The organism is Pseudomonas duriflava, from assembly GCF_007830155.1.
GTDB lineage: Bacteria > Pseudomonadota > Gammaproteobacteria > Pseudomonadales > Pseudomonadaceae > Chryseomonas > Chryseomonas duriflava.
The window spans coordinates 342,924-400,594 of sequence record NZ_VLKY01000001.1; the positions used below are offsets into that span (position 1 = coordinate 342,924).

Consider the following 57,671-nt stretch of genomic DNA (forward strand, 5'->3'; position numbering starts at 1 on the left):
AGGCGCTGAAGCGTGGCGAGCCTTTCTGCCGTAATGGCCTGACCGGCAATGTCATCGATGTGCCCGGAGAGGTCGCGAATCTGCCCCTGAGCATCCAGCAGGCCGGGTTTTTCCTGACCTTTTTCTCCGTAACGCAGCAATTTCATGAGGGATTTCCTTGTGCAATAAAAAGGATGGCGTGATGTTTAGGCGACCCAGCCGCCATCAATGACGTTAATGGTGCCTGTCGTAAAGCCCGACGCATCGGAGCCAAGGTAGAGCGCTAGAGCGGCGATCTCCTCAGGCCTGCCAATCCGTCCCATGGGCTGGCGCGACACAAACGCAGCATAGACTTCTTCTTCGGCGCGACCTTCCTGCTGGGCTTGGGCAGCGATGCGTTGACGCAGGGAGGGCGAGTCGACCGTACCGGGGCAGATCGCATTGCAGCGGATGCCCTTGGCCACAAAGTCGGCAGCTACGGACTTGGTCAGCCCAATGACGGCGGCCTTGCTGGCACAGTAGGCAAAGCGGTTTGGTACTCCTTTTACGCTGGAGGCCACCGAAGACATGTTGATGATCGAGCCGCCGCCGTTATCGATCATGGCCGGCAGAAAGGCGCGAATCATGCGGTACATGGCGGTAACGTTAAGATCGAAAGAAAATTTCCAGGCGTCCTCGTCGCACTCAAGGATGGTGCCGCTGTGCACGTAACCGGCGCAGTTGAAGAGAATGTCGACGACGCCAAGATCACTGGCAAGTGCCTGGATGGCGTCGGGCTGTGTGACATCAAGAGTATGGGAGCGGGCGTTGGGAAGCTCGGCGAGGGCGGCGGTGTTGATATCGACCGCAATGACGTCAGCACCCGCTTCGGCAAAGGCCAGGACGCTGGCGCGGCCAATCCCTTGAGCGGCAGCGGTGACGAGGACACGTTTTCCAGCAACGGACATGGGAGCCTCCTGTTTTTATTATTCATGGCAATGACCCGCTGGTATTAACCGCTGCTATGCTGGAGGCATATTGAGTGGCTAATGGTCAGGCCATTGGTCCTCTGGTTTAGCAGTGACTCTTTCGCTGTGCAAGTTTTTTCTGCAGGGCGAACGGTTTGATGTGGGCCGGTGGAATGCGTAATGCCAATACAAACAATTGAAAATCCAAGGCTTTATCGCCAGATTGCCGATCAGCTGCGCAGCTTGATCGAGAGCGGAGAGTTTCCTCCCGGCAGCCGTCTTCCTGCTGAACGGGAGCTGGCCAAGCAGATGGGTGTAAGCCGGGCCTCGGTACGTGAGGCGTTAATCGCCCTGGAGGTTATTGGTCTGGTGGATGTGCGGGTTGGTAACGGTGTGTTGGTCTGCGCCAGTGATCCGTGTTCAACGAGCGATGCCTCGGTAATGGAACTGGCCGCACGAGGCCAGTGGGTCGGACCGGACCCGGAACTGGGTATTGAGGTGGATTTCAATGCTGAAATTCCTCCGTTTTCATTGCTCCAGGCGCGTCGGTTGATTGAGCCGGAAACCGCCGCGCTGGCTGCCTTTAACGCCAGTGAGGAAGAGTTGGCCGGTATTCGCGCGGCATTCGAGCGCAACGTGCAGGACAACCGTGAAGGCTCGACAACACACCCGGGGGATCGGCTGTTTCATATCCGTATCGCCCAGGCCAGTGGCAATCCGGCGTATGCCCTGATGATCCAGCATTTGCTTGGGCATCGTTACGGTTCAATGTATCAACGCTTGCAGGCTCACTACACGCCTGATGACATGCCGCATCGCTCCGAGCATGAGCATCGGCACATACTGGAAGCGCTGGAAGCTCGGAATCCCGATGCAGCCCGCGCAGCCATGCAGGCGCATCTGGATGAGGTAATCCGGATTTTTTCTCGCGGACAGGAAGCGGAATAACGCCTTGTCATTCCATTGCCGTTGGCCTCAGCACAATCTCGTTGATATCGACGGCCGCCGGTTGGCCTATAGCGAAGGCAATCGACTGAGCGACCGATAGTGCAGGGATGGCCATTTCATGGATATGACGTACGTTTTTGGCAACATTCTCATCGGTCACGCTGTTGGGCAGTTCAGTATCAACGGGGCCGGGCGAAATAATGGTGCTGCGGATGTTGTAGGGCGTCATTTCCATGCGCAGCCCTTCGGCAATGGCGCGTACGCCAAACTTGGTTGCCGAATACACCGCACTGGTTGGCCGTACACGGTGCCCAGATAGAGACGAGACATTGATGACATGGCCGCTCTTCTGCTGCTGCATGACCGGCAAGACCGCGGCAATGCCATAAAGGGTGCCTTTGAGATTGATGTCGATCATGCGCTCCCAATCTTCAACCTTACGCTGATCGAGCCGCGAATTGGGCATGATGCCGGCGTTATTGATCATGACATCAACCCGGCCAAACGTCGCAATGGCCTGCTGAACCAGGGCTTCGACTTCCTGCCTCCTGGCCACATCCATTGGCATGACCTCGACCATGCCGCCGGCCTTGCGTATGTCCTGAGCGATGGCGTTGAGTTTGTCCAGACGGCGAGCGCCCAACACAACGGCTGCGCCTTCTGAACTTAAAAGCCGTGCCGTTGCTTCACCAATACCGCTGCTGGCGCCGGTAATGACAATAACCTTGCCTTTAATGTTGTTGCTCATGAAAGTACCTAAGTCGGGTGGTGTTATGAAAAGAACGTTTGAAAATGGACATGTTTCAAGCGGCGGTTATTTGATCGTTTTACGGTTTTTAAAAGACGCTTGAAATCCGGCATCTGATCCTTAAATTTTTCGGCGGCGTTTTTTGCCAGCGAACTTTCGCACCCTTCTGGCTTTGTTCATCTTTTATCAAGGAGATTGATCGATGAAGATCGCGCAGATTGCACCCTTGTATGAAGCGGTGCCGCCCAAGCTCTACGGCGGGACTGAAAGGGTCGTGGCCCACCTGACCGATGCGCTGGTCGAGCTGGGACACGAGGTGACCCTGTTTGCATCTGCTGATTCGCATACATCTGCCCACCTGGTGCCGGGCAGCGAGCAGGCGTTACGGCTCGACCCTACGCCGCTCAAGTCCGATATCGCCAGTCATCTGAGCATGCTGCACGAGTTGCGGGAGCGTGCCGATGAGTTTGACGTTCTGCACTTTCATGTCGACTTGCTGCAGTTTCCCCTGTTCGAGCCTCTTGCCGAGCGGACAATAACCACTCTGCACGGGCGGCTCGACCTCAAGGGGCTCCCGGAGATCTACCGGCGTTGGCACCGATTCCCGCTGGTATCCATCTCCCATCATCAACGTACCCCGCTGGCCTTTGCCAACTGGCACGGCACGGTCTATCACGGCCTACATGCTTCTACCTACCGGTTCCATGAACAGGTTGGGGATGGCTATCTCGCCTTTTTAGGGCGCATTTCGCCGGAAAAACGACCGGATCGGGCTATTGCCATTGCTCGCCAGGCTGGCGTTCCGATCAAGATTGCAGCCAAGGTGGACGCTGCCGACCGCAAGTATTTTGAGCAGGAGATCCGCCCGCTGCTGGATGATCCGCTAGTGGAGTTTATGGGTGAAATTGGCGACAGCGAAAAATCAGAATTTTTGGGCAATGCCCGTGCGCTGCTCTTTCCCATCGACTGGCCGGAGCCGTTCGGGCTGGTGATGATTGAGGCCATGGCCTGTGGTACGCCAGTTATTGCCTGGCGCTGCGGCTCGGTGCCGGAAGTGATAGAGCCGGATGTCACAGGCTATATCGTTGACAGTGAAGCGCAGGCGGTAGAGGCAGTACGAAAGGTGATGACGCTCGACCGGCGGCGGGTACGTAGTGTGTTCGAGCAGCGCTTCTCGGCTACAGCCATGGCCAGACACTATCTGGAGCTGTACCGGCAGCTGCCGGGCGCTCGGAGCGCTGAAGACGATTTCAAGCAAACTGCATAACGACCATGAGTGAGATCCTTATGTCTGATCAATCAGCACAGCGAGGAAGCGAGGTCGAACAGGCACGACGGCTGTTCGTGCTCATGGAAGGCGACACGTTTGTTGTGGCAGATGCCTACGGCGATATGGGCGGACAAGATGATGGGCTGTTCCATAACGACACCCGGATTGTGTCTCGCTATCGATTTACCGTGGCGGGCAAGCGGCCTGCATTGCTCTCGGCATCGGTCAGTCAGGATAACGTCTATTTTACGTCCCATCAGACTAACCAACCGTTGCCGCGGTTGGGTGAAAGCACCACGCCCGAAGGGGTCATTCATATCGAGCGTAAACGCTTCATCTGGAAGGGGTATGTGCATGAGCGCATTCTTCTGGCCAACTACAGCGACCAGCCTACGGAGGTCCCGCTGGGGCTTCAATTCGGAGCGGACTTCCGCGATATGTTCGAAGTACGGGGGCAACAGCGCGCTCACCGAGGCGCGCAGGAGCATACCCAGATGGCCGAGCGTAGCGTCACGCTGCGTTATCTCGGGCTTGACGAGCAGCAGCGCCGTGCCGCCATCAGCTTTTCCGAGCAGCCTGTCGAGCTGAGCGAGCAGGGCGCACACTTCCGGGTGGCGCTGGAAGGCCGTGGTAGCTGGGAGCTGTACATCGATATCGGGCCTGAACCGGTGCAGTCTTCGCGCTCCCGTTATCGACAGGCTGCTGCCCAGGCGCGACGCAGTATGCGGAAACGTCAACGGCGCGGTGCTCAGGTCAAGGCATCCGGCCGCCTGTTCCAGGCATGGCTCGAAAAGTCCCGCGCAGACCTGGCCCTGCTGACCGCAGAGTTGCCCACCGGGCCGTATCCCTATGCCGGTGTGCCCTGGTACTCCACGCCCTTCGGGCGCGATGCCATTATCACGGCTCATCAGGTGCTCTGGTTGAATCCTGAGTTGGCGCGTGGGGTATTGTCGTACCTGGCGCAGCATCAAGCCCATGAAACGTCGAGCTTTCGCGATGCCGAACCCGGCAAGATCATGCACGAGACGCGCAAGGGGGAGATGTCGGTTCTTAACGAGCTGCCGTTCGGTCGCTATTACGGCGGAGTGGATACCACGCCGCTGTTCATCATGCTGGCAGGCGCCTATATCCGGCGCACTGGCGATGTGGCCTTTATCAACGAAATCTGGGCCGCCCTGCAGAACGCTATTCACTGGGTGGAGGGCAATGCCGAGCGTAACGCGCAAGGCTTTATCAGCTATGCCCGGGCTGAGGCGAGCGGTCTGGCCAACCAGGGATGGAAGGACAGCCATGACTCTATTTTCCATGCCGATGGCCGTACCCCAGAAGGCCCGATTTCTCTGGTTGAAGTACAGGGATATGCCTACCGGGCTTATCTGAGCATGGCTGAGCTGGCGGAGTGGCGTGGTGAAAGCGACAAGGCTACTCACTGGCGCCAGCGCGCCGAGCAACTGCGCGAGGCGGTGGAAAAGCATTTCTGGCTGGAAGGACGACAGTTCTATGCCCTGGCTCTGGACGGTCATGGCGAGTCGTGTGCAGTACGAGCCTCCAATGCGGGCCATCTCTTGTTTACCGGCCTACCGCAGCCGGAACGTGGTCAGGCAGTGGCGCAACAGTTGTTATCGCGCGCGTTCAACTCGGGGTGGGGGGTACGAACCCTGGTGCCGGAGGCCGTGCGGTTCAATCCCATGTCCTATCACAATGGTTCGGTCTGGCCGCATGATGTCGCATTGTGCGCGGCCGGTATGGCGCGCTACGGTGAACGGGAAGGAGTGGTGCGTTTGCTCGGAAACATGTTTGAGGCGGCGGCGCATTTTGGTATGCGCTTGCCTGAACTCTTCTGTGGCTTCGAGCGTGCGCCCGGTGAGGCGCCGATCGCCTATCCAGTCGCGTGCCTGCCGCAGGCCTGGGCGGCCGGATCGGTGTTCATGCTCCTGCAGGCCTGCTTGGGCGTGGAAATCGACGGGCACGCGAAACGGGTCGTCATTACTCAGCCGCGTTTACCGTTGGGTATCGACCGTATCCAGCTAAGGCAGCTACGCCTGGGCGATCAGTCGGTAGATCTAGTCTTCCAGCGCTTGGGAGAGCGGGTAGTAGCCTTTGTTGAAGGACACAGCGCAGTCAGGGTAGACATTCGCCTATAAGACAACACAGCAAGGCCAGGCGGAGGCTTGGCCTTGCTGCGCTTGCCAGCAGACAAGCGGTCGGATACCTGTCGGGGCTGCATGATTCAAGGCTCAGCCGGGTATTTGCTGGCACTACGTCCGTATGAAAAGTTTACCTGTGGTCTTTGCCAGTCTGGCTCTCGAAGTGTGATCTCCGTACCCTTCGCACCTTTGCAGTTCATCGTTCATCACGAGGCACCCTATGCAGGACGCAGTTCCACTGACGCCGGGTTTCATGATCGTTCACGGCAATCGGTTGGAAGATCTTCGCAGTCTGGCGGTGAGCTGGATGCGTAGTTACCCGCTATCGCCCCTGGAAAATGAAAATATCCTGGTTCAAAGCAACGGCATCGCCCAATGGCTCAAGCTGGCCCTGGCGGAAGATCCGCGAGAGGACGGCGAGGGCGGCTGCGGTATTGCTGCGGCCCTCGATGTGCAGTTGCCGTCGGCATTTCTCTGGCGCGTATACAGGCAGGTGCTTGGCCGGGATACCGTACCGGAGTCCTCTCCACTGGATCGCACACCGCTGATCTGGCGTCTGATGCGTTTGTTGCCCGGCCTGTTGCACAAGCCAAGCTTCGCTTCGCTGCGCCGTTTCCTCGATGATGATAGCGACATGCGCAAACGCTATCAGCTGGCCGAACGGCTGGCTGATCTGTATGACCAGTACCAGGTCTACCGGGCGGACTGGCTGGAGGATTGGGCCAGCGGCAAGGATCAGCTGAACAAGCTGCGCGACGGCGCTGTCTCGATCCCTGAAGCCTGCCAGTGGCAGGCAGAGCTGTGGCGCGCCTTGCTGGACGACGTGGGTGATGACGGCATGGAAGAGAGCCGGGCCGGCGTGCATCAGCGCTTTATTACCCATATGAAAACGGTAGAAGAGGCTCCAGCCCGGCTGCCTCGTCGCGTCGTTGTATTTGGGATTTCCTCGATTCCGGCACAAACGCTGGAAGCCTTGGCCGCACTGGCTCGGTTCAGTCAGGTTCTTTTGTGTGTGCATAACCCGTGTCGGCACCACTGGGGCGATATCGTGGCAGACAAGGACCTGCTCAAACACGAGTATCGTCGTCATCTGCGCAAGCCCGGCATGCCTATGCAGATCGATCCTGACCAGTTGCATCAGCATGGCCATCCTTTACTGGCCAGTTGGGGCAAGCAGGGCCGCGACTACATTAACCTGCTGGACAGCTTTGACGAGCCGAATGGTTATCGAAGCCTGTTTGCGGACGTGAACGGTGGCCGTATCGACCTGTTCGACGAGGTCGAGCCCGCCCACATGCTGGCGCAGTTGCAGGACGACATCCTCAACCTGCGTCCGTTGAACGAAACCCGGGAGACCTGGCCTGAGGTCGACCCGGCGCAGGATGCCTCCATCCGCTTCCACATCGCGCACAGCCCGCAGCGGGAGGTGGAGATTCTGCACGATCAACTCCTGGCGCGGTTCTCGAAAGATCCTACGCTGCGCCCGCGCGACATCATCGTTATGGTGCCGGATATCGACGCCTATGCGCCGCATATTCGCGCTGTATTCGGGCAGCTGGATACCCATGACTCTCGTTTCATTCCCTTTACGTTGGCCGACCAGGGCCAGCGCGGTCGCGACCCGCTGCTGATCGCGCTTGAACACCTGTTGCGCCTGCCGGAGAGCCGTTTCTCGGTTAGTGAAATCCTGGACCTGCTGGACGTTCCAGCCCTACGGAAGCGCTTTGGCCTGGACGATAGCGACCTCACCACCTTGCATCGCTGGATCGAGGGCGCGGGTATCCGGTGGGGCCTGGATGCACGGCAGCGTGCTCGCCTGGATCTGCCGGATGATCTCAACCAGAACACCTGGCGGTTCGGCCTGCGCCGCATGTTGCTGGGCTATGCCGTAGGGCGCGGCGTGGCGCGGGATGAGATCGAACCGTTCGATGAAATCGGTGGCCTGGACGCGGCGTTGGTTGGCCCTCTTGTTACCCTGATGGACGCGCTGGACCGAGCCCATGACGAACTTGGCCAGCCTGCCAGCCCGCCGGTATGGGGTGATCGTCTGCAAAGCATTTTGCGAACGTTCTTTCTTGCCACTAACGAGCGTGACGAATACCTGCTTGGCCAACTGGAGCAACTGCGTGAAACCTGGCTTGATACCTGCGAGGCGGTTCAACTGGCCGATGAGCTGCCGCTGACCGTGGTACGCGAGGCCTGGCTGGCCGGTTTGGACGAAGGCAAGCTGTCCCAACGGTTCCTGGCCGGTGCGGTGAATTTCTGTACCCTCATGCCGATGCGGGCGATTCCGTTTCGTATGGTGTGTCTGCTTGGCATGAATGACGGCGATTATCCCCGCGCTCAGGCACCGTTCGACTTCGACCTCATGGGCAAGGATTATCGTCCCGGTGACCGTTCACGGCGCGAAGATGATCGCTACCTGCTTTTAGAGGCGCTGTTGTCCGCCCGCGATTATCTGTACATGAGCTGGATTGGCCGCAGCATTCGCGACAATAGCGAACGTCCGGCTTCGGTTCTGCTCGGCCAGCTGCGTGATCATCTGGCGGCAGGCTGGAAGCTCAAGGGCGGCGGCAAGCTGCTTCATGCATTAACGCAGGAGCACCCACTGCAACCCTTCAGTATTCGCTATTTCCAGGGCGATCCGGCGCTGTTCAGCTATGCCCGTGAATGGTTGGCGCTACATGAGACACCGCGCGAAATGGACGAGGAGGCAAAGCTGCCGCCTCATCAACAGGACGAGCCGCTTAGCCTTCATCAGCTTCAGGATTTCCTGCGTCATCCGGCTCGGCACTTCTTCACCCAGCGGCTTAAGGTTCATTTCGACGAGGTGGAGATTCCAGCGCAAAATGCCGAGCCGTTCGTGCTGGACGGGTTTACCCGCTATGCCCTGAGCGAAAGCCTGCTTGATGCCGCCCTGAAAGCCATGGATAACCCCGAAGACGCCCTGCGTGCACAAGCTCAACGCCTGCAGCGCAGCGGCCTGTTGCCTCTGGCGGGATTTGGCGAGCTCTTGCAGGCAGAGCTGATCCAGCCGATGCCTGATCTGGTCAACCGCTTGAGCGGTCTGCTGGTCGCCTGGCCGGAAGAAATTGCCTCGGCGCAGGCGCTTCACTTCGAACATGAGGGCTTGCGTCTGGAAGGGTGGCTGGAGCAATTGCGCGGCCGTTCGGATGGTAGCCTGATCGCTATTACGCCGCTTCCCAACGATATTGGTAAGGACAAGGCCCGCAAATGGTATCGCTTGATCCGGCCATGGATCGTGCATCTTACGGCGTCCGCCTGCGGTATTCCCTTGACCACTGCCCTGGTGGCAACTGATGAAACCCTGCTGCTGGCGCCGCTGGATGCTGGCCAGGTCGAGAAAACATTGCGTCATCTCCTGACCTCCTGGCAGGCCGGCATGCGCTATCCGCTGCCGGTTGCGGTGAAAACGGCTTTTGCCTGGCTGAGTGCGGGAAATGATCCCGGTAAGGCCGAAGCGGCTGCCCTCAAAGCCTATGAGGGCGACGGAGTGAACAGCTTTGGGGAGCGCGCCGAGAGCCCTGCATTGCTCAGGCACTATCCTGATTTCAGTGCGCTCATGGCCAGCGAAGAGTTCGAAGGGTGGTGCGATACGTTGTACCGTCCCTTGTTCGAGGCCGGCTGGGAAGCTGTGCCCGCTTCAGTTCCGGCGCAAGGAGCCACTGCATGAGTCCGCTACATGAAAAACCGCTCGCCCTGCGTTTTCCCCTGCGTGGCAGCCAGCTGATCGAGGCCAGCGCCGGTACCGGCAAGACCTTTACCATCTCGGCGCTCTATGTGCGTTTGATCCTGGGACATGGTGGCGAAGCCGGATTTGGCCAGGAATTGTTGCCGCCCCAGATCCTGGTGGTGACCTTTACCGACGCCGCGACCCGTGAACTGCGTGATCGCATCCGTGCGCGGCTGTTCGAGGCGGCTTGCTATTTCCGTAACGAGATCGAGGCGCCTGACCCCTTGATCGCCATGTTGCGTCAGGATTTTCCAGAAACGCAGTGGCCCGGTTGTGCACGCAAGCTGGACATGGCCGCCCAGTGGATGGATGAGGCGGCCGTTTCCACTATTCATAGCTGGTGCCAGCGCATGCTGCGCGAGCACGCCTTCGACAGCGGCAGCCTGTTCAGCCAGACGCTGGAAACCGATCACAGCGAGTTGGTTGCCGAAGTAGTGCGGGATTACTGGCGGCGCTTCTGCTACGCCCTGAGCGGCGAGGCGTTGGCCTGGGTACGTGAGCACTGGGTCAGCCCTGAGCATCTGGCTCGTGCGGTGCAGGACTTGATCCAGGCGGAAACCCAAGGGGTCGAGGATGTCGAGCCGGGGAGCCTGATTGATGAGTGTTTGCGGCGCAAACGTGAACTACTGAAACAGTTGAAGGCACCCTGGGCGGCCTGGGCCGAGGAACTACGGATGCTGTGCGACGACGCATGCGCACGTAAGGCTGTTGATGGCCGCAAGTTCCGGGCACAGTGGTACAACCCGTGGTGCGACAAGCTCATCGCCTGGGCACAGGATGAAGCCGCCGAGGTGCTGGATCTAGGCAGCGGGTTTGACCGTTTGACATCGAACGGTTTGGCGGAGATATGGAAAACCGGCTCGCCTCCCGAGCATCCTGCCCTGCAAGCCATGGGCGAGCTGAAAACCACGCTGGACAGCCTGCCTCGGCCTGACGTCGAGCTGCTGCAACATGCAGCGCACTGGATCAAACAGCGCTTTATTCTGGAGAAACGTCGACGGGCTGAGATGGGGTTCGACGACCTGCTGGCGCGCCTGGATGTTGCCTTGCAGAGCGACGGTGCCGGTGAACGGCTCGCCGAAGTAATCCGCGAGCAGTTCCCGGTCGCCCTGATTGACGAATTCCAGGATACCGACCCGGTGCAATACCGCATCTTCGAGACGATCTACCGTATTAGGGATAACGACCCGAAGACAGGCCTGTTTCTTATCGGCGACCCCAAGCAGGCGATTTATGCCTTCCGGGGCGCGGATATCTACACCTATCTCAAGGCACGGTTTGCCACTGAAGGACGGCTGCATACGCTGGATACAAACTATCGTTCCAGCGAAGCCATGGTCGCCGCCGTCAATCAGGTATTCCAGCAGGCCGAAGTACACGAAGAAGGCCGGGGCGCCTTCATGTTCCGCCGCGATGGTAGCAACCCGTTGCCGTTCCATGCGGTCAGGGCACAGGGCCGTAAGGAGCGGCTAGTGGTTGACGGGCAGGGCGTAGCGGCTCTGACCGTATGGCATTTGGCAGGCAGCGAGCCGGTCTCTGGAACAACCTATCGTCAGCAACTAGCGGAGACGGGGGCGAGCGAGATTGTTCGGCTACTTAACCTTGGACAGCAGGGCAAGGCGGGCTTTGAACATCCTGAAAAGGGCTTCCAGGCCTTGCAACCAGCCGATATTGCGGTGCTGGTCCGGGATGGCAACGAGGCGCAGGCGATTCGTGCACAACTGGCTGCACGCGGCGTACGTAGCGTTTATCTTTCGGACAAGGACTCGGTGTTCAACGCCCAGGAGGCGCACTGTCTCCTGGCTTGGCTGCGTGCGTGTGCCGAGCCGGACGTGGACCGTATCCTGCGGGCGGGGCTGGCCAGTATTACCCTGAATCTGCCGCTGGCCGAGCTCGACCGACTCAATCACGACGAACATGCCTGGGAAACTCGCGTCATGCAGTTCCGTGGATACCGGAGCCTCTGGCGTACCCAGGGCGTGCTGCCCATGCTGCGTCGGTTGCTGCACGATTTCCAGCTACCGCAAACCCTGATGGCGCGTGTCGATGGCGAGCGTGTGCTGACCAATCTTCTGCATCTGGCCGAGCTGCTGCAACAGGCCGCTGCCGAGCTGGATGGCGAACAGGCCTTGATCCGTTATCTGGCCGAACACCTTACCGAAGGCCGCGCAGCGGAAGAGCAGATCCTGCGCCTGGAAAGCGACGAGGCTCTGGTAAAGGTCGTGACCATCCATAAATCCAAAGGGCTTGAATACCCCCTGGTGTTCCTGCCCTTCATCTGCTCGTTCCGCCCGGTGGATGGCAGCCGGATTCCGGTGCGCTATCACGATGACGAGGGCAACGCGAAGATGACCCTCACCCCGGATGTCTCGGTGATCGAACGCGCCGATGAGGAGCGGCTCGCCGAAGACCTGCGCCTGCTCTATGTGGCGCTGACTCGTGCCCAGCATGCCTGCTGGATGGGCGTGGCGGACCTCAAGCGGGGCAACAACAAGGCTTCAACCTTTCACCGCTGTGCGCTGGGGTATCTCACCACGGGGGGGAACTGCCTGCCATCCTCCGGTGTGCTGGAAGGTATGTTAAAGACGGTAGCCGGCGGCTCTCCGACCATTGTTATCCAGCCTCGGCCTGAAGCAACCAATGACGTGTTTCAGCCTCGCCGCGAGCAGCAGCCTGAGCGTAAGGCGCTGGAGCCGGCCCGTACAGTGGCCGAGCACTGGTGGATCGCCTCCTACAGTGCGCTACGGATCGGCGAACCCACGGAAGATATTGGCGAGGCCCTGCGGCACACGGATCTCTCGCCAGAGAACCCCGAGGCGCAAAAGCTGTTTGACGACGATCGTCTGCCGGAGGCGGCAGAATTTCCGGCGGCAGCCAGTGGCGCCGATCTGCATCGCTTTCCTCGTGGCCCGGGGCCGGGCACCTTTCTGCATGGCCTTCTCGAATGGGCCGGTCAAGAAGGTTTCGCCTCAGTGGCAGAGCAACCCGTGCTGATTGAGGACGCTATCGCCCGTCGCTGCAACCGGCGCGGCTGGGAGGGCTGGATAGTCACATTGACCGATTGGCTGAAAGGCCTGCTCACGACACGCCTGCCTTTGGGCGATTCAGGCGATGTGCTATGCCTGGCGGAGCTCGGGCAGTATCAGATCGAAATGGAGTTCTGGTTCTCGGCGCGGCAAATGCAGGCAAGCCGCCTGGATACTTTGGTCAGTCGTCATGTGTTGAGCGGGCTGCCGCGCCCGCCGGTCGAGCCGAGTCTGCTCAACGGCATGTTCAAGGGCTTCATTGATTTGGTGTTCGAGTATCAAGGTCGCTATTACGTGGCCGATTACAAATCTAACTGGCTTGGCGCCGACGATGCGGCCTATACCCCGGCGGCCATGGCGGCGTCCGTGCTGGAAAGCCGCTATGACCTTCAGTATGTGCTGTACCTGCTGGCCCTGCACCGTCAACTCAAGGCGCGCCTGCCCGATTATGACTACGACCGGCACATGGGGGGCGCCTGCTACCTGTTCCTGCGAGGAGCGCGTGCTGCCAGTCAAGGCGTGTTCTTTGACCGTCCGCCCCGAATCCTGATCGAGACGCTTGATCATCACTTTCAAGGAAACCCTCAGCCCATGGAGGCTAACGCATGAGTCTGGAGCAGTTGTCGCTCTTCGATATGAGCACTGCCGACGAGCCGGCCCCAATCTCTGCACCTGTGTCGGTAGGGTTCGCACCGCTGGACACGATGGCAGACCTGTTCCTGCTCCTGGACCGCTGGGTCGAGCGCGGCTGGCTGCGGCCGCTGGATCGGGCCTTTGTGGCTTTCCTGTATGAGTTGGACGGGCAGAGCGCCCCCTGTGTGATGCTGGCCGCGGCATTGACCAGCCACCAACTCGGGCATGGGCATGTTTGCCTGGACCTGGCGGAAACCTTGAGCAATCCAGACATGGCCCTGTCCTTGCCGCCGGAAGGGGATGAAGATCGACTCTCCATGCTGCTGCCCTCGGATGTACTGCGTGCCCTTTCGGTCGAGTATTGGTGCGCTGCGCTGGCGGCCAGCCCGGTCGTGGCCGAGGGGATGGAGGATGACTGTCCGCTAGTGCTGGAGGGGCAGCGGCTCTACCTGCGACGTTACTGGACCTACGAGCGCTGCGTACGGGAATCGTTGCGCTTGCGCCTGAACTTTCAAGGGCAGGTGGCAGATGATTTGTCACTGCAACTGTCTACCTTGTTTCCCGAGCCGCCCGTCATCGACGGCCAAAGCGTTACAGACTGGCAGAAGCTTGCCTGCGCTTTGGCTGCACGTGGTGCGTTCAGCATCATCACGGGCGGCCCTGGCACCGGCAAGACCACAACGGTAGTCCGCCTCCTGGCTTTGTTGCAGACACCCGCGGTTGAGAACGGTCGGCCGATTCGTATTCGTCTGGCTGCTCCGACGGGTAAGGCGGCTGCGCGGCTGACCGAGTCCATTGGCCAGCAGGTCAAGTCGTTGGCCGTCAGCGAGGCCGTTCGCCCCCATATTCCAGTAGATGTCACCACTGTGCACCGCTTGTTGGGCAGCCGTCCCGACACTCGCCATTTCCGCCACCATGCCGGCAATCCCTTGCCCCTAGACGTGTTGGTGGTTGACGAAGCCTCGATGATCGACTTGGAAATGATGGCTTGTCTGCTGGATGCGCTACCGCGCCATGCTCGGCTGATCCTGTTGGGCGATAAAGACCAGCTGGCCTCGGTAGAGGCGGGTGCGGTATTGGGCGATCTGTGTCGCGATGCCGAACGGGGCTATTACACCGCCCAGACCCAGGCGTGGCTCGAATCGGTCTGCGGACATGGGCTGCATCAGGAGAGCCTTGAGGCCGGTCATCCCGAGCGGCATGCGCTGGCCCAACAAGTAGTAATGCTGCGGCATTCGCGGCGCTTTGGGTCCGGGAGCGGTATCGGTCAGCTGGCGCGGCGGGTCAATGCCCAAGACGCCGCGGGGGCACGTGAGTTACTGGTCTCCAAGTGTTACCCCGACCTTTTCAATCTGCGCCTGCGAGACCAGGATGACAAAGCGCTAGAGCGTTTGGTACTGGAGGGTCATTCTGACAAGGGCCCTCAGGGGTACCGGCATTACCTAAGTATTATCCAAGAGCAGCGGCCAAGTTACGATCAGCCTCTGGATCACCCCGCCTGGGAGGCATGGGCACAGCAAATTTTGAAGGCGTTCGACGATTTCCAGCTGTTGTGCGCCGTGCGCAAGGGCGTTTGGGGGGTAGAAGGGCTCAACCAGCGCATTGCCAAGTCTCTGCTGGCAGCCGGGCTGATCAGTCATGATCAGGGGTGGTACGAAGGAAGGCCGGTACTGGTTACCAAGAACGATTACAGCCTGAACCTTATGAATGGCGACATTGGCATTGCCCTGTGCCTGCCGGACGCCGCCAGCCGTACCGGCAAGGCGATTCGCGTAGCGTTTCCGCGTAACGATGGCAGCGGCACTCTGCGGTTTATCCTGCCGAGCCGTCTCTCGGCAGTAGAAACCGTTTTTGCCATGACGGTACACAAGTCCCAGGGGTCTGAGTTTGCTCATACGGCCTTGATCCTGCCGGAAACATTGAGTCCGGTTTTGACCAAGGAGCTGATCTACACCGGCATTACCCGGGCCCGTCAGTGGTTCAGCCTGATCGAGTCCCGGGCAGGTGTGTTCGAGGAGGCCGTCTTGCGCAAGGTGCGGCGGTTGAGTGGCCTGATGTTGAACTGATTCTGGCTTGCCCCCTGAAAGCCTGCCCTGTGGGCTTTCAGGCAAATACTCTATGACCCTGCTTACCGATAAGCGGTATGCAAGTTTGCTATTGGCGAGCCGATAGTCTGAACGTCACCCTACAACCAATCTTTTGGTTATCGAAATAATTATTGTCTCGCTAATCAATTATGGATTGCGCTTTATTTAGGGCGTAGGTGGCCGTTATTAACAAATGCTGGTTAAGGATAGTGGCATTCGGCCATAAGCTGGCAAGTCGGGACCCTTCTATGAATTTTCGTAACCTTAAAATTGCCCACCGTGCATCATTAAGCTTTGCCGCTATTACTGTGCTGGTAGTGCTATTGGGCATGTTTTCGTTCATTGAGCTACGTGAGCTGCGCCATTCGGAGCAAGAGCTCGAACTAGATTGGCTACCCAGCATCCAGTCTTCCAGCGACATCAACCAACACCTTCAAACCATTCGAATCGAAGGCCTGCGGATTCTGGCTACGCCCAATAGCCCGGAGCAGAACATCATGCTTCAGCGCACTGCCGACGCTCGCCGCGATATGTTGAAAGAGGCGGCGTACTATCGCCAGGCGTTGGTGAGTTCGGCTGAAGAGGCACGTCTGTTCGAGCAGCTCGAAAATGCCATGAAAGCCTATCTGGATGGTCTGGATATACTGCTTCGGTTGGATGCTCAAGAGCAGACCGCTGCCGCTCTGGAATGGGCCAACGATGGATTGCACGACCGGGCCGACGCCTTCCTGGTAGCGCTGAAGACTTTACAGGCCATGAACGATGAAGGGGCAAGGCAGTCGGGTCTCCAGGCCGAGCATACGTATGCCAGCAGCCTCAAGTTTATTGCCGGCATCGTAATCATCGCGGTGGTGCTGACCGTTCTGTTCGCCTGGATACTTACCCATAGTATTGTGACGCCAATTGCGGCCTCGGTAAAAGCGGCCGAAGCCATTGCTGCCGGTGATCTGACTCAACCGATTGCCGATAAAGGGCGCGACGAAGCGGCACAACTGATGACCGCCTTGCAGACCATGCAGCGTAATCTGCGCGATACCTTGCAGCAGATCTCTGATTCATCTATCCAGCTCGCTTCCGCCTCAGAAGAAATGAGTGCCCTGATGGAAGAAGGTAGCCGGGGCTTGCAAAAGCAGAATAGTGAAATTGATCAGGCCGCCACTGCCGTGACAGAGATGAGCGCGGCTGTGGATGAGGTGGCACGAAATGCAGTCGCTGCTTTCGACGCGGCACGGCAATCCAACCAGGCGGCTACAGTGGGCAAGCAGCGAGTAGACGAAACGTTAGGGGCCATGCATCAGTTGACCGACCAGGTAGAACAGACTTCCTTACGGATTCAGGGTCTGGCTGCACAATCGCAGGATATCAACAAGGTGCTCGGCGTAATCAGTGCGATTGCTGCACAAACCAATCTGCTGGCCCTAAATGCCGCCATCGAGGCGGCGCGAGCGGGTGAGCAAGGGCGAGGATTTGCCGTCGTGGCCGATGAGGTACGTGCACTGGCCCATCGTACTCAGACCTCGACACTGGAAGTTGAGCAAATGATTTCCGCAATTCAAAAGGGAACCGAAGAAGCGGCCGCGTCTATGGCATGCAGCCGCGAGCAGGCAGTAACCACGCAAAAGGTGGCGGATCAGGCAGGACGGGCATTGCACGAAATTACCCTATCGGTCAGTCAGATCGACGAACGTACCCAGCAAATTGCCGCCGCGTCTGAAGAACAGGCCAGCGTAGCCGCTGAAGTGGACCGTAATCTGGTTCATATTCGTGATCTAGCTATCCAGAGCGCCGCGGGTGCTCATGAAACATCAGTTGCCAGCAGCGAGTTGGCGGATTTGGCCGTCACGCTTAATAACCTTGTGCAGCGGTTCAAGGTTTAACGGTAGAGAAACCGGAGGGTAAATCTATCCTCCGGCTCGTCTTAAAGCATCCGGCTTGGCACACCGAGACTGGACGGCTGTCGGTAGCAGTCATAAGGTGCGAGCTTCGATGTATGTGTCTCGAGGCCGGCAATGGATTCACTCACTTTGTTCTCCCTGCTTTTACCCTTGGCTGCCCTGGTGGGCTGGGGAGCAACCGCCGCCTGGCTGGTGCGTCAGCAGCAAAACCTGCAAACCCGCCTGCAGGAAGCGCAGGAGCTAATCGAGGCTGAACGCAGCGAGGCGCAGCGGTTGGAGGTCGCCCACAGCCGGCAGGCAGTTGAGCTCGACGCCGAGCGGGACCGGAGCGATCAGCTTCGTGAGCAGCTTGAAGCATTCAGACAAGGCGAAGCCGACTTGCGTCAGCAGGCACGTCAGGCGCAACAGGACATGTCCGACCATCGAGCGGCTGCCGAGGCGGCAAAGGCGCAACTGCATGGACTACAGCAGCAGCTCCAGGAGCTGCGTACTCAGCATGAGCGCGAGCGGCAAATCTCCCGAGAGATACAGGCTCGCCATGCTCAGTTGGTTGAAGAGCACGCTACGCTGCGCACGACGCTGGAGCAGAAAGAGCAACATTTTCTCGAACAAAGTCAGCTGCTGCGGGAAAGTCGCGAACAGCTCAAGCTTGAGTTCGAACAGCTGGCCGGCCAGATTTTCGAGGCCAAGGGGCATACCTTTTCCCAGCACAGCCAGCAATCGCTGGATGCCTTGCTCAAGCCGTTCCGCGAGCAGATCGAAGCCTTTCGCCATAAGGTCGAGGATATCCATCACAAGGACACGCAACAGCAGGCTGCGCTGGCCCAGCAGCTCTTCGACCTGAAAGAGCTCAATCGACAGATTACTCAAGAAGCCCATGAGCTGGCCACTGCGCTCAAGGGGCAGAAAAAGACGCAGGGTAATTGGGGAGAGCTGATTCTTGAAAATGTACTGGAGCGCTCCGGTCTGCGTTTGGGCACCGATTTCGTTCGCGAGGCCAGCTTTACCACCGAGACGGGGCGCCGCCGTCCCGACGTACTGGTCTATCTGCCGCAGAGCAAGCATCTGATCATCGACGCCAAGGTTTCGCTCAACGCCTATACCCGCTATATCAATAGCGAGGATGAAGCCGAGCGGCGAATAGCCCTTGCCGAGCATGTCCAGGCGATGGGTGATCGTATCCGCGAGCTGTCGGACCGGGAATACTTTAAGTTACCCGGATTGAACACACCAGAAATGGTATTCATGTTCGTCCCCATCGAGTCGGCCTTTGTCGAGGCGCTCAAAGCGGACGAGACTCTATTCCAACGTGCCATCGAACAGAACGTTCTGGTAGCGACCCCAACCACGTTGTTGACCAGTCTCAACATTGTGCGTCAACTCTGGCGCTTTGAGGATCAGAGCCGCCATACCGCTGAATTGGCTGACCGTGCCAGTAGGGTCTATGACAAGCTGCGTACCTTCCTGGGCAGCATGGACGGTATCGGCAAGAGCCTGGAAAAAGCACAAGAGGCCTATCACAAGGCCTGTGGCCAGTTGATGAGCGGGCAGGGTAATCTGGTAAAGCAGGTCAACGACTTCAAGGAGTTAGGCGTGGCGGTCAAGGCAGAAATTGAAGGCCAATGGACCGAGCGGGCGGCACTGGAACTCAATCTGGTCAGCCTGGACGGCGAGAGAGGCCATACAGCCTCTGAATCTGCTGCCAACTCGTGACGCAGGTAATGCGTGTAACGGTATCGTCCTGATCCAGGACTTATCCTTAAGCCTGCTATAGCCGAGTAAACAGAAAAAAAGCCTGCCACCGTTAGGGAGCAGGCTTTTTTGTTGGCATGTGGCGAACGCTCTACATGTTTATTCGAGGGTCCAGCCACTCATGGCTGCATTTTGTGCAGGCTCATGATCGCCTGCCAATGCGCGGTTCAAAGCTTTAACGGCTTCGGTGCCACCTTGAGCGGCCAGGGCTTCCATGACCTCTTCCCCGGGAAGGGTTTCACGCTCCAGCAGACCATCCGTGATGCGGTCGAGAGCGGGACGCAGCCGTTGCAGCAGGTTCATACACTGATCGTTCAGACGATGCAGTAACTGATCAGCTGCCTCGATAGAGGCCTGGGCATCGAAGTCCAGGTGTGCTTCACGAAGCGCCTGCAAGCTCAACAACGAGCGATTTGGACCCATGCCCAGCGAGGCGACCATCGACAAGGCCAGCTTGGAGGCTTCCTGCAGATCCTGGGCAGCCCCGGACGATACCTCATTAAAGTACAACTGCTCGGCACAGCGGCCGGCCAGCAGCATTTGGATACGCGCTTTCAACTCGGATTCCAGATGCAGACGCTTGTCTTCTACCGGCGTAACCAGCGTGACGCCTAATGCCTGACCGCGCGGCAGAATGGTGACCTTTTCCACACGCCCTACACTCAGTGCGGCAGCGACCAGAGCATGGCCAGCCTCGTGCACAGCGATGCGTGTACGCTCAGTGGCGCTGAGCGGCGTAACGGCAGTCGGCTGTTCACCGATCCGGCATGTCTCGATGGCATCCACGAAATGGCTCATGGCAACCTGCTTGCAGTTTTCGCGTGCGGCCAGTAAGGCGGCATGATTCACGATATAAGCGATGGCTGCCGGGGTCAGGCCAACGGTATTACGGGACAGTGCCTGGAAATCCAGATCACCTTCAACCTGAACCTTTTTGGCATACAGACGGAATAGGGCGGCACGGTCTTCCAGTGTCGGCAGGCCTACGGCAATGGTCCGGTCAAAGCGGCCTTCACGAACCAGGGCCGGGTCGAGCGAATTAGCAAAGTTGGTAGCCCCTACAACCAGCACACCGCTGGAGCCGTCGAAGCCGTCCATTTCTGTCAGGAATTGGTTGATGATCCGGTTGGCTTCAGCATCACTCGAACGAGACTGTTCAGCCCGTTTGCCAATGCCATCAATCTCATCGATGAAAATAATGCAGGGCGCCTTTTTCCGGGCGGTACGGAACAGGGATTTAACCTTCTGAATGCCCACGCCAAAGAACATTGAGGAGAAATCGCTACCGGTCACCTGAATGAAGTGCGCATTGCACTCGGTCGCCAGCGCCTTGGCCAGCTGGGTCTTGCCGGTGCCGGGCTCTCCGGTCAGCAGGACGCCTTTAGGCGGACGGGCGCCCAAGGCGGCAAAAGCCTTGGGATTACGCAAACAGGTAGTGATGTCTTCCAATGCCCGCTTGGCTTCATGGGCGCCAACGACATCATCAAACGAGACATTAGTGCCCTTGCGCTGAATCTTGAACGGGCTCATGGCACGAAACGCCAGCGGCACGATCAGGAGTAACAGAAGCAGGTAGCCCGGCAGGTTAGTCAGCAATCCCTCGACGAACGGATTCTTGCCAGAGGACTCGGCGAAGGTAGCCACTGGAAACAGTGCCTCACCCTGGCTTGAGTAGTCACGCAGGACCAGATCGCCCACGCGGCCGGAGGGGTCTGCCACCATATAGCGGGCCTGGCCTGTCGTAGTGATATAGACCGCTTCTTCACCAATAACGGCACCGGCAATGGTATGGGCACGCATGTCTTTGACCAGAACGGACAAATCCTGCGGATGAGCCGACCAGGATTCGGGCGCCGTGCGTACCGCTTCGAGCATCGCCTGTACAGAGCCGGGCGCAGCAGGAGCCGCTACGGTACGGTCCGACTGCCAGTACCAATAGGCCAGGCTACCCGCCAGTACGGCTACCAGGGCCAAGGCATAAAGAAGGGTAAAGCGATGCTTGCTGAAAGAAGATTTCTTCATGGGCATTTCCGGTGAGGCAAAACTTCAACGAGGCGCAAAGGCACCGCCGTTCATGAACTTGGGGATTATCGGCATGTGGCGCAGTGAGTGAACACAGCAACGGCGAAATACGATAGGTGGTGTGACCACTCGTCCAGTCAAGTTCTTGTTGGTCGGTTCGTTGTAACGGCCTTATGCAATTGTGTTCGGGGCGTATCCAAGCAAAACGTACTTTTACTGATTTGCTGTAATCAAAAATCATCACTAAACCGTCAATAAATACGTTTTATCGGCCCTACAGGACACTATGGAATAACCATGCCAACTCAAACACCTTTATTGGCTCAGGTTGATAACGCTTTGCTCGAGCGGATACGTAAGGCCAGGCATCTTGTGGTTTTCACAGGCGCTGGCGTTTCGGCGGAAAGTGGCATTCCTACCTTTCGTGACGCGCAGACGGGGTTATGGTCTCGCTTCGACGCCACGGAATTGGCTACACCTGAAGCCTTTCAGGCCGATCCAGCGTTGGTTTGGGGCTGGTACGAGTGGCGCCGGATGAAAGTGCTACAGGCGGAACCCAATTCCGGGCATTACGCCATTGCCCGGATGGAGCAGCACATACCCCAGGTTACGGTGATCACTCAGAATGTCGACGACCTTCATGAAAGGGCCGGTAGTCAGAACGTGCTGCACCTGCACGGCAGCCTGCACCAGCCGCGATGCTTTGATTGTGCTACACCGTATCAGCTCGATTCCGTTCCTACCGAACCCGAAGGCGGACGCCGCCTGCCACCGCCCCTATGTCCGGTGTGTGGAGGGGCTGTTCGGCCGGGAGTTGTCTGGTTTGGTGAGGCCTTGCCAACGACTGTTCTGCCGCAAGCATTCGAGGCCGCGGCCTCATGCGACGTTTTGTTGTCGGTAGGTACCTCGAGCTTGGTCCAGCCAGCCGCTCAGATTCCTTTTATTGCGCAGCAACATGGGGCTGCGGTGGCGCATATCAATACGCAGCCGATAATTTCGAAACATTCCGATGATTGGATGTTGCTGGGTGTGGCAAGTGTTCTATTACCTAAACTGGAAACACAGGCTTTTTCTAATATTCGACCATAATGAAATATCTGCTTAACACACGACTACGTTTAGTATTGTAAATGAGCATAACTAGAATAATGAAATCAAATGGCCACTATATACTTGTAAGAGTGCTATTAAATAAGCTCTGTGGCGGGCTTCTCAAATGTTTAAAGCGAAACGGATTATGGTCTTTTTTTATTGGTGATCGGTAAAACGTTGGATAGCCTTTTAATTGCACTAATAATCGAGGCTCGACTTTGAGTTCAGCAAATGCCGTCATGGCGACAGGCCGCCCCCCTTTTACTGTCAAGCTATTGACCAAAAATCAATTATTGGGGCAACTATTCCAGCATTTTCTCAACCAGCAGGCCGAATTCGAATTATGCGTAGATGACTTCAACGGATTGGACCGCTCAGTCGCTTCACTCTGGCTTCTTGATGTAGGCAGTGTTTCGTTAGAGCAATGCGTGGACTCACTCGATACGCTGATTCATCAGGCGCCGGTGGCGCTGGTCAATACGACGGATGAGCAGGCCCAGCAGCTGATGGAAAAGCACCCGGAAATCAAAGGGATATTCTATACCCATACATCACGGGAGCTGCTGTTGACTGGTATCCAGGCCATGCTTATGGGAAGAGATTGGCTGCCGCGTGACGTAATGGAGCGGCTTATTGCCCGCTTTCGTCGGCTACAGGCGTTGGAGGAGGCTGTAATCGACCTGACCGTGCGCGAGCGGGAAATCCTGTCATTGGTCGGCAAAGGTTATTCCAATGCCGAAATCGCCCATCATTTATGTTTGAGTACCCATACAGTTAAAAGTCATATCCATAACTTGTTACGCAAGATCGGTGCGTCCAATCGTGCCGAAGCGGCCTTGAAGTTTTATGAAAAGACCAAAGGCATATAAATCATGAAACGCTGGGGCATAGGGTTGTTAGGAGTAATGCTCTGTATATCGGCTCAAGCAAGTAATGGAGGAGAAGACGATATTCAGGGGCTTATTGTTGACAATACGATCTCACGCTTCGGGCATGACTTTTACCGTTATTTCAGCGATCGTCTAGTTGATACCACTCCTCTTGATTTCAACTTGGTAGTTAAAGAAAGGCCCTCGGCGCGGTGGGGAAGTTTGATATGGGTAGAACATAATCAGCGTCTCGTCTATCGCCAGTTTATACAACCCAACGTCATGGAGTTAAAGGGCATCGCGTATTCAGCGGCAGATCAAGTCAAGGACACTCTTGATAAACAAAAAATAGAAAATCTTCTGTATGACGCCTTCGACATGGACAGAGACGAGCTATGAAAAATAAAAGCGTATTACCTACGATATCCCTGGGGCTGTTATTGCTTGCCTCTGTCTCATCCTTGCAGGCGACCGAACTGGTCTATACGCCAATAAACCCTTCTTTTGGCGGAAGCCCTTTGAATGGCTCCTACCTGCTCGGCAATGCTCAGGCTCAGAACGATTACGATGACCCGGACGCCACGTCGAGTTCGTCCATGAGTACCCTGGAGCGCTTTACCAGCCAGCTGCAATCAAGTCTGTTGTCCCAGGTACTCACTAATGCCCGAAACGGCCAGGCGGGCAGCGTCACCACAGATGATTTCATCGTCAACATACTTAATGACGAGACGGGTGAGTTGGTTATCCATATTACGGATCGACTGACGGGAGAGGTATCCGAAATCGCCGTCAATGGCTTAGGCGCGACCTACTAAGAAGCAGCGTTTAAAGGAAAAGCTGTCATGAAACGATTAATGATGTCGTCAGCCGTGCTGTGCGCGCTGATAATGCAGGGATGTTCCGTACGTGACCCCATGCCCGCCGAGCAAAATGCGCAACCCACTCTGACACCTCGCGCCTCGACTTATTATGATTTGCTCAACCTGCCCGTTCCTCGTGGCAAGCTTGTTGCTGCTGTGTATGGGTTCCGAGACCAGAGCGGACAATACAAGCCTTCTCCCGCCAGCTCCTTTTCTACCGCCGTGACCCAGGGTGGCGCCAGTATGCTGGTAGACGCGCTGCAGGCCAGCGGTTGGTTTGTCGTGCTGGAGCGAGAAGGTCTGCAGAATGTTCTGACCGAGCGAAAGATCATCCGGGCTACTCAAAGCAAGCCCAACACGCCACAAAATATTCAAGCGCCGTTGCCATCCTTGCAGGCGGCTAACATCTTGCTGGAAGGCGGTATCGTTGCCTATGACACCAATATCCGCAGCGGCGGAGAGGGCGCCCGTTATTTGGGGATAGGCGCGTCCCAGGAATACCGGGTCGATCAGGTTACGGTGAACCTGCGAGCGATTGATGTGCGCGGTGGGCAAGTCCTGGCTAACGTCATGACGTCCAAAACGATTTTTTCGATTGGTCGTTCAGCAGATGTCTATAAATTCATTGAGTTCAAGAAGCTGCTTGAAGCCGAATCGGGTTACACCACCAACGAGCCAGCCCAGCTGTGCGTGCTGTCTGCCATCGAGTCCGCTGTGGCTCACCTGATCACCCAGGGTATTGAGCGGCGACTATGGGCTGCTGCAGACGGAAAAGCCTTGGAGAGCAATCCCGTCTTGGCAAAATATGTGACGGTAAGAACCAAGCCAGAATAGAAAAAGGGCTCTGAGGAGCCCTTTTTCATGCGAGGCCAATCGATTAATTAGGCCCAATCGCCGCGCAACTGGTGTTATCGACATACTTTTGCAGTGTTGGCCATTGCGGACGGTCCTGCCCATTGATGGGCTCGACTGCCAGCTTGTAATCAGCCCAGCCAGGACCTGCCGCCCAGTAGGTTGCTGGTATGCAGTTCTGCTTCAGGTAGGCCAGCATATTATCCATGATCACGTTCCAGCGAGGATCGTTATCGGGGATACCGAACTCACCAATAAAGCCGCGCTTGTTGTGCTTTTTCAGCCACTCTACGAAGGGCTTGACCCGGCTCACGCCGTACATAGGATCCAGTGTACTGACGTCGACCGCATCATACGTACCGCCTGCGTTTTCATCGAAGTAGGTGTGAGCGGAGAAGATGATGTTGTTGGCAGGATCTTTCAGGTTCAGAAGCGAGTCGTTCCAAAGCGCCCAGCGTGTCGCCTCGGCCCAGCCATTACCTTCTACGATGATGGGCTTGACCTTGTCGACGGTCCGCACGCCGTTGATGCCGTATTGGGCCGCGGTTGGCCAGTAATCCAGGGCGCCGTTAGGCTCGTTCATGATGTCATAGGCGTACAACGCCGGATGCTTGGCCCAGCGATAGGCGATGCGGTACATCACGTCCTGGTAGGCCGAGTAGGGGACGTTGGACGTACCGATGATCTCGCCACGGTAACGGGCATAGTTATGCAGGTCCAGAATGACCTTCACATTGTATTTTTGTGCGTAGTTGAGCGTCTGAGTGATCAAGCTTCCATAGTCCGGGTCCAGCATGTTGCCCAGTTTCGGCTGGATGCGCTCCCAGATAATGGGGAAGCGAACCAGGCGAATACCCTTGGCGCTCCACTGGTGAAAATGCGATTCGCTAGGAAAGATGTAGTTGCGGTTATTCATACCGGGCAATACATGTGCAGCAAAACCGGCTCCCGAAAAGTTCAGGCCAACCAGATCCACAGACGTGTCATTGCCATAGGCAGCTTGTTGAGACAGGCACGCTAGGGTGAGCGTGACGAGCAAGCCTTTGAGCATACCCTGGCGGGCAGACCGGTACTGGTTGGAAAAAAAAGCATGTTTCATGATGGATTTCCGTACTGCTTAATCGAAAGGATTCATGTAGGCCAGCATGTACAGGCAAGCCTGACGCGGTATAAGCGCACTCTCAAAGTGAGGTGCATGATGATTGTTGTAATGGGTGTATCGCTTTATACAGGCAGGAATTTAGGGCGGAAATAGGCTGAAAAGCGCATGCTAGAGCATCAAGATGCCAGCAGATGTCATTTTGATGTGACAAAAGTTAGCGTCATTAAAATGACGTATAAAATGTCTTCAAAAAATTGGCGTTGCTAAGTAAGTAAGGAAGCTGGCTATTTTGGCCAAAGGAGAAGCGTGTAAAAAAGCGGAGAAAATAGGTGTGGTTTTTTTGACAACAATTTGGCGTCAATTTTTATCGTAGAAAGTTCATTTTTAGGATGTAACTATTTGTTTCTAAAATCGTTTGGGTGACAAATGGTCATCAAGCCCGGCAGAAAACGCCGGGCCCGGTTCGCTGAATTCAATGTACTGACTGCACGCCCACCTTACTTAGGACGGCCAGGTTCTGCTTGAGCATGTCGTACGTTGTATTGGCCTGCTCATCCGTACTTAACAAGCCATCAAACAGGCTGGCAATCAGAACATTATCCCGCTGAGTAAAAATATTGATGAGTGTATCCGTCTGAGCAGTGGCGCTGCCTTTGGCTTCAAGATGCTCGACAAGAAGAGAAGCCAACAAGGCAACATAGCGTGCAGCCAATGGGTAGGCCTTCAAGAAGACACTGTAAGGCGCATCGATAAGGCTAGGCGAAAAACCTTTGGCCAGCCCGCGTTGCGCCGTTGCCGCGGCCAGATGAATCGCCGCGTCACGCTTCAGGGTGCCGCCCGTATCCTGTAGCGCCTTATTCATATGGGTAAGGATCGTTTTCAGAAATATCTTTCGGTTGGCGTGGTAATCGTCTTCGGTATCCAGCAGGTTGTCACGTATATGAGCCAGTTGTTTGGCTTCCGCCTCGCCATCCACATTTATGGCGGCGATAAAAGCGCGTGTCAGTGGGGCTGCCAGAATGCTTGGCTTGCGACCTTCCAGTTCGGCCTGGAGGATGGGGCCGCTGGAGTCGGAGAAGAAAATGCGATCCTTGTACTGTTTGAACAAGCCGTTACGAGCCAGGGTCCAGGTCTCGTTCTGAAACAGCTCTATGGCTGTACTGTCTGGGATGATGACACGGTTTTTAGTACGGGCGGACAGGTAGGCTTCCAGTTGGGAACTGGCAAAGGCGCTGCTGTCGATGACGAGGTAGCGATAGCTCACACGGTTTCCTTGATAGGCGGCCTGCCGTGGTTCGGCAGGCCCAAAAAAGAGGGGGCGGCTCAGAGTGAAAGCCGCATGGAAAGATCCAGCGCTTTTACGTCCTTTGTCAGTGTTCCAATAGAAATATAGTCCACCCCCGTCTCGGCGATAGGTCGTAGGGTGTCTTCGTTGATACCGCCAGACGCTTCCAGCTTGGTACGTCCGGCCGTCAGAGCCACAGCTTCGCGCATATCTTCAAGAGTGAAATTATCCAGCATGATGATCTCAGCTTGAGTGGCGAGGGCCTCGTCCAGTTGCTCCAGACTTTCCACTTCGATTTCTACGGGCTTGCCTGGGGCGATTCGGCGTGCGGTCTCGACTGCCTGAGCAATGCTTCCGCAGGCAGCAATATGGTTTTCCTTGATCAAAAAGGCGTCATACAGGCCGATCCGGTGATTGTGGCAGCCGCCACAGGTCACAGCATATTTCTGCGCCAGACGTAGCCCTGGTAGAGTTTTACGCGTATCAAGCAGGCGTACCGAAGTACCTTTGACCAGGCCTGCATAATAGCTGCACCGGGTGGCTGTGCCTGAGAGCAGCTGCAGGAAGTTGAGGGCGCTGCGCTCGCCGGTCAGCAGTGAGCGCGCCGGGCCTGTCAAAGTGAAAAGGATCTTGTCGGCACTGACGCGATCGCCATCTTTCACCCGCCACTCGACCTGAACGGAGGGATCGATCTGGCGAAATACCTCATTGACCCAGGCCGTACCGCACAGCGTGGCGTCTTCACGAGTAATGATCTGGGCGCGAGCCTGGCGCTCGGCCGGGATGAGCTGAGCGGTAATATCACCGCTGCCAATATCTTCTTCCAGAGCCTTGCGAACGTTGGCCTGGATTTCCGGCATCAGCTGTTCAAGAGAGGTGGCGTGCATGAAGGATCCTGGTGGCTGCATGACGACAGGCGAAAGGCAGGGTGTATGCGTAACGCGTATCGTCTGAACTGAATTCAGACCACCAGATTACCAGAGCTTTTCCAGATGGGAACGGTGCATGGCGGGCTGAAAGCCCGCCCACACTCATTCGATAGGCTCGTAGGGCAGGCCTACATAATTTTCGGCGATGGTTGTACGGCCGGCTTCGGAGCCGACGAAGTAGTCCAGCTCGGTCTGCTGAATGCGCCGGCCGAAATCGTCGGTATCAGGGAAACGGTGCAGCATGGAGGTCATCCACCAGGAGAAGCGCTCGGCTTTCCAGACGCGGCGCAGGCAAACCTCCGAATACTTCTGCAGCAGCTCCGTACGCCCTTTGCGATACACCTTGACCAAAATACGGTATAGCGTAGAAACATCGCTTGCTGCCAGGTTCAAGCCTTTGGCGCCGGTGGGCGGTACGATATGCGCCGCATCGCCAACCAGGAACAGGTGCCCGTACTGCATAGGCTCGACTACAAAACTGCGCAGCGGCGCGATGCTTTTTTCAATCGAAGGGCCAGTAATTAACTGATCAGCTGTTTCGGCGGGCAGGCGGCACTTGAGCTCTTCCCAGAAACGATCATCCGACCAATCTTCAACCTTCTCGTCGCTGGATACCTGTACGTAGTAACGGGTACGCGTCTTCGAACGCATGCTGCACAAGGCGAAGCCGCGATCATGGTTGGCGTAGATCAGCTCTTCATTAACGGGCGGGGTATCTGCCAGGATGCCGAGCCAGCCAAATGGGTAGACGCGTTCGAAGACCTTGATGACGTCTGCTGGAATCGATTGCCGGGAGATGCCGTGATAACCGTCGCAGCCGGCTACATAGTCACAATCCACGCGGACCGTTTCACCGTTTTTCTCAAAGGTCACGTAGGGCTTTTCGCCCTTGAGTTCATGGAGTTGAACATTATGAGCCTCATACACGCTTGGCGCCCCACAGGCTTTTCGGGCCTCCATCAGGTCGCGGGTGACTTCGGTCTGGCCGTAGATCATTACGGTCTTGCCACCAGTGAGCCCTTTGAGGTCGATGCGCTCCTTGCGGCCATCAAAGGCTATCTCGAAGCCATCATGTACCAGACCTTCACGATCCATGCGTTCGTTGACGCCCGCTTCGCGCAGCAGATCAACCATGCCTTGTTCAAGTACGCCAGCGCGAATGCGCCCAAGTACGTACTCGGGGGTCTGGCGTTCGAGGATAAGGGTTTCGATACCAGCCTTGTGCAGCAGCTGGCCCAGGAGGAGGCCGGACGGACCGGCACCAATAATGGCGACTTGTGTTTGCATGGTGCCTCTCGCTTATTGTCGCTCGCATCCGGAAGCAGGACATGCCGGTGAGCGTTGTTGTGTGCGTTTCCTGTATTTTTGGTTGATTGTCTTTTCACGAGAAGGCACTTTACGTCTCAGGTTCTGGACTTTTATAAACTCAAGGCTGCTAAAAGGGATTTCTTCTTGAAACCGCCTGCGCTTACGGTTCCGGTCTTTGTGCTGTATGGCGATCCGCTCGTATGGCCGACGCCCGATCTCCTGCATTGCGAGTCCATTCCTCAGCGCAGCCGGCTGCACCGCTGGGAAATCCAGCTGCACCGCCATGCTGATCTGGCGCAGCTCCTGTACGTACGCAAGGGCTGGGCAGAGTTGAATGTGGATGGCCAGCTGACAAGGGTAGAAGAGGCAGCCATCCAGGTCGTGCCCGCGCTCTGCATTCATGGCTTTCGCTTTTCGGAGAATATCGACGGGTTCGTTGTCACGCTGGCTATGCCACTGGTGGCACGACTACAGGAGCATCTAGGCGGGCAGAGTGCTGTGTTCAACGAGCCGGGCTTGTATCGAGTGGGGCAGGAGCGTCGCTATATCGATACCCTGTTTGCAGCGATCAACAACGAATACAACAGTGAGGCCCCTGCTCGTGACCTGCTGCTGCAATCGCTCATTGGAGTGCTGGCCGTCTGGCTGGGGCGACAGGTCATGGTGCGTGATGCCCAGGAGCGGCCTGAGCGCGGGCAGGCGTACCTGAGTCGCTTCGCCCAATTGGTAGAGGCGCATTTCACCCAGCATTGGGCTGTTGAGCGCTATGCCAGGCAGCTGGGCATCACCCCGGCCTACCTCAATGGCTTGTGCCGTCGTCTTCGTGGGCAAACGGCCCTTGGTGTCCTGCATCAGCGGCTATTGCTGGAGGCCAAGCGCAACCTGCTCTATACCGGGCTTACGGTGAACGAGATTGCCGACCTGCTGGGCTTTTCCGAGCCAGCGTATTTCACTCGTTTCTTCAAGCGTCTGGCGGGCGTGTCGCCTACGGCGTTTCGGCAGGCTTCGGCGCGAGGGTAGCTGGGCAGCTATTGGCTTCGAACCGGTCGGGCAAGTCGATACACTGCCGGTTCATTCTTGTGGATACTAACAGGCCCGATGGATCTCGACCTTGCCCGTACTTTTCTAGAAATCGCTCGCACCGGCAGTTTCAATGCTGCAGCCGAACGCCTGCATATTACCCAGACTGCCGTCACGGCGCGTATCCAGAGCCTGGAAGCGCAACTCAAGTGCCGGCTGTTCGTTCGTAACCGTGCAGGCGCCCGTCTCACGGCCGATGGGCAGGTCTTTGTCGGGCATGCCACTCAGCTTGTACAAACGTGGGAAGCCGCGCGGCGTGATCTGCCATTGCCAGAAGGCTTTCGCAACCTATTGAACATTGGGGGCGAGACGAGTTTGAGTAACCCGCTTATGCTCAATTGGGTAACGCGCCTGCGTGAGGCCATGCCGGAGTATGCCGTTCGAGCCGAGATGGCGGATAGCCGTACGCTTCAGCGACAGGTAGATCAAGGCGTACTGGAGGCAGCCTTGGTGTATCAGCCTGAATACGGGCCGGGCTTGCAGGTAGAGCCTCTGCTTGAGGAAAAACTGATTTTGGTCTGCGCGGTCGACAAACCAGAGCCGTATATCTATATCGACTGGGGTGAGGCCTTTCGCCGACAACACGATACTGCTTTGCCAGATAAGGCAAGGGCGGCGCTGTCTTTCAGCCTGGGGCCGCTGGCTTTGCAATATCTCGTGCAAAAGGGTGGAGCCGGTTATTTTCGGACCCGTGTGGTACAGCACTACCTGGATAGCGGCGTGTTAAGGCGTGTGGAGCGGGCGCCGGAATTTGCCTACCCCACATACCTTGTCTACTCCCGAGACCGCGATACACCTGCACTGCAGCAAGCCATCCAACACCTGCGCGACGTGGTCGCCGAGGACAGCGACTGGTCGCAGCGGTGGGAAGGGTAGGCTCGTAGCCGTCTATAAAGTACGGCTCACAGCCTACCGGTACGGTGAAGCAGGCGTAGTACTTCAGGCTGCGCTTTCCCGAGAAGCCTCCTGGTTGGCTGCCTCACGATGGGTCAGAACATTTTTCAGCCAATGCTGGTACAGGGCGGCAATCAAATCGGTCTGACTGACGACGCCTGCAATCGCGCCCTGTTCGTCCAGTACAGGTAGGCAATGCAGCCCGTGATCCGAAAGCAGGGGCACCAGGTCAGCAAGGTGGGCGGTGTCTTGCACGCACTGCACGGTACGCGTCATTAATACTTCTACAGGCGTTTCGCTTGAGTGCCCCGAGGCGATGTGGCGGAACAGATCAGTCAACGTCACGATACCAATCAGCTGGCGTTCTTCTGTCAGCACCGGCAACACCTTCAAATGGTGCGTTTCCAGCTGATCCCACGCTTGCCTGATCGTAGCGTGCGGCGTAGCTGTCAGCACATCCCTCGACATAATCTGAGCCGCCGTAATCGCGCCCATCCGGCGGCTCACGGCATGCCGCTCGGTCTGGCGGACCAGGGCTTCCAAGGCATCCGGGGTAATGTCCACAAAGGCGCCAAAGGACTTGAGCGCCTGCTCCAGATCAGCACTTGTAAAGCCGGTTCGCTGACTGGGAAGCGGATCGTGCGTCTTGTGTGGATGGGCAACCGGGGGTGCCTTGGGGTAGGGCAAGCGGGTGAGGTTGTTGTAGATAAGCGCCCCGGCCAAAACAATAAGCGAGCACAGGGCGACCGGCAGCATGACTGCCAGGCCCAGCTGTTGAAAGGCCGGGCCACCCAAGCTGACCGAGACAACAACAGCGATGCCGGGCGGATGCAGGCAACGCAGGCTGAACATAACGATGATAGTTGCAGCCATCGCAACCGCGGCGGCAAGCAAGGTATGGTCAATCCATTGGCCGACCAAGGCACCGACACCGGCAGCCAGGACATTGCCGCCGACAATAGACCAGGGCTGCGCCAGAGGGCTGGACGGTACCGCAAACAAGAGCACGGCCGAGGCGCCAATGGGTGCAGCCACGCGCAGGGCAACATCAAGCCCATAGAAATGCATACAGGCCAGTACGCTGACGACCATGCCCAGGCAGGCCCCCAGGGTAGCGCGCAGCCGCTCTCGAGGCGGGGCATTTACAGCAACGGGTTTAAAGCGTTTGAGCCAAGGAAGGAATAAGGACAGCTTGTTTTTCACGTTAGGTCATGATCGAAGCTACATAAGCCGACAAGCCTACTAAAGCTCGTTAACATCGATCCAATGAATAATAATGGTATTTATAATCAATTATCATGAAGTTAAGCCGGTTTTTATGAGCGCAGCCTGTTTGCGGTGCGATTTAAAATTGAGTTCAGCCCAGGAAAGGCGCAGAGGACCACGTACATGAACTGGCCCTCAATAACACCGCTACTCTGAATCAGCTACAAAGCTCCTACTTATAAGCTGGCTGCAGGGCCAAAAAACTCGTAATAGCTCTGGGCTTCTGGCACGCCAAGGGTTTTGATGTCGCGCTTGACCATAGCCATAAAGGGCTTTGGTCCCAGGAAATAAACATCAACGTTTCTGTCTCGATGCAGTCAGTCGGCCAGCACGGCCGCGGTTAGGAGGCCTGTAGCATCGCTGGTCTCCTGGCCGTGGTTCGCTATGGCAGAAATAGGTTCGCACGTGTGGGAACTGGCCGGCTTTCTCCTCCAGCTAAGGGCGAAACGCCTGTACGCCACCATGCCGGGCAAAGTGAATAAAGGTAGCCGGGCGTGATCCAGAGCAGCTTCAAGCATGGGCAGGGCAGGGCAGGGATAATGCCTTCAAGCACGTCTGATGGGGTTGGATCACCCCAGACGAATCTGGGATTGCGCGAGGCGGTAGATGCCTATCAAAAGCAACTGATCCAGTCTGCCCTGGAGCGTCACCAGTACCGCTGGGCCGATGTGGCCAGAGCGCTGGGCCTCGACCGTGCCAACCTCAACCGGTTAGCACGGCGGCTAGGTGTCAAATGACATGATCTGTGTCATATCTACTCTGTGTGCAGCGCTGCACCATGAAGCCTAAGCAAGGTCTTAGTTCTAGTGAGACGGAGGGTTTATGACACTACGACTGGAACATCTGGAGCGTGAGCAGGTAGAAGCACTAATGGCTCTGGCGACCTCTACGCAGTTGACTCATGATGGCTTTGGCACTGGGCTTGGTGGTGGTCTTGGCCTGGGGGGTGAGTCAGCGTTGGGCTCGCTGATTGGTGAAACCCAGGCAGAGCATCGGCTTCGGGAGGCCATTTCAGGGCTTACACGAGAGCAGAAAATTGAGCTGCTGGCGTTAATCTATGCCGGCAAAGATGGGGGCGAAGCGGAGGCAGGGTTCATGGCGTCCAAGCAGGCACTCGCACCCTTGAGCGAGAGCTATATGGTCGACAAGTGCATCGACATGAGCCCTTTTCTACATCAGCACCTCGAACGGATGTTGGATATCATTGCTTAGCAATGGGATAAGTACATACAAGGGGCCTTGAAAATCGCCTGCTTTTGCACAAGGCCTTAAGAAGACACAATGTTATAGGGCAGGTGCACTTCCACGCGTACATGCTCGGCTTCATTGCTGAACGTGGCATGGCCCCCAAAACCTTCGCACAACGCCTTGACGATTGGCAGGCCCAATCCCCAGCCACGGTCATTGCTACGCGAAGAGATGAAGTAGGGTGTTGCCAGGTTGGTCAGCACTTCGTCGGGCATCTGTCCCTGGTTGCGTACCGCTACTACGACCCGATCGTTTTCATGACGCTGAATGATTTCGATCTGGGTATCAGACAGGCCATGTTTGGCAGCGTTGATCACCAGGTTGTCGAGGATGCGCAGGAAGGCGTGTTTGTCCCAATAAACGCCCTGGTCGGGCGACTCGAAGTGAGTCACGATTTCGTTGCGGACCTGAATGCGCAGGCTTTCGACCGCCTCTTGGAGTAGCACCTTTAAATCCAGATGCTCGGCGTTGAGTTTGATTCCGCCTCCCATGCTGGTGTGGGAGATATCCAGCACGTTGGTAATCATGCGGTTCATGCGCTGAAGGTTTTCTTCCAGTAGCTTCAGCATGTCATCGGTACGGCGCTCAGGCGTCCGCTTCATGAGATTGACGATCATGGTTGCCGTTGTCAGCGGAGAGCGTAAGTCATGATTCAGCGAGCGCATAAAGCGTTCTAGCATGATCTTCTCGGCTTCCAGGTCTTCGCTACGGGCGATAGCCACGTTGCGTTGATTCTCGATGCTTTCGAGACGGTAACTGGATTTGAGCAGCGATGCGATAGTTGCCAGTACTTCATCGCGATTGATCGGGTGCGTTAGGTAGGCTTGTGCTCCCTGATTCAGTCCCATGGCCTTGTCCTTGCCGCTGACAAAGGTGGCCGAGATGTTGATGATGGAAGGCAGTTTCTTTCGGTCGAGTTTCTGCTCGATCGCTTGGATCAAGTCGAAGCCGTTCATATCAGGAAGATTGATATCAATGATGACGAGGTTGGTACACTCGTCGATCAGTTCGAGACCAGCAGCGCCGGTACCGGCCTCCAGCACATCGTAGTTTGGCTGAGACTTTAATATTTTGCGCAATACATACCGATTGGCATCGGTGTCATCAATGATGACGATGCGCTTACGCTCGTTCATTGCTTAAGCTCCTGACGAGGCCTTGTACATGGTGCAATAGATGGTTTACATAATCCGGCCGGGACTTCTGCAGGATGGCGTGGCAATGTTGCTTCAGGTGCGCCTGTTCATCTTCAGTTATCAGTTTCGCCGTATTGATCAGAACGCGTCGGCGCATGCTTGGGTCCATGCTTTCGAGTAATTCTTCACCGCTAATATCAGGCAAGTCCAGATCCAGGAAAATGATATCCGGACGTATAGCGTTGAGTTTATCCATGCTGGTGCGAGCACTGTCCGCTTCAATCATGATCGGGTCGTAGGGCTCTAGCGCTTTCATGACAATATAGCGATCAGCCTCGCTGTCATCGATCAGCAGGATGGTCGTACCTGCGAGTGCACCGGGTCTCAGGTCGTCTTCCGGTTGATCAAGGACGATCGGTAAGCGCAGGTAGAACTTGCTGCCCACCCCAAGCTGGCTGGTAAGATCAATTTCGCCTTTGAGCAACAAGGCAATCCGCTGGGCAAGTGGCAGCCCTAGGCCTGTACCTTCAATATTCTTCCGGCCGGGTGATTTGATCCGGTAGAACTCGTCGAATACTTTCTTTTGATCATCCGGCGAGATGCCGATACCCGTATCGGCCACCATGAACTCGAGCTGATCAGGGGAGGGCATGAAGCAGCGAATGGTGACTGTACCGCGAGGCGTGTACTTGAAGGCATTCGAGATCAGGTTACGCAGTATTTGGAACAAACGTTCCTGGTCGGTATACAGCCGGACGTCTTCAATCGGCATGTCAAGCCGATGCGTGACATGCTCATAGCGAAAGGAGAGGGCTGCAGCAAACGTATCGAGCCGCTCCATGAAGTCCTTCAACATAAACGTGTCTGGTTCAACACGCATCCGGCCCGATTGTACTTCTGCCAGTTGCAGCAACTCGCCTACCAGCGTGGAGAGTTCAGCGGCCGCGTCGCTGATGAATTTGACTTGGCGGTACTGCTCGTCGTTAAGCGGGCCATCCTGCCCTGAAATCAAGAGTTTCGAGATGTTTTCGATGATGTTGATGGGCGTGCGGAACTCATGGGTCATGTTGGAGAAGAAGCGGCTTTTCGCCTCGCTGGCTTCTTCCAGTTCCTGAGCTGTCTTTTCCAGCTCCGAATACAGCGCCACAACACCCTTATTGGTGTTTTCTAGCTCCTTGTTGGTATCTTCCAGTTCCTGCTGCTTGATTCGCAGCTCAGCCGTGGTAACCAACAAATCTTCACTCTGGAGCTGCATTTCCTTATAGGGGTCAAGGGCGCTTTTGTCTGTAAGCTGTCTCAGTAACGCCTTTAATTCGTCGTCTTCAGGAAAAGAGCGTGCGCTAGCCATATACTTTGCGGCGCTGATCCGGGTTCCCTCGCTAGAGGTCGTGATATCGAAGTCATCCATCAGCCGCTGGGCGCCTCGCAGGCCCACTCCCATGCCGGTAGACGAGACATAGGTACCACCAAGAATTTCATCCAGGTGTGGAATACCTTTACCGTTGTCCTGCGCTACGAAGCGCAGACCGTGCAATTGTCCTTTACCGTTGGGCATCAGGTAAAAGCTGAAGCGGCCTTGTTGGGCATATTGATAGATATTGCGGGCCAGTTCGGACACGGCCGTGGCGATGCGGATTTGGTCCAGACGGGGCAGGCCGACCCAGTCGGCGATCTGCTTGGCACGTTGGCGGCACCAGACAATGTCCTGCTCGTTTTCGATACGCAGCGAAGAAATCAGCCGTTCGTTATTCATGCACGTATTACCAGGACGGTGGCATCGTCGGTAGTACGTTTGAAGTCACGGTGAATGACCGCGGCAACGACAGCCGGATGCTTATTGAGCAAGCCAGGATACCCTTCGAAAGAAAGCCTGGAATTAATGCCGTCGGACGACATGATAAGTGCAGTGCTTTCGTCCCACGGATAGGTAAAGGCTTGAATGCGGCCTACCTTGTAGCCCGCCGTGCCGTTGGACGACACCATGCTGCGCACACGGTCCGCAACCAGGACGCCGGCTATGTTTCCCACGCCGCAAAAGGTAACGCGGCCTTGTGCGGCATCGATCTCTGCAAAGGCCAGGGCACCTCCGCGCGTGTTCATGAGCGCTCGATGAGTGCGCTCCATCAGCGTGGTAAGGGATTGCCCGGGTTCGTGATCAAAAAAAATCTCGCGCGCCTTGCTGCTGGCCACATGGGCCAGCGGCCCGTGGCCCAGACCGTCACATACCATGACCCGGTTACCCAGGACGGCCCAGGCATCGCCACAGACTTCCTCCTTGGGATGGGATGTGCTGATCGCACCCTGTCGGAAGAGCGAAGGGGCGGGGGCTGGCTGCAATTGAAAACGGGAAAAGACCACGGCTCCCTGCTGAGGCAAGGAAAAGATATCGAATTGATCCGACATCCGTTTGATTGCGCCCAACCCTGCGCCCATGGTGCCTTTGGTGGAGTAATGATCACTGATACATTGGGTAACATTGGACATGCCGGGCCCGTTGTCCACGGCAATCATGTCCAGGGCGTAACCGTCATGGCTCAGGTACAGTTCTCCCTCTCCGGCATGATTGACCAGGTTGCGGGCCAGTTCCTGGGCGACCACCGTCACGCGCCCCAGGGTTTCCGGGTCATCGGTCAGCTGACTGGCCTGCCGGATAACCGCCCGGCGGGCGGCATCTACATGCGCGACATCAGAGACGGGCAACAGCTGGCTGCACAGTAGAGGGGTTACCGCCATTTCCATAACTCCACACGAGTACCTTTGCCAAGGTCGCTTTCAATGATGAATTCGTCGACGAGCCGTTTGGCGCCGCTCAGTCCCAGCCCCAGGCCGTTACCTGAGGTGTAGCCGTCCACCATGGCCTTGGCAATGTCCGCGATCCCCTTGCCTTGATCCGTAATCACGAGATGCACAGCGTTGCGACCGTTGCGGACCGTATCTTCGATCATGCATTCGCCACCACCGCCGTAAATCAGCGCGTTTCGGGCGATCTCGCTGGCGGCGGTAACGATCTTGGTCTGTGAGACGAGCCCCAGTTTGGCGGCTTCGGCTGCCTGGCGTACGCGCTGGCGGATGAGAACAATGTCAGTCTCCTGCTTCAGCGGAAATATCTCTCTCTTCCCCACGCTCGAACTCCAGCAGTTGATCATCGCTGACCATCTTTTCCAGACGGGCCATCCCTTTTTCCACATTCAATGCAGTGGCGATGCCATCCAGGGAGAGGCCGAGCTCTACCAGCGTGATCGCGACGGCGGGTTGCATACCGACTACGATGACCTTGGCATCGAGTATTCGAGAGATATTGGCAATATGCGAGAGCATGCGGCCGATGAACGAGTCGACGATCTCAAGCGAGGAGATATCGATCAGGACGCCTTTGGCGCGGTGTTTAACGATCTGATTGGTCAGATCTTCCTGCAGGTCCAGAGCGAGTTGGTCGTGCATGTCGACCTGAATAGACAGCAGCAGGTAGTTACCCATTTTCAGGATCGGAATCTTATCCGCCATGGAATGGCTCCTTAACGGGTCGCTGACGTGACGAGGCGAACGTTGAGCTCTTTCAGAGCCATCTGGAACGCGTCGGCCAGGGAGGCCTTGGTGATCACATCACCCAGTTCCACACCAAGATGAACGATAGTGGCAGCGATTTGCGGACGAATCCCGCTGATAATGCACTTGGCACCCATCAGTTTGGCGGCGGTTACGGTCTTCAGCAGGTGCTGGGCAACCATGGTGTCTACAGTGGGTACGCCGGTAATATCGATGATGGCGATGTCGGACTCGGTCTGAACGATCTTTTCGAGCAGCGCCTCCATGACGATCTGGGTGCGGTTGCTATCAAGTGAGCCGATCAGTGGAATTGCCAGGATGCCTTTCCATAATTCGACTACCGGAGTAGACAGCTCCAGCATGCTTTCCTGCTGCTCGCGGATGATGGCTTCGCGGCCTGTCATAAAGCACTCGACCGTATAGAGCCCGAGTTTGTCGAGGAGCTGATTGATCTGCCAGATGTCCTTGGCAGCATCGTCGCTGTACTGCTGAATGCGCGAGAAAAGTGGCTCTTTCAGGGAAAAAATGAACGTGGCGGTATCCGAAGGCGTGAAACCCTGACGGCTCTGGCTGCGAGACAGCCGTTCCAGCATACCTTTGATAGGCGACCACTGAACGCTTTCAAAATCATCAATACCGGCAGCCGCAGCTACGGTCAGCAGTTTAAGCAGCTCGCGGGAGTTGGCGATAACTGTATCTTCGTCGATCAGGTCGGCTCGGATTCCCGCGGCCCGTTGAGCGATTGTCCATTCTTGCAGCAGTTCGTTCTCGTGTGTCTGTAGCAGTTCAGCTATAGCGGATGCGGGCATTATTCTTCCTCTAGCACGGGATAGATAGCCAAGGCGGCTGTGTTCTGGGTGGCTGACCTTGGCTTTTATCTGGGCGTGATACATGCAAGCCGGCCTATCGCTTATGGCCGAGCCTCTAAATAGGGAGATTGGACACAAGAATCAAGGGGAGGTGCGGTGAGTTCGAAGGATAAATCAGGCGGAGGTGTTATCTGGCAAAAGTAGGGAGAGGCGGTAGCCCGTCGCTCCGGACTGTCTTCGTAATGGGTGCATTAAGACCTATAAAGATAAATCACGACTTATGTTAGGTGGCTATGCAACAAATTATTGGGCTGGTTTAAGATGCCAGCTTTGGCGCCTCGATGGTTCAACACGTGATGCGGCCCTAACAATAAATAGCAGGTTGTAGTTTTTATCTGCCAGTGAGCGCACGCCTTAGCCTAGCGACGGCGTATCAAACATGGAGAGATATACCCAAATGAGCACATTGAAGCTGAGTTCACTGACACTGGCGCTAATGGCTTGCAGCTCCTCTCTAGCCTGGGCCGGACAGGCAGACTCCAAGGGGTTTATCGAAGACAGTCACCTAAGCCTCGTCAACCGTAGTATTTATTTCAACCGTCAGGTACGAGGTGACGGTCATGACGGAGAGTCTCGTGATCCACGCGACTGGTTATATGGTCTGATTGCTACCTACGGATCGGGCTTTACTCAAGGCACGATCGGCTTTGGCTTTGATGCCTTCGCTCACCTGGGCCTCAAACTTGACGGCGGCGATGGTCATGCGGGCACCGGTGATCTTCAAGTCGACAATAACGGTGAGGTTCAGGACGACTACTCGAAGATCGGCGGCGCTGTGAAGCTGCAAATTTCCAATACCGTCTTGAAGTATGGCGAGATGCAGCCAACCTCTCCCGTCTTTGCCGCAGGCGGCAGCCGCCTCATTCCGCAGACGGCCACTGGGTTTAGCCTGTTCAGCCAGGAAATTGAAAATCTTGATCTGGATGCGGGTCATTTCACGGCAGGTACTGAGCCAACGTCCACCAGCAGTGACGGCGGGATCTGGGCGACTTATGCCAATGAAGAAACCAGCTCGGTGGATTACCTGGGCGGTGCTTATCGAGTCAATGAAAATCTAAGTGTCTCGCTATATGGCTCAGAGTTCGAAGATATTTGGCGGCAGTATTACGCAAATACTAACTATGTTCTCCCTCTCCAGGATGACCAGTCGCTAACCTTCGATTTCAACATTTACCGCACCACTGACGAGGGCCGCGCCGAGGCTGGCTCGATTAGCAATACCACCTGGTCTCTGGCCGGTGCGTACATGATTGGCGCCCATACGTTCACCTTGGCGCACCAGCGTATACATGGCGACACGCCGTTCGATTACGTCGGCTTTGGCAATAACGGCTCAGGCGGCAGTGGCGACTCGATCTTCCTGGCCAACTCTATCCAATGGTCCGACTTTAATGGCCCGAACGAAAAGTCCTGGCAGGGCCGCTACGACCTGGACATGACTGCCTATGGCATGCCAGGACTCAGCTTCATGACCCGGTACGTTTACGGTTATGACATCGACGGGACCCATGCCGACTCCGGCGGATCTTACGTGGGTAACTACGGCCGTGATGACAAAGAGCGCGAAACCAACCTGGAAGCCAGATATGTTATCCAGGACAGCTCAGCCAAAGACCTGTCGCTGCGTATCCGGCAGGCATGGCACCGAGGCGACGACTCTACTGGCGGCGCAATCAACGAGTTCCGCTTCATTGTCGACTATCCGTTGGAAATCCTTTAACACCCAAGAGCCTGTCATAGTCCAGGCTCTTCATATTCTGAGGCAGCCGTGTGCTAAAGCGCCGGCTGTTCCTCTCTTTCCAGCAGTTCTGGGTAGTCGTTGCGTACGTTTCCAACGGCTTTGTTTACCGGATACCACTTGAAGGCTGTTACTCGCAGCGCGCCCTCATGTGCAATTTCCTGTATACGATCATCAGGCAGGTCCGGTTCCATCCATTCACAGGCGGCATCGGGGCTTAATACCAAAGGGCTGCGGTCATGAATATCAACCATGCCGGTATCGGCGGCTGAGGTCACAATGACGAAACCATCATCCTCGCGTTCAGTTTGATCGCTGCGGTGAAACTGCCCAATGGCCGCAAAAAATAAAGGTTCTCTCGAGGCAAGGCAGATGAAGTAAGGCTGCTTGCGCTTAGGGTTGTCCGGATCTTTTTTCCATTCGTACCAGCCATCGGCCGCTACCAATGCCCGGCCGTGTTTCCAGAGGCTGCGAAACATCTTGCTGGTGGCGGCTGTTTCTACGCGGGCATTAATCACAGGCGGTCGCTTGGCAGAGGGGGATCCTGGCTTTCGCGCCCAGAAGGGAGTGTATCCCCAAGGGACCGGGTCAAATCGGATGCCTTCGGCTGTTTCATGCAGGAGCCGTACGCGTGTACTGGGTGCCACGTTGTAACGGCCCATGGGCATAGCGTCCAGGCCACCAGTAAAGGGCACGGATGATTTAAGCGCTTCGATATAGTCAATGGCCGCCCGGTATTGAGCGAATCGTCCACACATGTCTCATGGCCTGTTGCTCTTTCTGTTCAATCGACAACAAAGAAGGGGAAGAAAGTTCAGGGCAATAAGCAAGTTAATAGCGAGACGCTATACTGAGCTGGGCAGGCTATAAGTAGTGGCGGGATGATGGCCCCGTGCGAACGGCTATTCTCGCATGATAGTCATTTAGGGTCGGTAGCCTGTGCTTCCGTTTATCATATAAAGAACTAAGGTTGTCAGCCGAATGTCGATCCGTTTCAAGCTTATTATGCTTGTGCTAGCTGTTCTGACACCAACACTGCTTGCTTCTGCCTTTGCCATCTACTACGTATATACTGACCAGCGAGCCAAGGTCGAAGAAAGTATGCGGGCTACGACCCGGGCCTTTGCCTTGGCGGTTGACCGTGACTTGTCTCGGCGGGACGCCATCATCGAAGCTCTAGCGGCCGCGCCCTCTCTGGATCGTAACGACCTTCAAGAATTCTACGAGCACGCGAAGCGAATTACCCCGTCGCAAGAGAACACCATCATTCTGTTTGACCTCGAGGGCCAGCAACTCCTTAATACCCGTGTGCCTATCGACAGCGAGTTACCTCATAACTCAGCGGCTACAGTCGAGCTCAAGGATTTTGCCAAACCGATTATCGTCAGTGATCTGTATATGGCGCCGGTGGCTCAGGTGCCCAGTTTCGCTGTTCGCCGCCCCGTCATGCGCGATGGCAGGGTGTCCTACTTCATTTCCATGGGCTCCTTTGCCAGTCAGCTGAGTTCAGTTCTTGAGGACCAGCAGCTGCCTAGCGGCTGGCTAGCCGTCATCATCGACAGCTCTGCGCATGTTGTGGCTAGAAACATCGATCCAGAAACCTACATCGGACGATCCATCCGCGAGCCGATGCTGTCCCTGCTGCTGGAAAATGTCACGCGTGAAGGTTTCTTGGATACTCATTCGTTCGAAGGCACAGAGATCCGCTCCTACTTCAACAAGGCGCCAGCGTCGGGTTGGACGGCTGTAATTGCCCTACCGCAGGATGAACTGCGGCGCAGCGCAATCATGGCCTCTGCCGGTGTTATTTTTGGCTCGCTCATTCTGCTTGGTATTGCTCTAGCGCTGGCCTTTTGGATGGGGCGCAAGATAGCGCATCCTCTTCATATCCTGGACCAGACCGCCCAAGCGCTAGGCCGCGGCGAAGCCGTAAAGCCGGTACCGACTGGGATGGTGGAAACCGACCGTACGGCGGCTGTGCTGGCCCAGGCCAGCGAAGAGATTCAAAGCGCCAATGCTTTATTGAATCAGCGGGTCGATGAGGCCATTACACAGGTTGAGCGTTCACAAAAAGCGCTACTGCAAGGGCAAAAATTGGAAGCGCTGGGGCGATTGACGGGGGGGATCGCGCATGATTTCAATAACTTGCTGCAAACACTGACGATGGGGCTTGAGCTGGCGGAGCTATCATCCACGGATCCGCGTGCTCAAAAGGCGCTAGATGCGTGTAGCCGTTCAGTTGTACGTGGTACCAAGCTCACACGGCAACTCATGGCCTTCAGTCGCAGCCGGGTCGATGAAGCCCGTACTGTCGATTTGCGTGCTGTGCTGATAGGCATGGGCGATCTGCTAGACGGAGCCTTGCCTAGCCGCGTGACGCTCAAGCTGGAGGTGCCTGAGTATTCCTGGTCCGTATTCATGGACCCGCTGCAATGCGAGCTGGCCGTGCTCAACATGGTTTTCAACGCCCGTGACGCCATGCCCAATGGTGGTGAGATTCTGGTGTCACTATCCCGAACATATCTCAATGAGGGTGAGGTAGAAGGCCTTGCTGCAGGTGATTACATTGCCCTGGCGGTCAAGGATAACGGTCAAGGCATGACAGAAGAGGTGCAGGCCAGAGCACTGGAGCCATTCTTCACAACCAAGGAAGTCGGGCAGGGCACCGGGCTCGGTCTTGCCCAGGTTTATGGGTTTGCAGTTCACTCCCAAGGCACAGTGTTAATCGACAGTACTCTTGGCGTCGGCACAACGGTAACTGTGTTGCTGCCTATGGGAGAAATGGCCTTTATCGAGCACAACGACTCCGTATCTGCTGAGGCAAATGCTCCGCTGTCAGCTCGCGTCCTCTTGGTGGATGATGATGAGCAAGTACGACAGGTTGTAGGCCCAATGCTAGAGGAATTGGGGTTTTCGGTTACGGTTGCCAATAATGCCGATGAGGCTTTGCAATGTTACGAGGCTGCGCGTGAGGGACCAGTCGAACAGCGTCCCGATATTATCTTTTCCGACATCATCATGCCTGGACGCATGGACGGTATTGGCCTGGCACTTGCCTTACGCGAACGTGAGCCCGACCTGCCCATTGTTCTAGCAACCGGATATACAGAGCATGCCTTGAAAGATTATGGCTTCAAGGTTTTATCCAAGCCCTATGATTTGAAGACATTGGCGCAGACCTTGAAAGAAGAACTGAAACGCAAGGCAGTGTAAGAAACCCCTGTAATAAAAGCGTGAGAGGTGCCATTGATAGGGCTGTGTTTACCTTGCCCTATCCTCACGTAGCTTACAGAGGTAATGCCATTGCCTAGATAAGGTGTAGCGGATGAATACGGCTATATGCCTGGAAGTAATCCTGCTCGTATTGAACGCAGGTTACGCAGAAAGAGCGGGGCCTTTAGTCTGCTGTTCTGATCTTTTTGGGAAATTCTAACCGTTACAGAGAATGTGCATGACCGTGGCGCGTTTAAGACAGCGTGAACCATGAGGCGAAGCCATGCCGTAAAACCTGACCACTCAGGATCGAGCATTCAGACATGTTGGGTCTCATGCCGCTATTTCTGCATCAAGCACATTGCGTACGCAAACGACTAGAAACCCTTTCGTTCATCGTTATCATGCCTATTGTCATGTGATAGCAATATGCCTCATTCAAAATGGGGATTCGTTTCCACCACGCGCCTGAACGATCTGAAATGGACTTGGTATCGCTTCTTAAAAAGGTTGCCCCGCTAAACATGGCGATGACAGTCGGCGAAGTTGCCGACAGGCTCATGACGGTTGAAAACCAGCGTTATCTTTGTCTGCCAGTAGTAGATGACTTTAACGTTCCTATCGGCTTAGTCAGTCGATACAAGCTGCAAGATATTTTTCTGAAACGCTACGGTCGCGACCTTTGGGAGCGGCGCTCGGTACTTGAAATAATGAATTCGACCCCTTTGCTGATTTCTTTGGACATGGGTCTTGAAGAAGCTGCGGATGCTGTTACAGCGCAACTGCAATATCCAATTACGGAAGATTTCATCCTTATCGAGAAGGATGGTACTTATCTGGGATTGGGAATGGTCATGGATCTAACCAGAGCAATGGCCAGATACCTTAGTCGAAACCGGCAAGTACTTATTCGCGCTCAACAAATTGCAGGCCTGGGCAGTTGGGAGTGGAATGCGCGAAGCGATATTATTTACTGGTCTCCTCAAATCACTCCGTTTATAGGCGTGAAGACCACGCTGACCCATGCCCCGCTACGCGATGTAATCAGCATCTTTACGGCTGAGTCACAAGAGAAACTAATAAGCTTTTTTCATCCATCAAGCCGCTATCTGGAGCATCTTCCTACTCTTGAATTAAAGCTGCAAAGCGCTGACGGTGAGCTACGTTTCTTTGAACTACAGGGCGAGCACTTTAACGATCCCGAGACAGGAGAGCATCATGCTGTCGGGACGTTGCTGGATATTACCGAACGACGAATTTCTGAAGAGCGCCTGGCTCAGTTAGCTAATTTTGATCATCTGACCAAGTTGCCTAACCGCTACTTATTTCAGGATCGGCTACGACATGCCATTACGCAATCGTTGCGAAAGGATTCCAGTGTTGCGTTACTGTTCCTGGACATTGATCGCTTCAAGTGGATCAATGATGCTTTAGGACATGCGGCTGGAGATGAGCTACTTAAACAAGTGGCTCACAGACTTACCTCTCTCTTACGCAGCTCCGATACTGTTGCACGGCTTGGCGGGGATGAATTTACCGTCATACTGGAAAACGTCACGGATTCCGAACAAGTCGCTGTGGTTGCGGAAAAGATCATTAGTAGTTTTGCTGAAAAGTTTAACTTAGATGATCGCCAAGTCTCTGTCTCTACCAGTATAGGCATAGCTCTTTGTCCAAGTGATGCCGATACTATAGACGCCTTGCTCAAAGGTGCTGACCGGGCGATGTATCAGGCTAAATCCCTGGGGCGGAATCGCTATTGTTTCTACACAACCGAGCTTGATCGAGAAGAGCGACGTCGTTTTGAGTTGGAACGTAGATTACAAAACGCCTTGGAAAAGGGGGAGTTTGAACTTTATTTTCAGCCGCAGCTGGATACGCAATCTAGCCGTTTGATCAGTGCTGAAGCGCTTTTGCGTTGGGTCACTCACAACGAATCCATAAGTCCAGCAGAGTTCATTCCTTTAATGGAAAGCTCGCAACTTATTGTTCCTGTAGGTCGCTGGGTACTCAAACAAGCCTGCCTTGCTGCGGCTCTCTGGCAGAAGAATGGGCTCAAGGGAGTAGGCGTTGCGGTAAATCTCTCCGTTTTTCAATTACGCCAGCCCGATTTTGTTGCAATGGTTGAAGCAACGCTTGCTGAAACACGCCTTTCTCCAGGCCTGTTGGTTGTAGAGGTAACAGAGAGTGTTCTGTTGGATGATCAGGGGAGCGCAGATGCACTTCTTAAACTGTCCAGACTTGGCGTTAAAGTAGCCATCGATGACTTTGGAACAGGTTACTCATCGCTTGTTTATTTAAAGAGATTTGCAGTCGACACACTAAAACTGGACCGAACCTTTGTTACTGGTTTAACAAACAACGTAGACGATGATGCGATTGCGATAGCCGTTATTACCCTTGCCCACTCATTGGGGCTTACCGTAACGGCAGAAGGGGTAGAGACCCTTACCCAGCAGCAGTTTTTACGTGATCAAAAATGCGATCATCTGCAGGGCTATTTGATCAGCTCACCACTACCAGAAAAAGAATTTGTGAGCTGGGCGCTAACAAAACATGCCTCATTAATTGATAGTTTTACGCCCTATGATGAAGTTTACCCACTGATTAAATTACAGGCCTGATCTGCTTTTAGGCGCAATCATTACGCTCTAGTGGCCTGTATGTGTTAGCTCATAACGCATAGCCAACCACTTGTTTCAGATAAACCGTAATGATCTAAATGGCCAGGGTATTAGATGAACGCCCGGTAATAGCCATGGAGAAAACTGCCATGGCAACGTACCAAAGAGGCGCCATTCTCAAGGTTTATTAAAGCCGAGTGGCTGGCAGCTATGGGCCGCATGAACGCTATGCTGGCCGCATGTGTTGGCGGCCACTGTCTAATAAGTGCTACAGCCGTATAGCTTGATCACAACAAGGCAGGTATGCAGCGGCCGCAGTGTTGTATTCAATAAACCTTTAGCACTAGATCTGCTATGGCACTATTTGCAGAGCAACCCGCTGACAAGTCGCTTCGACTGAGCCAACAGGCCTTTGTGCCTCATGACCTGACGTCTACCCTATCGTTTACGTGCCTTTCAGGCTCAAGCGTCTAGACTGGTTTTAGACGGGCAAATGTTAGCTGTGCGCTCTTTTTGCCATTGCCCCAGAAAAGCTAAGTAACAAATTCAGATCTGCAAAAATTAATACTCATCTGGTTATGGCCGAAATAGCTTTTAACTGCTCTAGACCCTTAATCGGAACGATAGCGGCAATGTTTGATATCTAAACGACATCATGTCAATGTTATGGCGTCATTGCTTCGCCGTTTTTTGCGCTAGCAATCTTTCCGCTTTTAACAATCAGCCTCCCTTGTAGGAGTGTAAATGGAAAGGCTCCCCGTTCAGGTTCTTGGTGCTCTAGCCGAGCGAATCGACCTAGGTATCATCGTGTTCGATGCGGATATGAATATCCTGCATTGGAATGCTTTCATTACTTTACATAGCGGAAAACAGCTGAAGGATGCACAAGGACGAGCCTTTACAGAGGTCTTTCCTGAAGCTGCCTGCGTAAAGTTCGCTCAAGTAGTCAGTCAAGCCGTTGAAAGCTCTACGCATGTATATACGCACTGGGTAGAGGCGCCGTTGCTACGCCTAGATAATCCAGCTATCGCATTACAGAACACTATTTTCTTTCCTTTCATTGGTTCTGATGGCGCACGTATGTATGGCCTCATCCTGCAGGAATCCAACGCTATTGCTAGTTCTACAAACAGTTTAGAAGCAGCCCTAAACTCACTCAGGAACAAGCAGGACGAGCAGGACCAGCTTCTCCGTAAGTTGGAAGTGGCAAATAGCCAATTACTTCAGTCTGAAAAACTAGCGGCTATTGGTCAGTTGGCAGCGGGTGTCGCCCATGAGATTAACAACCCTATCGGGTACGTCTTCTCAAACCTAAAAACATTAGGCGGCTACGTCCATGATCTATTACGCATCATTGATGCCGTCGATAACGTCTCTAGCTTGGATGAGCTTCGGAATATCAAGCACAGCCTGGAATACAACTATATCCGTAGTGATATAGAGGCGGTGATAAGTGAGTCTGAAGACGGCATTGATCGGGTTAAACGAATCATTGGCGCGCTAAAAGACTTCTCTCATATTGATGAAGAGGAGTTTCGTCCTGTCAGCCTTCACCGCGGTATTGATACCACCCTTAATGTTGTTAACAACGAGCTTAAATATAAGGCTGAGGTAATCAAGGAGTACGGTGATCTGCCGGACGTGGAATGTATTCCATCCCAGATCAACCAGGTCGTCATGAATCTCCTGGTCAATGCAGCTCACTCTATTGAGCAGTTTGGCCGTATTACGATTCGTAGCCGCCAGGAAGACAGCTGGGTGTGGTTGGAAGTTGAGGATACGGGTAAAGGTATAGAAGCCAAGATACTTAATCGTATTTTTGAGCCTTTCTTTACGACCAAGCCTATTGGTAAGGGGACCGGCCTGGGTTTAGCGCTTTCTTACACAATTATCCAAAAACACCACGGCCGCATTGAAGTCTTCAGTGAAGTCGGCAAGGGAACGCGTTTCCGTGTTTGGCTACCCATCAAGCAGACAGCTGAGGCGTCTCAAGTAGAAGTTCAGACCCTATGATGAATGAAAGCGTAGCGACTCTTCTTTTAGTCGATGACGAACCTAATATTCTTAGTAGCTTACGCCGGGTATTGCGTAACGAGCCTTATCAACTGCTAACCGCTAGCGGAGGTGAAGAGGCGATTGCTCTGCTCGAAAGTCATTCCGTTGACCTGATTCTTTCCGATGCGCGTATGCCAGGCATGGACGGGGCGACCCTGTTAAGCCAAGTCCAAAAACAGTGGCCAAGCTGCTTGCGTATTCTGTTGACTGGCTACGCTGATATCACCACAACAGTCAGAGCGATTAACGAAGGGCAAATCTATCGCTACATCAGCAAGCCTTGGGATGATGATGAGCTGCGCACGATTTTGCGCCAAGCTCTGGCCTACCAGCACTCCGAGCGTGAGCGTGTACGTTTAGAGCAGTTGACTCAGGAGCAAAATACACGCCTCCAGGAGCTCAATAATACGCTGGAGCAGCGTGTACGCTCCCGTACGGCTGAGTTGCAGCAAACTGCAGACATGCTTGATCTGGCCTATGCAGAGCTCAAGCGAAGTTATGTAACGGCAACGGAAGTATTTGCCAACCTGGTCAACTTGCGACTAAGCAAGGCCCGCCAAACCAACACCCAGGTAATTGCTCTTGTTAAGGCTTATGCCGAGCATGTAGAGCTTGATGAGCTAGCAGTCAATGATCTGTCCATGGCTGCGGCCTTGTACAACATTGGCAAGCTAACGTGGGATGACCGCTTACTGAACTGTCCGAGTGATCAGTTATATAAAGAGGACAAGGTGCGGTTTTGCCAGTATCCCGTGGTGGGCGAAAGCCTGCTGATGGCGCTAGAGCCCGTACAGGACGCAGCCCGTATTATTCGGCATCATCAGGAGCGGTGGAGCGGTTCGGGATTCCCTGATCGTCTGAAGGGAGAAGCCATTCCCTTCGGGTCTCGTTTGTTAAAGCTGGCTGTAGATTTTATCGAGCTGCAGCGGGGCATGATTCTGGATCGTCGTTTGAGTCGTGACGAAGCGCTGCTGTTGATCGAAAAATATAGCGGCCGTTTCTATGATCCAGACCTTTGCACTCGCTTCATTGAGCTGTGCACCACCCTTGCGCCGGATCTAGCGTTAGCTGATGCAAGTATTCTTGCATTGGATACTCGCAAGCTTGAGCCGGGCATGACTTTGGCGCGTAGCCTTCATGCGCAGAATGGAATGCTGCTGCTAAACGAAGGTAAGCAATTAACCAAGATATTGATAGACAAGTTAATTGCTTTCGAGGCTTCTGAAGGGGGACGTTATACGATCTTCGTTCGCAAGCCGGATCAATCTGAGCAACCCCAAGGGGATGCCAGATGATCAAGATCCAATTAGTGGACGATGAGCCTTACATCCTGAATGCCTTGCAAAGAGCTTTGCATCGATATGCATGGGAAGTACATGCTTTCAAGAATATCAATGCTGCGATTAACGCCCTGTCTGAGCATGAGTATGCAGTAATTCTTTCTGACTACCAGATGCCGGACTTAGACGGCATTACCTATCTGCAACTGGCCAAGCAAAAACAACCTCAAGCGCTACGCATGGTATTGAGTGCCTATGGAGATCGGCACTCCATGATGCAGGCTATTAATAAAGCGGAGGTTTATCGGTTTCTCTCAAAGCCTTGGGAAGACTATGAGATTGAAGCGGCATTGCGCTCGGCTGTCGATCTTTATGAATTGCGTATGGAGAACCAGCGTCTACTGGCCCACATAAGGACTCAGCAGACTGCTCTGACACGTCAACAGCAGGAGCTACAACGGTTAGAGGCGGCATACCCTGGCATTACCCAGGTCAAGCGCGATGCCGAAGGGGCAGTGCTGATTGAGGTGGAAGAGCAGACATACCATGGTTGATTACAGACCGCATGAGCGAAAGCTAATACTCAAGGTTGTTTTTTACGGGCCTGCCTTGAGTGGAAAAACAACAAATCTAATGCAATTGCACAATCTGTTAAAACCACAAAGAAAAGGCGAGCTCATGGTGTTAGAGACTCGCGATGACCGGACTCTTTTTTTTGATCTGCTTCCGATCGGGCTGCGTGGCGAACAGGGGCTGGACCTACGTTTAAAAATATATACGGTGCCTGGGCAGGTACAGCATGACAGTACCCGTAAGGCCGTGCTCTCCCGGGCCGACGGTGTGATCTTTGTCGCTGATTCGCAGCCGCTGCAACAAGATAACAATGCCAATGCTTTCGAGAATCTCGCTGAAAACCTAACAAAGCTTGGTATGACTATTGAACAGTTGCCTTTGGTAATTCAGTTCAACAAGCGTGATCTTGAAGGTGCTGTTGCAGAAAGCGAATTAAGGATGCGTTGGAGGGAAACACCCTGGGCGCCGCTGTGTATGGCCTCGGCGCTTAACGGGCACGGTGTGGTGGAAAGTTTCAGGGCTCTTCTGGAGCGCCTTTACCCTCAGTTAAATCATGAGTTCCATCTGCACAGTAATGAAGGCATTTCCGCTGAACATTTCATTCGCCAACTGAGCGCAGTGGCAGGAGAGGATCATGCGTAGTTTCGAGGATGATCCAAAACTTCTGGATATGCTGTCGCCTGAGCGTTTGAAGAGACTTTTATCACTTATCGAAACCCTTTCTTCTCATTCGCTACGGCTGGAGGAGAAGTATTTAAAAGAGGCTGAGCCGGTAGAGTTTAATCTTGAATGCTTGGCGTGGCTGCATTGTCCTGGCCGGCCTGATGTTCAGCAAGCAGCAGCAAGGCTACTCGAATTCATTTTGATGTATGTCGGGAAGTATCGCCTGGCAGCAAATATGCACCATGACACGACTAGAGCCAGTTACGCTGAATTAGAACGTCAGAATATTGCTTTACAGGTATCTGAAGCCCGCTTCAGATTGTTGTCTGAAGAGCTTCAGACTCGTGTTGATGCTCAGGTAAAGATAATTGAGAAAACCCAACGGCAACTATATGAGTCTGCCCGGTTAAGGGCTGTTGGTCAGCTGGCAGCCGGCGTAGCACATGAAATTAATAACCCGGTCGGCTTTATTTCCAGCAATCTAAGAGTGGCTTCTGATTATTTGAATGAGATCAGCGAAAAGCTACCGGACGACAAAAATACTCATCTCATGCTTGAAGACTTTCGAGCGTTATTGAGTGAGTCGGTAAGTGGTGCTCGACGTATCGCTACTATCGTCACTGACCTTAAAACCTTTTCCAATATTGACCAGGCAGATTTTACGCCTTGCAGCCTTAATGCGTTATTGGGGACCACCTGCCATCTTTTACAGGCGGAACATAAGGCAACGCTTCCTTTAAGAATGGAGTTGACAGAACTGTCACCGCTCGCAGGTTATCCTGCGAAATTGTCTCAGGCTTTTTACAACATTTTAGATAACGCTGTAAAAGCGCTAGAGAAAGAAGGCGGCGAAATTCGAATAATAAGCAGGCAACATCAGGCCACTCAGGAAATCATTATTGAGGATAACGGTTGTGGCATTCCTCAAGACGTTCAGGCCTGTGTATTTGATCCCTTCTTTACAACAAGGCCAGTAGGGGCTGGAAGTGGGTTGGGGTTGACCGTAGCCCGGGATGTTATAGCGGCACATGAAGGAGAGATTCAATTAGATAGCCAGGAAGGACAGGGCACGCGTATCACTTTGCGTTTTTGGAATAAGTGAGGAGATGCCATGGCTAAGCGTTATGCATCACTTTTCCTTGAAGGGGATATAAACAGCAAAGACGCAGATACTCCTGCTCCAGCCCCTTATCAGTTGCTTTTAGTTGATGACGAGCCGGGTATTCTGGCATCGCTGCGTCGCGTGTTTCAGCGTGAAAATTATGAATTGCACTTTGCGCGTAATGCGAGTGAGGCGTTAAAGGTTCTGGAAGATAAACCTATACACCTTGTTATCAGTGATTTCATGATGCCAGGCATGAATGGCAGCGAATTGCTTAGTCAGATACGTAAGCGCTGGCCTGATACCCTCCGGCTCATGCTTACGGGGCATGCCAATACTGAAGCGGTAATGGGGTCTATCAAGGAGGGAGCGGTATACCGCTTTATCCTCAAGCCCTGGAATGACGACGACCTGCGACTCACCATTGCGCTGGCTTTGGAACAATACGAGCTGATGCAGCGTAACCGAACGCTTGAGCAGGTAAACCAAAAGCAGCATCGTGATCTGGAAACCCTGGCAAAGCTAAGCGTGACGAATCGCAGTCAGCTAGCCATCATGCTACATAAGAAAGGGCTTCTTAGCGCTCAGCAAATTCAGCAACTCCATCGGGAGATGCAAAGCCATAAAACGCCTGTCATCTATCAACTGATGCAACACGACTGGGTTGATGAGCGTAAGGTTTATACCCTGTTGCGTCAGGATATGCTGTTCGAAGAAGTCGACTTACGAGAGTTTCAAGCCGATCCGGCTGTGCTGGGGCTTATTCCTCAAGCAGTTTGTACCCGGCAGTTGGTATTGCCGCTTCGTGTAGTGGGAAAGCGTCTTCGGCTGGCCATGGCTGATCCCATGGATATGGGGCTTATTGAAGAGCTTGGATTTGTCACTGGCTATAGCATCCATCCCTTGCTTAGCCCTCTTGATCAACTACAAAACAAACTCAATGAGTTGTTTGGCAAGCCCAGCCAGGCGCAGTTTGAAGAAATAGCCACAATCGTTGGTGGTAGTGACCCTTATGAGGGCATCGAGATTATTCTCGATGATGATGTCGCTAGTGAAAGCCTGGAAGAATTACTAAGTAGCTCTGAAGATTCTCCGGCGATCCGCTTGGTAAACGCCATTATCCTGGAGGCCTTACGTCTTCGGGCCAGTGATATCCATATTCACCCTAGAACTAAGCACGTTGTTGTTCGATATCGAATCGATGGAATCCTGCAAGATAAAATCCAGATTCCCAATACCTTATTGATGTCCCTGGTCTCTCGAATCAAGGTGATGGCTGAACTTGATATCACTGAGCGGCGGAGACCTCAGGACGGGCGAATAACAGTCAAAACGCCGATGCGTATTGTTGATCTGCGTATCTCGACATTGCCTACGATCAATGGTGAGAAAGTAGTGATGCGTGTTCTGGAGCGCCAGTCGGCAGCTCAATCGTTAGAAGATCTTGGATTGTCAGAAGCAAATCTACAGCGACTTCTGCACAGTGTTAGTAAGCCTCAGGGAATCATTCTTGCCACAGGGCCAACCGGAAGCGGCAAGACAACAACCTTATTTGCACTTTTGCAGCATGAGGCCAGCCCCGAAAAGAACTACGTCACCATTGAAGACCCGGTAGAGTTCCATGTTGATCTGGCAGGGCAGGTACCGGTACGCGAGCGTATCGGGTTGAGCTTTGCAAGTGTCTTGCGGGCCATTCTTAGGCAAGATCCGGATGTCATTTTACTGGGTGAGATTCGAGACAATGAAACGGCCGAAGCGGCCTTTCATGCGGCGCTGACAGGACACTTGGTATTTTCTACGTTACATACCAACTCAGCGGCCGCAACCATTGCTCGACTCTTCGATTTAGGTCTTAAACCTTATGTATTGGCAACGGCGCTTGAGGCCATTATCGCCCAGCGTTTAGTCAGGCGTATTTGCCCTCATTGTCGCGAAAAGGTAGAGCCGCCACAGGAGCAGCTTCTTAGTCTTGGCCATGACTTTCTCAAGCCGGGACTGCAATTTTATCAGGGCAAGGGCTGTAGCCAGTGTAATCAGGGTTATAAGGGGCGGATAGGCATTCATGAAATTCTAACCATGAATGATGCTCTTCAAGATGCCATCTTTCAGGGGGTGGGCGCTTCACAATTCCAGGCGATTGCTCAAGAGCAGGGCATGATTACTCTGCTTGATGATGCGCGGGAAAAGGTATGCCAAGGGCTTACCACGGTAGAGGAGATCTTGCGTACTTTAGGCCCACAAGTATTGAAGAAACATATATGAAAGAACGGCATATTATTGTCCAGGCCTATCTTTATCTTCTGGCTTTCTCCTTATTAACCATAGGCGGTATTTGCCTAGCCAACTTTTATCGAATCGACCAGCCAACCCTGCATGTTGTTGTGTTGCCACCGGATAGCTCATTGTTATGTCTGCTACTTGGCACGATGTTGCTGGCTATCATGCGTGCGCCAGGAAACGTGCTAAAGGCTTTAGCCGTTCTCTTGATAATATTTTGCACGTATTCGCTTGCTCATAACTTCATTATGGGAGGCGTTGATGTCGGGGTCTCATGGATCACTGGCTTCAGGCGAATACGTAGCGCATTAGCCTTAACAATGCTTGTCTGGGTGTTGGCTATATTTCTTTGTCAGGGAAATATGGTCGCAAGACGTATAGGGCAGCTTTTAGGACTGGTAATAGTTTTAATTGGTTGCTTCTCTCAGTTTCTACTCTTAAATCCTGATCTTGACGGCTTTAGATTAGGCTTCAAGAAAATGTCCAGCGTGGCAAATATTTATATTGCGCTTTTGGGCATCGCTGTAATATTACTGGGCTCGCTTTCAAAGAAGCCTAGCACCTCTCTTGATCGGCTAACCCTCGCCATTGGATTCGGTGGGGCACTTATTAGCAGTTTGGGCTGTTATCTATTGAGTCAGAAAGATATCGATTCTGCCTCTAAGCGCAGCGATATTCTCTTATCCCACGTACAGAGTACTGTCAGAAAGGACTTGGATAGCCATGTTCAGCTAATAAATCGTATGGCCGAGCGCTGGCAAAGTATTTCTAGAATTCCTCGGATTGATCTTTTACAAAATGAGGTACAGGGCTACCTGCGAGATTTCCCTGCTTTAGAAGGAATAGCGGTTGTAGGCCCCCAGCGAGAACCTTACTGGCTTCAAGCACGTAAACCTGTAGTTCGTGAGTGGTTGGAAACGTTTCTTACTGATCCCTTGGAAGCTGATTGGTTACAGCATGTGATTGATGAAGGAACGCCTCATATCAGTCAGCTTCATTATTATGAGTCCAGCCAGCATTATGATGCTTTTATTGTCGTCCCTATGCTGTTGTCCAATCAGCCAGGCTGGTTTTTAGTCGCCAGTATTGATGTAGGACATATACTTAAGACGCGAATAAGCAATGACATATCAAGTGGTTTTATTGTTCGTGTTTATGAGGGGGAATCCTTACTGTACGAATCAGAAGAGCAGACGCAGCAGCCGTTTATAGTTGTAGGTGAAAGAGAGCTTCACTTGCATGAGGGTATTGAGTGGCGGCTGGTTTCTTCCCTTAATGTTTCTCCCAGTCTTGTTGATCTCCCTGCGTTAGCGCTACTTTTTGGTTTGAGTCTGAGCTTTTGTCTCATGATTAGCCAGCGCCTGGGCTGGCTTGCATTAGAGCGCTCTAAAAGTCTAGAGGCAAGCCTTGCTTACCAGGCGCGCATGCAGAAGTTGCATCAGAAAATCATGGAGTTTACGTATGATGTCTTGTGCTCTATTGATGCTGAAGGGCGCTTCCAAGAGCTTAGCCCATCCTGCTATAGGGTTTTAGGCTATAAGCCTGAAGAAATGGTAGGCCGCTTTTATCGTGAATTCTTGCTACCCGAAGATCAAGAAAAAACGGAACAAGAACTTAGCTCTATTACTCCCCAACACCCTACACGTTTTTTCCGTAACCGATACCGTCACCGCCAGGGGAATATTGTTCATATTCTTTGGACAACAGCTTGGTCGAATACAGAAAAAACCTTTTTTGCGGTTGGTCACGATATTACCCGCTTAGTTAAAAGCGAAGAATTTACCGATGCCCAACGTAGAATTTTACGCATGATTTCTCTGAGAGAGCCCTTGAATGAAATTCTTTCAGAAGTCTGCTGTATGGTTGAAGCTCAAGACACGCAGTCAATCTGTTCCATTTTGCTAGCGGACTCTGAAGAAACTCATCTTATCCACGGGGCTGCGCCCAGTCTTCCAGAAAGTTATATAAAGGCTATTAGTGGATTGTGTATAGGGCCTAAAGCAGGAAGCTGTGGCACGGCTGCTTTTAGACGAGAAGCGGTCTATGTCGAAAACATAGAGGCGGATCCTTTATGGGACGATTTTCGTGAATCGGCGCTAAAGAGTGGTTTGAAGGCTTGTTGGTCCATACCGTTAATAAATAGCGAGGGGAAAATACTCGGGACGTTTGCCATGTACCGGCGACAGGCTTACAAGCCTAATGAGGAGCAACTACAGCTTTTAACAACTGCTGAGCAATTGGCGGCGATTGCAATCGAGCGCTCGCAAAGCTTGCAGCGGATGGAGGAAAGTGAGCAGCGGTTTCGCTCATTGTTTACCTTCAACCCTGATCCTGTTTTTTCCTTAGACTTGGAAGGAAATTTTCAGAATATTAATGAAGCTACTTTAAAACTTACTGAGCTGTCTCGTGATTCTATTATCAAAGCTCATTATTCAACAGTAGTTACTGAGCGGGATCTGGCAAGAGTTACTGCATGTTTTCAGGCCGCAAGCCAGGGGATGAATCAACATTATGAAACTCATATCATCACACCGCGTGGCGAAATTCTGCTCGATGTAACCAATCAGCCAATAATAATTAATAACAGAATTGCTGGAGTCTT

At 54.5% G+C, this 57,671-nt stretch carries 42 protein-coding genes and 1 pseudogene (2 of these 43 cut by a window edge); 27 read left to right on the forward strand and 16 right to left on the reverse strand.

Features of this window, described 5'->3' with window-relative positions; genetic code table 11:
• On the reverse strand, nucleotides 1–146 hold the 5' end (the start) of the coding sequence (locus IQ22_RS01670; protein ID WP_145137074.1) for an ureidoglycolate lyase. It extends 703 nt beyond the left edge of the window; the window shows 146 of its 849 coding nt (coding positions 1–146); its start codon is at nucleotides 144–146; the stop codon falls past the left edge of the window.
• A 39-nt stretch (nucleotides 147–185) separates the two neighbouring features.
• A complete protein-coding gene (locus IQ22_RS01675; RefSeq protein WP_145137077.1) occupies nucleotides 186–926 on the reverse strand; it encodes an SDR family oxidoreductase in 741 nt (246 codons plus the stop codon).
• A 180-nt stretch (nucleotides 927–1,106) separates the two neighbouring features.
• On the opposite strand from IQ22_RS01675, the gene IQ22_RS01680 reads away from it, so the two are divergent.
• Nucleotides 1,107–1,874, forward strand: a complete 768-nt coding sequence (locus IQ22_RS01680) for a FadR/GntR family transcriptional regulator (protein WP_145137080.1) — start codon at nucleotides 1,107–1,109, stop codon at nucleotides 1,872–1,874.
• A 7-nt stretch (nucleotides 1,875–1,881) separates the two neighbouring features.
• Here the strand turns inward: IQ22_RS01680 and IQ22_RS01685 are convergent, their stop codons facing one another.
• A complete protein-coding gene (locus IQ22_RS01685; RefSeq protein ID WP_145137083.1) occupies nucleotides 1,882–2,622 on the reverse strand; it encodes an SDR family oxidoreductase in 741 nt (246 codons plus the stop codon).
• Between the two features lie 202 nt (nucleotides 2,623–2,824).
• Between IQ22_RS01685 and IQ22_RS01690 the strand changes: the two genes are divergently transcribed.
• The 7 genes from IQ22_RS01690 (at nucleotide 2,825) to IQ22_RS01720 (ending at nucleotide 19,147) form a co-directional block, all read left to right on the forward strand.
• The gene (locus tag IQ22_RS01690; RefSeq protein ID WP_145137086.1) at nucleotides 2,825–3,889 is read left to right on the forward strand and encodes a glycosyltransferase family 4 protein; all 1,065 of its coding nucleotides are present in this window, start codon (nucleotides 2,825–2,827) and stop codon (nucleotides 3,887–3,889) included.
• A gap of 20 nt (nucleotides 3,890–3,909) precedes the next feature.
• Nucleotides 3,910–6,036: an amylo-alpha-1,6-glucosidase gene (locus tag IQ22_RS01695; protein WP_244308855.1), complete on the forward strand. Its 2,127-nt coding sequence runs from the start codon at nucleotides 3,910–3,912 to the stop codon at nucleotides 6,034–6,036.
• 223 nt (nucleotides 6,037–6,259) lie between these two features.
• Nucleotides 6,260–9,733, forward strand: coding sequence for an exodeoxyribonuclease V subunit gamma (gene recC / locus IQ22_RS01700; protein ID WP_145137092.1), 3,474 nt, complete (start codon nucleotides 6,260–6,262; stop codon nucleotides 9,731–9,733).
• Nucleotides 9,730–13,428, forward strand: coding sequence for an exodeoxyribonuclease V subunit beta (gene recB / locus IQ22_RS01705; RefSeq protein WP_145137095.1), 3,699 nt, complete (start codon nucleotides 9,730–9,732; stop codon nucleotides 13,426–13,428). Before recC ends, recB begins: the two co-directional genes overlap by 4 nt.
• Nucleotides 13,425–15,518: an exodeoxyribonuclease V subunit alpha gene (recD, locus tag IQ22_RS01710; protein ID WP_145137097.1), complete on the forward strand. Its 2,094-nt coding sequence runs from the start codon at nucleotides 13,425–13,427 to the stop codon at nucleotides 15,516–15,518. Before recB ends, recD begins: the two co-directional genes overlap by 4 nt.
• Before the next feature lie 269 nt (nucleotides 15,519–15,787).
• Complete coding sequence (locus tag IQ22_RS24280; RefSeq protein WP_145137100.1) at nucleotides 15,788–17,416, forward strand: methyl-accepting chemotaxis protein; 1,629 nt, start codon at nucleotides 15,788–15,790, stop codon at nucleotides 17,414–17,416.
• Between the two features lie 132 nt (nucleotides 17,417–17,548).
• Entirely contained in the window at nucleotides 17,549–19,147 is a 1,599-nt protein-coding gene (locus IQ22_RS01720; RefSeq protein ID WP_145137103.1) for a DNA recombination protein RmuC, read from the forward strand.
• Between the two features lie 138 nt (nucleotides 19,148–19,285).
• Here IQ22_RS01720 and IQ22_RS01725 read toward each other — a convergent pair whose 3' ends face one another.
• Nucleotides 19,286–21,208, reverse strand: a complete 1,923-nt coding sequence (locus IQ22_RS01725; RefSeq protein WP_145137107.1) for an AAA family ATPase — start codon at nucleotides 21,206–21,208, stop codon at nucleotides 19,286–19,288.
• Nucleotides 21,209–21,505: 297 nt separating this feature from the next.
• Here IQ22_RS01725 and IQ22_RS01730 point away from each other — a divergent pair, with 297 nt between their 5' ends.
• The 5 genes from IQ22_RS01730 to IQ22_RS01750 all read left to right on the forward strand — a co-directional run bounded on the left by IQ22_RS01730 (nucleotide 21,506) and on the right by IQ22_RS01750 (nucleotide 24,863).
• Entirely contained in the window at nucleotides 21,506–22,297 is a 792-nt protein-coding gene (locus IQ22_RS01730; RefSeq protein ID WP_145137110.1) for an SIR2 family NAD-dependent protein deacylase, read from the forward strand.
• Nucleotides 22,298–22,539: 242 nt separating this feature from the next.
• Nucleotides 22,540–23,169, forward strand: a complete 630-nt coding sequence (locus tag IQ22_RS01735; protein ID WP_145137564.1) for a helix-turn-helix transcriptional regulator — start codon at nucleotides 22,540–22,542, stop codon at nucleotides 23,167–23,169.
• A gap of 3 nt (nucleotides 23,170–23,172) precedes the next feature.
• The gene (gene csgE / locus IQ22_RS01740) at nucleotides 23,173–23,568 is read left to right on the forward strand and encodes a curli production assembly/transport protein CsgE (RefSeq protein WP_145137114.1); all 396 of its coding nucleotides are present in this window, start codon (nucleotides 23,173–23,175) and stop codon (nucleotides 23,566–23,568) included.
• On the forward strand, nucleotides 23,565–23,984 hold the full coding sequence (locus IQ22_RS01745) for a curli assembly protein CsgF (protein ID WP_145137117.1): 420 nt from the start codon (nucleotides 23,565–23,567) through the stop codon (nucleotides 23,982–23,984). The genes csgE and IQ22_RS01745 overlap by 4 nt, the downstream gene beginning before the upstream one ends.
• 27 nt (nucleotides 23,985–24,011) lie before the next feature.
• Nucleotides 24,012–24,863: a CsgG/HfaB family protein gene (locus IQ22_RS01750; RefSeq protein ID WP_145137120.1), complete on the forward strand. Its 852-nt coding sequence runs from the start codon at nucleotides 24,012–24,014 to the stop codon at nucleotides 24,861–24,863.
• A 43-nt stretch (nucleotides 24,864–24,906) separates the two neighbouring features.
• On the opposite strand, the gene IQ22_RS01755 is transcribed toward IQ22_RS01750, so the two are convergent.
• The 4 genes from IQ22_RS01755 to pobA all read right to left on the reverse strand — a co-directional run bounded on the left by IQ22_RS01755 (nucleotide 24,907) and on the right by pobA (nucleotide 29,484).
• Nucleotides 24,907–25,980: a glycoside hydrolase family 5 protein gene (locus IQ22_RS01755; RefSeq protein WP_342212442.1), complete on the reverse strand. Its 1,074-nt coding sequence runs from the start codon at nucleotides 25,978–25,980 to the stop codon at nucleotides 24,907–24,909.
• Nucleotides 25,981–26,455: 475 nt separating this feature from the next.
• Nucleotides 26,456–27,247 carry a hypothetical protein gene (locus IQ22_RS01760; protein ID WP_145137123.1) on the reverse strand — a complete coding sequence of 264 codons (792 nt, stop codon included), beginning with the start codon at nucleotides 27,245–27,247 and terminating at the stop codon, nucleotides 26,456–26,458.
• A 59-nt stretch (nucleotides 27,248–27,306) separates the two neighbouring features.
• Complete coding sequence (gene nadC, locus IQ22_RS01765; protein WP_145137126.1) at nucleotides 27,307–28,155, reverse strand: carboxylating nicotinate-nucleotide diphosphorylase; 849 nt, start codon at nucleotides 28,153–28,155, stop codon at nucleotides 27,307–27,309.
• Nucleotides 28,156–28,299: 144 nt separating this feature from the next.
• Complete coding sequence (gene pobA / locus IQ22_RS01770; protein ID WP_145137129.1) at nucleotides 28,300–29,484, reverse strand: 4-hydroxybenzoate 3-monooxygenase; 1,185 nt, start codon at nucleotides 29,482–29,484, stop codon at nucleotides 28,300–28,302.
• 165 nt (nucleotides 29,485–29,649) lie between these two features.
• Between pobA and IQ22_RS01775 the strand changes: the two genes are divergently transcribed.
• Nucleotides 29,650–30,525 (forward strand): helix-turn-helix domain-containing protein, encoded by an 876-nt coding sequence (locus IQ22_RS01775; RefSeq protein ID WP_145137131.1) that lies wholly within the window; start codon nucleotides 29,650–29,652, stop codon nucleotides 30,523–30,525.
• Between the two features lie 78 nt (nucleotides 30,526–30,603).
• A complete protein-coding gene (locus tag IQ22_RS01780; protein ID WP_145137134.1) occupies nucleotides 30,604–31,461 on the forward strand; it encodes a LysR family transcriptional regulator in 858 nt (285 codons plus the stop codon).
• A 63-nt stretch (nucleotides 31,462–31,524) separates the two neighbouring features.
• On the opposite strand, the gene IQ22_RS01785 is transcribed toward IQ22_RS01780, so the two are convergent.
• A complete protein-coding gene (locus IQ22_RS01785) occupies nucleotides 31,525–32,682 on the reverse strand; it encodes an HPP family protein (protein WP_244308858.1) in 1,158 nt (385 codons plus the stop codon).
• 650 nt (nucleotides 32,683–33,332) lie between these two features.
• Between IQ22_RS01785 and IQ22_RS01790 the strand changes: the two are divergent.
• Both IQ22_RS01790 and IQ22_RS01795 read left to right on the forward strand, forming a co-directional pair.
• Nucleotides 33,333–33,482: pseudogene (locus IQ22_RS01790) on the forward strand (helix-turn-helix domain-containing protein); the annotation flags it as partial.
• Between the two features lie 85 nt (nucleotides 33,483–33,567).
• Nucleotides 33,568–33,957, forward strand: a complete 390-nt coding sequence (locus tag IQ22_RS01795) for a DUF3775 domain-containing protein (RefSeq protein ID WP_145137140.1) — start codon at nucleotides 33,568–33,570, stop codon at nucleotides 33,955–33,957.
• Between the two features lie 56 nt (nucleotides 33,958–34,013).
• On the opposite strand, the gene IQ22_RS01800 is transcribed toward IQ22_RS01795, so the two are convergent.
• From IQ22_RS01800 to IQ22_RS01825, 6 genes are read right to left on the reverse strand one after another with little or no spacing between them, the layout of a single operon-like run.
• Nucleotides 34,014–35,129: an ATP-binding response regulator gene (locus tag IQ22_RS01800; RefSeq protein WP_145137143.1), complete on the reverse strand. Its 1,116-nt coding sequence runs from the start codon at nucleotides 35,127–35,129 to the stop codon at nucleotides 34,014–34,016.
• The gene (locus IQ22_RS01805; RefSeq protein WP_145137146.1) at nucleotides 35,116–36,882 is read right to left on the reverse strand and encodes an ATP-binding protein; all 1,767 of its coding nucleotides are present in this window, start codon (nucleotides 36,880–36,882) and stop codon (nucleotides 35,116–35,118) included. The genes IQ22_RS01800 and IQ22_RS01805 overlap by 14 nt, the downstream gene beginning before the upstream one ends.
• On the reverse strand, nucleotides 36,879–37,862 hold the full coding sequence (locus IQ22_RS01810; protein WP_145137149.1) for a SpoIIE family protein phosphatase: 984 nt from the start codon (nucleotides 37,860–37,862) through the stop codon (nucleotides 36,879–36,881). Before IQ22_RS01810 ends, IQ22_RS01805 begins: the two co-directional genes overlap by 4 nt.
• Complete coding sequence (locus IQ22_RS01815; protein ID WP_244308860.1) at nucleotides 37,853–38,251, reverse strand: ATP-binding protein; 399 nt, start codon at nucleotides 38,249–38,251, stop codon at nucleotides 37,853–37,855. The genes IQ22_RS01810 and IQ22_RS01815 overlap by 10 nt, the downstream gene beginning before the upstream one ends.
• Nucleotides 38,211–38,633, reverse strand: coding sequence for an STAS domain-containing protein (locus IQ22_RS01820; protein WP_145137155.1), 423 nt, complete (start codon nucleotides 38,631–38,633; stop codon nucleotides 38,211–38,213). Before IQ22_RS01820 ends, IQ22_RS01815 begins: the two co-directional genes overlap by 41 nt.
• Nucleotides 38,634–38,644: 11 nt before the next feature.
• The gene (locus tag IQ22_RS01825; RefSeq protein WP_145137158.1) at nucleotides 38,645–39,484 is read right to left on the reverse strand and encodes an STAS domain-containing protein; all 840 of its coding nucleotides are present in this window, start codon (nucleotides 39,482–39,484) and stop codon (nucleotides 38,645–38,647) included.
• A 457-nt stretch (nucleotides 39,485–39,941) separates the two neighbouring features.
• Between IQ22_RS01825 and IQ22_RS01830 the strand changes: the two genes are divergently transcribed.
• Nucleotides 39,942–41,264: an OprD family porin gene (locus IQ22_RS01830; protein ID WP_145137161.1), complete on the forward strand. Its 1,323-nt coding sequence runs from the start codon at nucleotides 39,942–39,944 to the stop codon at nucleotides 41,262–41,264.
• 53 nt (nucleotides 41,265–41,317) lie between these two features.
• Here IQ22_RS01830 and IQ22_RS01835 read toward each other — a convergent pair whose 3' ends face one another.
• Complete coding sequence (locus tag IQ22_RS01835; RefSeq protein ID WP_145137164.1) at nucleotides 41,318–42,040, reverse strand: SOS response-associated peptidase family protein; 723 nt, start codon at nucleotides 42,038–42,040, stop codon at nucleotides 41,318–41,320.
• 223 nt (nucleotides 42,041–42,263) lie between these two features.
• Here IQ22_RS01835 and IQ22_RS01840 point away from each other — a divergent pair, with 223 nt between their 5' ends.
• The 9 genes from IQ22_RS01840 to IQ22_RS23495 form a co-directional block, all read left to right on the forward strand.
• Entirely contained in the window at nucleotides 42,264–44,495 is a 2,232-nt protein-coding gene (locus tag IQ22_RS01840) for a hybrid sensor histidine kinase/response regulator (protein WP_145137166.1), read from the forward strand.
• A 482-nt stretch (nucleotides 44,496–44,977) separates the two neighbouring features.
• Entirely contained in the window at nucleotides 44,978–47,119 is a 2,142-nt protein-coding gene (locus tag IQ22_RS01845) for an EAL domain-containing protein (RefSeq protein ID WP_158635398.1), read from the forward strand.
• A gap of 744 nt (nucleotides 47,120–47,863) precedes the next feature.
• Nucleotides 47,864–49,132, forward strand: coding sequence for an ATP-binding protein (locus IQ22_RS01850; RefSeq protein WP_145137172.1), 1,269 nt, complete (start codon nucleotides 47,864–47,866; stop codon nucleotides 49,130–49,132).
• A complete protein-coding gene (gene nosR, locus IQ22_RS01855) occupies nucleotides 49,129–50,469 on the forward strand; it encodes a response regulator c-di-GMP phosphodiesterase, NosR family (RefSeq protein WP_145137175.1) in 1,341 nt (446 codons plus the stop codon). The genes IQ22_RS01850 and nosR overlap by 4 nt, the downstream gene beginning before the upstream one ends.
• The gene (locus tag IQ22_RS01860) at nucleotides 50,466–51,008 is read left to right on the forward strand and encodes a response regulator (RefSeq protein ID WP_145137178.1); all 543 of its coding nucleotides are present in this window, start codon (nucleotides 50,466–50,468) and stop codon (nucleotides 51,006–51,008) included. Before nosR ends, IQ22_RS01860 begins: the two co-directional genes overlap by 4 nt.
• A gap of 124 nt (nucleotides 51,009–51,132) precedes the next feature.
• Nucleotides 51,133–51,669 carry a GTP-binding protein gene (locus tag IQ22_RS01865; protein WP_244308862.1) on the forward strand — a complete coding sequence of 179 codons (537 nt, stop codon included), beginning with the start codon at nucleotides 51,133–51,135 and terminating at the stop codon, nucleotides 51,667–51,669.
• Nucleotides 51,662–52,792: a sensor histidine kinase gene (locus IQ22_RS01870; RefSeq protein WP_145137183.1), complete on the forward strand. Its 1,131-nt coding sequence runs from the start codon at nucleotides 51,662–51,664 to the stop codon at nucleotides 52,790–52,792. Before IQ22_RS01865 ends, IQ22_RS01870 begins: the two co-directional genes overlap by 8 nt.
• A 9-nt stretch (nucleotides 52,793–52,801) precedes the next feature.
• Nucleotides 52,802–55,054 carry an ATPase, T2SS/T4P/T4SS family gene (locus IQ22_RS01875; RefSeq protein ID WP_145137186.1) on the forward strand — a complete coding sequence of 751 codons (2,253 nt, stop codon included), beginning with the start codon at nucleotides 52,802–52,804 and terminating at the stop codon, nucleotides 55,052–55,054.
• Nucleotides 55,051–57,671 carry the 5' portion of a PAS domain S-box protein gene (locus tag IQ22_RS23495; RefSeq protein ID WP_244308865.1) on the forward strand. Its footprint extends 1,147 nt past the window's final position, so 2,621 of the gene's 3,768 nt are visible here — the first part of the coding sequence; its start codon is at nucleotides 55,051–55,053; its stop codon lies beyond the right edge, outside the window. The genes IQ22_RS01875 and IQ22_RS23495 overlap by 4 nt, the downstream gene beginning before the upstream one ends.

Coding starts and splice junctions, on each gene's coding strand:
- IQ22_RS01725 (WP_145137107.1), bottom strand. CDS start 21,208: ATGAAGAAATCTTCTTTCAGCAAGCATCGCTTTACCCTTCTTTATGCC.
- csgE (WP_145137114.1), top strand. CDS start 23,173: ATGAAACGCTGGGGCATAGGGTTGTTAGGAGTAATGCTCTGTATATCG.
- IQ22_RS01845 (WP_158635398.1), top strand. CDS start 44,978: ATGGACTTGGTATCGCTTCTTAAAAAGGTTGCCCCGCTAAACATGGCG.
- IQ22_RS01680 (WP_145137080.1), top strand. CDS start 1,107: ATGCCAATACAAACAATTGAAAATCCAAGGCTTTATCGCCAGATTGCC.
- IQ22_RS01755 (WP_342212442.1), bottom strand. CDS start 25,980: ATGAAACATGCTTTTTTTTCCAACCAGTACCGGTCTGCCCGCCAGGGT.
- IQ22_RS01870 (WP_145137183.1), top strand. CDS start 51,662: ATGCGTAGTTTCGAGGATGATCCAAAACTTCTGGATATGCTGTCGCCT.
- pobA (WP_145137129.1), bottom strand. CDS start 29,484: ATGCAAACACAAGTCGCCATTATTGGTGCCGGTCCGTCCGGCCTCCTC.
- IQ22_RS01810 (WP_145137149.1), bottom strand. CDS start 37,862: ATGGCGGTAACCCCTCTACTGTGCAGCCAGCTGTTGCCCGTCTCTGAT.
- IQ22_RS01825 (WP_145137158.1), bottom strand. CDS start 39,484: ATGCCCGCATCCGCTATAGCTGAACTGCTACAGACACACGAGAACGAA.
- IQ22_RS01860 (WP_145137178.1), top strand. CDS start 50,466: ATGATCAAGATCCAATTAGTGGACGATGAGCCTTACATCCTGAATGCC.
- IQ22_RS01750 (WP_145137120.1), top strand. CDS start 24,012: ATGAAACGATTAATGATGTCGTCAGCCGTGCTGTGCGCGCTGATAATG.
- IQ22_RS01850 (WP_145137172.1), top strand. CDS start 47,864: ATGGAAAGGCTCCCCGTTCAGGTTCTTGGTGCTCTAGCCGAGCGAATC.
- nosR (WP_145137175.1), top strand. CDS start 49,129: ATGATGAATGAAAGCGTAGCGACTCTTCTTTTAGTCGATGACGAACCT.
- recB (WP_145137095.1), top strand. CDS start 9,730: ATGAGTCCGCTACATGAAAAACCGCTCGCCCTGCGTTTTCCCCTGCGT.
- recC (WP_145137092.1), top strand. CDS start 6,260: ATGCAGGACGCAGTTCCACTGACGCCGGGTTTCATGATCGTTCACGGC.
- IQ22_RS01865 (WP_244308862.1), top strand. CDS start 51,133: ATGGTGTTAGAGACTCGCGATGACCGGACTCTTTTTTTTGATCTGCTT.
- IQ22_RS01780 (WP_145137134.1), top strand. CDS start 30,604: ATGGATCTCGACCTTGCCCGTACTTTTCTAGAAATCGCTCGCACCGGC.
- nadC (WP_145137126.1), bottom strand. CDS start 28,155: ATGCACGCCACCTCTCTTGAACAGCTGATGCCGGAAATCCAGGCCAAC.
- IQ22_RS01720 (WP_145137103.1), top strand. CDS start 17,549: ATGGATTCACTCACTTTGTTCTCCCTGCTTTTACCCTTGGCTGCCCTG.
- IQ22_RS01800 (WP_145137143.1), bottom strand. CDS start 35,129: ATGAACGAGCGTAAGCGCATCGTCATCATTGATGACACCGATGCCAAT.
- IQ22_RS01675 (WP_145137077.1), bottom strand. CDS start 926: ATGTCCGTTGCTGGAAAACGTGTCCTCGTCACCGCTGCCGCTCAAGGG.
- IQ22_RS01835 (WP_145137164.1), bottom strand. CDS start 42,040: ATGTGTGGACGATTCGCTCAATACCGGGCGGCCATTGACTATATCGAA.
- IQ22_RS01730 (WP_145137110.1), top strand. CDS start 21,506: ATGCCAACTCAAACACCTTTATTGGCTCAGGTTGATAACGCTTTGCTC.
- IQ22_RS01875 (WP_145137186.1), top strand. CDS start 52,802: ATGGCTAAGCGTTATGCATCACTTTTCCTTGAAGGGGATATAAACAGC.
- IQ22_RS01795 (WP_145137140.1), top strand. CDS start 33,568: ATGACACTACGACTGGAACATCTGGAGCGTGAGCAGGTAGAAGCACTA.
- IQ22_RS01735 (WP_145137564.1), top strand. CDS start 22,540: ATGGCGACAGGCCGCCCCCCTTTTACTGTCAAGCTATTGACCAAAAAT.
- IQ22_RS01685 (WP_145137083.1), bottom strand. CDS start 2,622: ATGAGCAACAACATTAAAGGCAAGGTTATTGTCATTACCGGCGCCAGC.
- IQ22_RS01805 (WP_145137146.1), bottom strand. CDS start 36,882: ATGAATAACGAACGGCTGATTTCTTCGCTGCGTATCGAAAACGAGCAG.
- IQ22_RS01695 (WP_244308855.1), top strand. CDS start 3,910: ATGTCTGATCAATCAGCACAGCGAGGAAGCGAGGTCGAACAGGCACGA.
- IQ22_RS01840 (WP_145137166.1), top strand. CDS start 42,264: ATGTCGATCCGTTTCAAGCTTATTATGCTTGTGCTAGCTGTTCTGACA.
- IQ22_RS01690 (WP_145137086.1), top strand. CDS start 2,825: ATGAAGATCGCGCAGATTGCACCCTTGTATGAAGCGGTGCCGCCCAAG.
- IQ22_RS01745 (WP_145137117.1), top strand. CDS start 23,565: ATGAAAAATAAAAGCGTATTACCTACGATATCCCTGGGGCTGTTATTG.
- IQ22_RS01830 (WP_145137161.1), top strand. CDS start 39,942: ATGAGCACATTGAAGCTGAGTTCACTGACACTGGCGCTAATGGCTTGC.
- recD (WP_145137097.1), top strand. CDS start 13,425: ATGAGTCTGGAGCAGTTGTCGCTCTTCGATATGAGCACTGCCGACGAG.
- IQ22_RS01820 (WP_145137155.1), bottom strand. CDS start 38,633: ATGGCGGATAAGATTCCGATCCTGAAAATGGGTAACTACCTGCTGCTG.
- IQ22_RS24280 (WP_145137100.1), top strand. CDS start 15,788: ATGAATTTTCGTAACCTTAAAATTGCCCACCGTGCATCATTAAGCTTT.